Origin of the sequence: Rhizobium sp. R634 (genome assembly GCF_002211305.1) — a bacterium.
Classification (GTDB): Bacteria; Pseudomonadota; Alphaproteobacteria; order Rhizobiales; family Rhizobiaceae; genus Rhizobium.
The window spans coordinates 741,567-798,087 of the sequence record NZ_LOKW01000001.1 but is presented as its reverse complement, the minus strand read 5'-3'; the positions used below and the strand labels follow the sequence as shown (position 1 = coordinate 798,087).

The following is a 56,521-nucleotide window of genomic DNA, read 5'->3' as shown; positions in this document are numbered from 1 at the left end:
CCACCGCCGCGTGGCTATTGGCGCAGCCAGGCGGCGCAAACCTTGACCGTTGTCCGCGGACAACGGCCGGCATCGGCCAGTCTCATCGGCCGTTCGGCAGGCTTCCGCCGCCCACCCTGAAGAGCTATTCCGCGTTGGCCGCTGCCGGCCTTCTGCGGGCCTGGATGATTTCTCCCACTGCGCTGTCGTATCGGCCATCGGGAAACTCGATGTTCCAGAGGAGGCGATGCAGTGCTTCCCGGGGGATGTTCCGATTTCCAAGCTCCTCCAGCCGAAGCAGCATCAGCAGATGGTCAGTCACGACGACCAGCCTTGCATAGGCACTGAGCTGATGCAGCGTCGGACGCATGGCGGCATATGAGTTGAAGCCAAAGGATGCGGCGATGGCCTCGTCGAGGTGCGAGGACTTGATGTGAGGATATTGCCGGCGCAGAGCCTTCTTCAAAGCGGCGATGTTCGAAGGCGAGAATCTCATCGATGGATGAAGCATAGGACGATCCAATGTTCCTGGCCGAAGTCTGCCGATTACGCTTCGACCGTGGTGAACATGGCCGTCGATAGATTCCTAACGCCCTTCAACCCGGCAGCAGGTTTGGTGTGGGCCTCCAGGCTTAGACATTAACCTGCAGATGCATTCTCCTCAAGATATGGATCGACTGGAAGGGGTAGGTCGCCAACCTCAACCGCCATAGTCGCCCAGTCCGTTGTCCGCGGACAACGGAGCGATGGCTTTCAAGATCAGCTTGGTGCCGGCTCATGGAGGCGCGCCGCGCTGATCGAGCGGCTACAGCAGATTGGAGAGGAGCAAATCGAGATGCGCGTAGCCATCGGCGCTGGTGCATCATCATGAGCTATGGGCCTGACGACTAACCGTCGCCGCATATACCATCCTCTACTGCATTTCGGTTCTGTTCAGATTTCGATCGTAGATGGGCGCCAAACTCAAATTTGACCGTTGAGGAGCACACAGTGAGGGGGTTCACGCTGTTTGGCATCATTGGAAAGAGTGCTGCAATCCAGGCGGCATCAGTATCGACTTCGACATGCTCCTCCAACGCCTATGCGATCCTGCATTGGCTTGAAGCGGCCGGAGCGACGCAAATTGAAACCAGTGGTTCGCGTTCCGAAGCCGATGTACTGGTTTAATAGGCTGATGATACAAGGCCGCGTGACGAGCCTCGTTCACGCAGTGCTGTTGAATTGAGGCACATCCACGGACCGATCGGGAAGCACATTTCGACACGTTGTCCGCGGACAACGCCGCGCTCACCCCCCGACACGGCGCCGCGCAGGCGGCAACACTCTGTACGATATTGACATGGCCATCGGCTTGAATTCGCCGCATTGCGACACTACCTCGTGACGAGTCGAAGCGCTGCCCCTTCTAGCTGCTTTGGCCCGATAGACAGCACTCCTCCTCCCATGCTGTCGGTCACTATCGAAGCCCGGCGCCCTCTCCCGCGCCGGGCTTCTCCTCTCCCGAAAACACCGCGCCTCCGCCCCCTTCGAGCACCTCAGGGTCGGGCTCCCTTGAGCGCCAGAAGCTATGCTCCGACATCTCTCATGGGATGCCCACCAGACATCGAGCAAGACCAACAGCGAGCGAGAACATGGAAAGATTTGCGCAATGCCACTGCGGATCGCTCCGCGCGAAGACGGCAAGTGAGCCGCTCATGGTGAGCCTATGCCACTGCCGCGACTGCCAGCGCAGAACGGGAGCCGTGGCGGGAAGCGGTGCGATCTTCGAGAAAGCCGAAGTGACGATCGAGGGAGAGCGGAAGCTCTTCGAGCGCGACGGCGCGGATGGGCGCAAGGTCCGCTTCCACTTCTGCCCGACCTGCGGAACCTCATTATATTGGGAGGGCGATTTCAATCTGGATCTCTGCGTTGTCGCCGTCGGCGCCTTCGCAGACCCGGCATTTCCTGCACCCCTGGTTTCCGTCTACGAACAATTCAGGCATGACTGGTTCCAGCTTCCTGACGGCATGAAGCGCGCGCAGCGCGGATTGGTTTCGCCGGCCGCTACGGGAGATGACCAGCCGCCTCGCAGCTGAATGCGTTGATCCAAAAGGCGCCTTGCCTGGGCGTGACGGCGCGCTGCTTTACCTCGGCGCATCCGCCTCGTCCTTCGAGGCTCCAGCCTACGGCTTTCCGCACCTCAGCAACAGCAACGTACGAGGATGAGGCTTCTTGAGCGTTGCCCGGCAGTCTTGAGATTCCTTTAAGCGGTGGCGGTTATTCCAGACGCTCTTTGAGCGCCGACGGCCATCTCAAGGCTCACTTGGACGTTGGGGCGGCATCCACCGACGCTCCTTATCCTGAGGCGCGCAGCCCGTAAGGGCGAAGCCTCGAAGGACGCGCCGCAACATTGCTCCTTGCACCTTCTAATCTTGATGCACCCGCCTCGCCCTTCGAGGCTCCAGCCTTCGGCTTCCGCGCCTCAGGATGAGGCTCTCTTGAGCGCTGCGGGCATTTTGGAGCTGTGAGCGTTGGTGGCCATTTCAAGGTTTCTTGAGCGCGGGCTCTCCTCCTTCCACTCCCTGCACTCGGCGCGCGGCTGCCCTCACTAGGCGATACCAGCGGCTCGGCCACGATATGGGACGCTGCTCAGCAAAAGCTACCGAGTAGAAGCAACGGAAATAAAGATGGGTATCACTTCCGCAACGCAGCCAAGGAAAACAAAATCAAACTGTTACCTCACCCCCTCACACCACCAGCAACCCCTGCCTCTCCGCCAGCGTCACCACCGCCCGCGTCCCGGCGTTGAATTCCAGGAAATCGGCCTCGATGCCGTCGCTGAAGATCACGCCGTGTTCCGGCATTTCGGAGACGATGGTCAGGGGCTGGTCCTGGGATACGAGGCCGGCGACGATGGTGGTGCCGGTGGTGCGGCTGGGGAAGGGTTCGCGGACGAAATAGCGGAGGTAATCGGCGTCCCAGGAAAACGACATGTCGATCGTCCGCTCGGTGGGTTCGAGGCCGAGGGCGCTCGCGGCTCCGAGCCAACCGGAATAGAGGCTCTTCAGCCAGCCGGTCGAGCCCATGCCTGTCGAGACGATGATGCCGCTGGAGGACTGGCGTTCCTCGCGCTCTTCGGCCTGCAGGAGATAACGGGCCGAGACGTGGCTTTGCGGGCCGATGAAGAGGTCGTTGACCGCGTGGATGACGGCGCCGGTGTTCAGCGTCGCCTTGGCCATGCTGACGCGCTTGATCGGCCGCTTGTTCCTCAGCACCTCGCCGATCACCCTCGGCAGGCTCTTCGGGTTGAAGGGAAGCAGCAGGCCGTCCCAGCGCATTGGGTCGGGGTTGACGCCGAGCACCGGCTGGCCGTCGAGATATTTCAGCGTATTGGCGACCAGCCCGTCCTGGCCGAGCACGACGACGACATCGTCGGGGCCGAAGACGAAGTTCGGGAGGTAGCGGCGGTCGAGGCGCTGCACGCGGGCGACCGCGCGCAGGCTGGCCTCCACCTCGGCGATCGCCGTCTCGTAGCGCTTCTTCTCGGCGAGGTAGTCGCTGAAATCGGCGCCGAGATGCTCGACATAGAACTGCGCCTGCTGCACCGTGTTGAACCGGGCGATGAGTTCGTCGAGGCGGGTCGGGCGGACGACCAGGATGATCTTGCGTTCGTCAGAGGCCGGCACGGTCCTTGCCCTCCTGCGGCTGCAATATCTCGCGCAGGAGATCCGGCGAAACGTTGAGCTGGCCGATCTTCGTTGCATTGTCGGCAAGGTCGCGGAAGGCGAGCGCCATCAGCTGGCCGGGCTTCATGCCGACCGAGGCGAGCGCCTGCAGCACTTTCGGATCGGCCTGCTCGAAGGATTTCATCATCGCCGTCAGCGCATAGGCCTGGGCGTCGGCCTCGGCCTTGGCGTTGGTCGCGGCAAGCGTCACCAGATCGCGGTTCTGCTCCTCCAGCGCGATCTTGCCGGCCATCTCCTCCCGCCGGATCTGCAGCTGCCGTTCCTGCACGGCGCGTTCGGCTTCCATTTGCGCCTCGCGCACCTGGCGCCTCTTGTTCTCCAGCGTGATTTCTGTGGCGATCTCGTTTTCCTTGATCGTCCGCTCCTGCTCGATCGCGGCATTGCGCCTGCTGTAGATCGCCTCATCGGCCTGGCGGAGCAGAGCCTCGCGGGCGTGGGCCTCCAGCGCCTTTGATGTCTCGGCCTTCGGCATGACGGCGAGCAGCGACAGGCCGAGGATTTCGAGGCCGAGCGCTTCGATCGTCGGGTGTACCTTGAGCGCTTCCGCCACGCCGGCGACGAGCGTCTCGCCCGAGGCAAGAACCTCCTTCAGCGACAGCATCTGCACCTCGGCGCGCATCGCCACCTGCACGCGGTCGATCACCCGGGTCGAAAGCTTCTGCGGATCCTCCGAGACATAGCGGCCCTTGCGGTCGAGCGTGAAGTTCAGAAGTGCCGCCGTGCGGTGCGGCTCGGCGATGCGATATGTGATCTGCCCCTGCACGGTCACTTCCTGGAAGTCCGACGTCACCAGCGGAAAGATGAAGGGGTCGTTGACGCTGGCGGTCGGGACCAGCACCAGCGAACTCGACGGCGCGAAATGCCAGAAGGCCAGGCCGGCGCCTTCGCGGACGGCCTTGCCGTTCTGATATTGGATGACGTATTGCGTAGGTTCCGTCTTGATGAAGCGCAGTCCGAACATGACCGTTTCCCTGTTCTCGGCGCGAGCCCCTGCTCGTGTCGGAATGGAGAAAACATGACTTAGTGATAAATGTCAACTAACTTAGTTGAAGATTTACACTAAGGCTTGCGCGTGCTATGTTCGCATCATGACATCGCATGACAATGACGCCTTCAAACCGATCGCGACCGTCGATCTCGCGATCTTCTCGCTGTCGCCGGCGGGCCTTTCCGTGCTTCTCGTGCGGCGGGCGAACGCGCCTTTTTCCGGAGACTGGGCCTTGCCGGGCGGCTGGATCCATATTGACGAGGATGCGGATCTGGAGGCTGCGGCGCGGCGCGTGCTGAAGGAAAAGACCGGCGTCGAAACGCCCTATCTCGAACAGCTGCAAACCACGGGCGGCCGCAGCCGCGACCCGAGGGGCTGGAGCATCAGCATCGTCTATATCGCGCTGCTATCAGCCGATGACGTCGCCGACCGGCAGGATGGGCTTGCGGGGGAGGCGGAATGGCGGCCGATCGAGGGCGAGGGCGCCGGCTTGTCCCTTGCCTTCGACCACGCGGTTCTCCTCAAGGAGGCGCTCGGCCGCATCAGGAGCAAGGTCGAATATTCGAGCCTGCCCGGCCATCTGCTGCCGGTGCATTTCACCTTGAGCGAGCTGCAATCGGTCTATGAGACCCTGCTCGGCCGCAAGCTCGACAAATCGGCCTTTCGAAAGCGCGTGGCCGAAGCCGATTTCCTGGAGCCGGTCGAAGGCGAAATGCGCCGGGCGAGCAACCGGCCCGCCCAGATGTTTCGCCTGAAGGACGCCCAGTCCCTGGCGCTCTTCGACCGAAGGATTTAGCCGGCTTCGCCCGGACGCGGGATCAGGCGCTGAGACGCTGCTGCGTCTGCTGGTCGAAGAAATGCACCTTCGACGTTTCGAAGGAGAGCTTCACCGGCTGTTCCGGGGCGAGATCGACACGCTCGCGCACCACCCAGGTCAGTTCCCTGCCGTCGACCTCAACGGCGACATGGGTTTCCGATCCCGTCGGCTCGACCACCTTGACCACGGCGTCGACGCCGGTCTCGCCGCCGAAGGCGATGTCTTCGGGACGGATGCCGAGCGTCAGCGGCCGGTTGGCGGAACTGGCCGGGGCGCGTGAGAGCTTCACGCGCGAACCGCCGTTCAGCGCCAGCGCCGGGCTGCCGGCATCGGCGATAGTCCCTTCGAGGAAATTCATGGCGGGGGAGCCGAGGAAGCCGGCGACGAAGATGTTGCGCGGCTTGTCGTAGAGCTCCAGCGGGCTGCCGATCTGCTCGACGCGGCCGCCGTGCAGCACGACGATCTTGTCGGCCATGGTCATGGCCTCGATCTGGTCGTGGGTGACGTAGACGATCGTGGTTTTCAGCCGCTGGTGCAGCGCCTTGATCTCGGCGCGCATCTTCACGCGCAGCTTCGCATCGAGGTTGGAGAGCGGTTCGTCGAACAGGAAGACTTTGGGATCGCGCACGATGGCGCGGCCCATGGCGACGCGCTGGCGCTGGCCGCCGGAAAGCTGCGCCGGCTTGCGGTTCAGCAGCGGCTGCAGGCCGAGGATCGCGGCGGCCTCGCCGACCTTCTTCTCGATCTCGGGCCGCTTGGCGCCGGCAAGCTCCAGCGCAAAGCCCATGTTCTGGGAAACCGTCATCTGCGGATAAAGCGCATAGTTCTGGAAGACCATCGCGATGTCGCGATCCTTCGGCTGCAGATCGTTCACCACCCGCCCGTCGATGCTGATCTCGCCGCCGGTGATGTCTTCGAGGCCGGCGATCATGCGCAGCAAGGTCGATTTTCCGCAGCCCGAAGGGCCGACAAGAATGGTGAATTCCCCATCGGCGATCTCGACGTCGACGCCGTGGATGATATCGACCGGGCCGAAGGATTTCTTGACGTTTCTGATGCTCAAGCCAGACATGGATTTATCCTCTAGCGTTTTTTGCGCACGCGCAGCGCCTGATAGGGCTTGCGCGGGATTTTCACGCCGAAGGCGGCGTCCGGCTTGCCGCCGCGCACGACCGAGCCGTGGCGCGTCGGATGCGGAACGGGTGCGGCCACCTTCTCGGCCGGGGTGATCGTCATCTCCCAGGTGTCGATGATGTCGACATCGTAATCGTCGCCATCGACGGGCAGGCCGGTGGACCAGATCACCGGCTGATGCTCGCCGAAATAGATCAGGCGGAAATCGCCGTCGCCGTCACGCGCGCCCGACACGCGCGACCAGGGCCATTCGCCGATGACGCCGAGCGGTTCGAGGCCGTGCTTGACGTCTGCCTCCAGCAGATCGCGCAGGAAGCCGATCCGCTTCCAGGCTTCGCCGCGGAGTTCCCCGCCCTTGGCCCACCAGATCAAGTCCTCGGGATGGGAATAGGTCTCGCCGTGGCCGGCATAGCCGCCGCGCGCCATGGTGATCCAGAAGCGGTGCACCAGTTCGCCGGCATGGAGATTGCCCCATGACTGCAGGATGTCGCCCTCATATTCGGGCTCGTCGTTGACGACCGGCTTGCCATAGGCGTTGCGCCATTCCTGGGTGCGCTTGACGTCGGGGTTCTGAATGCAGGTGTGGGTGACCCACGGCTTGCGGTGATCGAAATTCGCCGTCACGTCGCCATTATGGATGGAGCGCAGATGCTGGTAGGGATCGTTTTCCTCCAGAATGTGGAAGTAGCGGTCCCACTGCTCCATCGGCTTGGTGTCGATCAGGAAATCATATTCGTTGGCGAGCGACCACCAGACGTTCCGGTAGGCGGCAAGGCGCGCGGCGAGATATTCGACATAGCGGAAATCCTGCTCGGCCGACATGTCGGCATAGCCCCAGCGGTCATAGGGATGGAAGATGATGATATCGGCTTCGATGCCGAGATCGCAGAGCGCCGCGACCTGCTGTTCGAAATGCCGGAAGGCGGTGGGGTTCGGACGGTCGAAATCTTCCTTGCCATCGGCGCCGCGCTCGAAGCAGGCGTGCAGCGGCTCATTGACGTTATAGGGATAATCCTTCGGAAAAACGCCCATGCGCATCTTGTTGAAGCGGGCCTTCTTCAGCGTCTCCAGCGTCTGCTTCTGCATTTCGAGCGGCTGGTGCGTCCAGGCGTAGCAGGTCGTTCCGAAGGAGAGGAACGGCGTGCCGTCGGCATAGGCGAAATGGAATTTGTTGCGAACCCGCACAGGGCCGTGATTGCCTGATGAAGGGGCGGTCACGGTCAAGGCGCCGGTCTTGCCGTCGAGGGCTGCGGTCTTGGAGCGCGTCCTGAACGACCACTCGCCTTCGCTGTCGGGCATGAAGCGGATGCGGTAGGTGCCGTTGCCATCATAGAAGCCCGGCAGCCGCACTTCGCGGCTCTTATGGGTGAAGACGGCATCGAATGCCACGTCGAGATAGGGGTTGCCGCCGGCGGGCCCTTCGAAGGCGGCCTCGAACACGCCCCATTTTTCGACTGCTGCATCGGACATTCTGTCTCTCCTCGTAAAATGATTTCGCGATCAGCCCTTGACGGCGCCGGAGGTGAGGCCGGAGACGAAGTAGCGCTGGAACATGAGATAGACGATCGTCGCCGGAAGCACGGTCATGACGATCGCGGCGTTGAGCTGGCCGTAATTGCTGGAAAACTGCCCCTGGAACGACATCAGGCCGAGCGGCAGCGTCCACATGTGCTGGTCCTGCAGCAGCACCAGCGCCATGGCGAATTCGTTCCAGGTGGAGACGAAATCGAGGATGAGCAGCGCGGCGAGCACCGGCAGGCAGACCGGCAGGAAGATCCTGCGGAAGATGGTGAAATGGCTTGCGCCGTCGATGAGGGCCGCTTCCGAAAGCTCCTTCGGAATGCTCCTGAAGAAGCCGTGCAGGATGAAGACCTGATAGGGCACGCCGAAGGCGATATAGGGCAGGATGACGCCGGGATAGGTGTCGATCAGCCCGAAGGAATTGACGAGCGTGAAGAGCGGCGCCAGCATCACCTGGAAGGGGATCATCGTGCCGAAAACGACGAGAAGCAGCAGCGCCTTCGAGATCCTCAGCTTGATCTTGGCCAGCGCATAGGCGGCCATGGCCGAGAGGAACAGGCCGAGCGGCACCTTGATGACGGTGATGATGACGCTGTTGAAGAAGGAGTTGGCGAAATTGCCGCGGCTCCAGGCAGCGCTGTAATTGTCATAGGCAAGCTCGGTCGGCGGCATGAAGGCGCCCGTGCTCGTCACCGCCGCCGGCGTCTTCAGCGAAGTGAAGACGATGAAGATGAAAGGCGCGACCCAGATGAGCGCCACGAGAACGAGCGCGATCCAGAGACCGATCAGGACGGGATCGCGCTTCATCGACGACGGCTGGACGTCGGCATGCACGGCGGCGGTATCGCTCGGCACTGCTGTCACGATTCGACCTCCTCATGCTTCTGGGTCCATCTCAGATAGGGAATGACGACGGCCATGGTGATCAGCAGCAGGACGACGGAGATTGCCGCGCCCCGGCCGAAATCGAAGATCTGCATGGCCTGGGTGAAAGCCCAGAGCGCCAGCATCTGGGTGGATTGGGCCGGGCCGCCGCCGGTCAGGCCGTAGACAATGTCGAAGGCCTTCAGCGACGAGATGACGGAAAGAACGAGAACGATGGTGATCGTCGGGCGCAGCGCCGGCAGCGTCACATGCTTGAACACGGCCCAGCGGCCGGCGCCATCGATGCGCGCCGCCTCGACCAGCGTCTGCGAGACGTTCTGCAGACCGGCCAGGAACAGCACCATGGAAAAGCCGACCGTCTGCCAGAGATAGGCGACGAAGACGGAGTAAAGCGCGATATCCTTGTTGCCGAGCCAGTCCTTGATCCAGCCCTGCATGCCCCAGGAGGTCAGCAGCTGGGCGAAGAGGCCGAAGAAGGGATCGTACATCCACTTCCACATGGTGGCGACGGCGATCGGCGCGATGATGACGGGCAGGTAGAAGATGGCGCGCAGGCCGTTGCGGCCGAAGATCTTCTGGTTGAGGCTGAGCGCCAGCAACAGGCCGACCAGCGGCGGGAAGATCAGGCTCATCAGGGTCCAGATCACCGTGTTGCGGAAGGCGACCCAAAAGACCGGATCACGCGTGAAGATCGCCGAATAATTGGCCATGCCCACGAACTGCCGGTTGGCATCGAGCCCGTTCCACTTTTGGAAGCTCAGGATGACGACGTTGAGCATCGGGTAGAGCGCGAAGACCGCGTAGATCGCCAGCGCCGGGACCAGCAAGATGGCCGCCTGCATGCGCGGATCATGTGTCGATTGTCGAAGTGACATGCTTTCCTCCTACAGCGCCGCGCGTCCTTCAGACGCGCGAAGGACGCTGTAGCGCTTTGAATCTGCGCATCGTGCTTTCCGAAAATCGATTCCGATTTTCGCGCCGATACGCTGGCAGGGCCTTTGCAGCCAGCTCGCGAAAGAAGGTGCCGGCCGATCAACATGGTCGATCGGCCGGCGCTTGGGAGGAATCAGGTTCTGCTGGCGATGAAGCTCTGCAGCTGCTTGGCCGCCTCGGCCGGTTCGGTGTTGCCGGAGGCGACGTCGTTGATGACGCGGAAATATTCCGTCGTGACATCGAGCGGGAAGGCCTGGTCGCCGTTCATGTAGACCTTGCCGTATTTTTGGAAGATGTCGAGCCATTCCGCCTCGAGCGGCTTCTGGTTGGCATATTGGACGTTCTTGTTGACGGAGGTCGAGCTCAGCTGGCCGAGCAGATCCTGCTGCACCTTGGTCGACAGGAAATAGTCGAGGAACTTGGCGGCTATGTCCGGATTCTTGCTCTTGGTGCTGATGTAATTGTACTCGGCGAAGCCATAGAGACGCTCGGTATTGGTCGGGAAGGGGAAGATGCCGTAATCGTCGAGATTGGCGCCCGAACCGTTGAGCTGGCTGACCAGCCAGTCGCCTTCGAGCATCATCGCCGCGCGGCCCGCCGTAAAGAGGCTGTAGGACTGCTTGTTGTCGATGCCCATGAAGGGCTGCAGCGTGTAGTCCTTGGTCCACTTGGCGAATTCGGCGAAGGCGTCCGTCGCGCAGGGCTCCTTGGTCCAGTCCAGCGTCATCGCCTTCAGCGCGTCGTGCTTCTCGGCGCCGCACTTGGTTTCGAGGATGACGTCCATCAGGCGCATGACGTGCCAGTTGACCGTGCCGCCGAAGGTGAAGGCGGGAATGCCCGCGGCCTTCAGCTTCTCGGCGGCGGCGAGAAGCTCCTCATAGGTCTTCGGCTCTTCTGTGATGCCGGCCTGTTCGAAAAGCTTCTTGTTGTAATAGACGGCTTCGCCCTTGAAGGTGAAGGGAACGCCGTGCTTGCCGCCGGGATAGAGATCGGCGAAAGCGGCCGCGGACGGCAGCAGTTCGTCGGTCCACTTATATTCGGTGTAATACTTGTCGAGGGGCAGGGAGAGACCGGCCTTCACATATTCGCCGCCAAGGCCGAGGCCCGCCCAGCTGAAGTAGATGTCGGGGCCCTTGTCGGAGCCGGCCGCGACGCGCAGCGCCGTCTTGTGCTCATCGACGGCGCGCTGGACGATCTCGACATGCGTTCCCGGGTTCGCCGCTTCGAAATCGGATGCCACCTTCTTCAGAGCCGTATTGGCGGCGTTGTTGTCGAAGTTGAGGGTCCAGAGCGTGATGTCTTCGGCAAGAACCGGCGTCGCGGCGAAAGACGCCATGGCGATCGCGACGATGCTCGCCGTCTTCAATTTCGCAGATAGGGTCAGCATTACCGTCCTCCTCTTGATAAGCCGGCCCCTTGTCGCAGATGATCATTTACATGTCAACTGGTATGATGAGCTAACCATCACGATGCTGTGTGAATCTCGCGATGGAGGCAATGACGATCGCAGCCGATGCCGCGCCGGGATCGATATGACCGATCACCCGTTCGCCCAGCCGCGATGCCCGCCCCTTGGCGGCCGTCATATCCCGGGTCGCTTCGCATCCCTGGCGCGCCGACCGCTCGGCCAGATCGAAACATTCGTGGAGGGAAGCTCCCGATGCCCAGGCCTCGAGCGCTGCATCGGCCGCGGGCTTCCAGGCATCGACCATGGTCTTTTCGCCGGGCTCGGCCTTGCCGCGCTCTTGAATGCCCGCAGCCATCGCCGCGAAAGCGCGCACGAACTCCTCGTCGCCGAGGTCCGGCCTGTCCTTGACGGCGGCTCCGGCGCGCATGAAGGCCGTCGCATAGAGCGGGCCGGAGGATGCGCCGACCGCATTCAGGAATGCCTTTGCCGCCGTGTTGAAAGCGGCCGCCGGCGTAGCCTGCGCGGGGTCGAGTGCTGCGACCGCCTTGGCCGCGGCCTCACAGCCGGCATCCATGGCAAGGCCGTGATCGCCGTCGCCGATCGCCCCGTCCAGCTCGCAGAGATGGTCGCGATGCGCCGCGATATCGGCGGCGATCAGGGCAAAGAGACGCTGCAGGTCTTTGGTCGTGATCACAATCGATCACCTCCTGAACATGGCGCAATCGCAGGGATGGTCGATCAGCCGCTGAAGCTCGTCGTCGAGATGCATGAGCGTGATGGAGGCGCCCGCCATTTCGAGCGAGGTGCAGTAGTTGCCGACGAGCGATGTGTGGATGACGAGCGCGGCCTCGTCGAGCCGCGCCTTGACGCGCCGCATCATGATGTAGAGCTCCATCATCGGCGTCGAGCCGAGCGAATTGACGAGTACGGCGACACGATCGCCGCGCTCGGCTTTCATTTCCTGGAGAAGATTGTCCATCAGCTCGTCGGTCACCGCATCGGCCGTCTTCAGCGACCGGCGCGCCACGCCGGGCTCGCCATGGATGCCCATGCCGATCTCCATCTCCTCCTCGCCGATCTGGAAGTTCGGCTTCAAGGTCTGGGGCAGTGAGCAGGGCGAGAGCGCCACGCCCATCGTATAGGTGCGCGCATTGGCATGGCGGGCGGCGCGCTCGACCTCGTCGAAGGAATAGAGAAGATCGCAGGCAGCACCGGCGGCCTTGAAGATGAAGACATTGCCGGCCACGCCGCGCCGCTTCTCCCTCTGGTCGGCCGGGGCGGAGGCGACATCGTCAGTGGTGAGCACGGTGCGCACCGCGATGTCGTCGAGCGCCAGCATTTCCGCCGCCATGTCGAAATTCATGACGTCGCCGGCATAATTACCGTACATGAAGAGCACGCCGACGCCGCCGTCGACGGCCATGGCGCAGGCCATGATCGGATCGGGCGGCGGCGAGGCGAAGACGTTACCGATCGCGGCGGCATCGGCGAGCCCCTTGCCGACATAGCCGAGAAAGGTCGGCTCGTGCCCGGAGCCGCCGCCGATCACCAGCCCGACCTTGCCCTTGCGCGGGCCGTTTCTGGCAATGATGGCGCGCGGCATGCTGTCCACGGCATAGAGGTGCTCGGGATGCGCCGCGAGGACGCCTTGCAGCATCTCATCGACGGCATTCGCCCCCGCATTGATAAGCTTCTTCGTCATCACGCCGATCCTCCCCAGAACGAGCTCCCACTACGTAGATGCGGCGGGCGGGCCAGAGGTCAATCCGCCAGCGGCAAGGCGGAGGTGGCAAACGGCGCGAGCCGCAGCTCTTTAACCAGTGCGCCGCCATCCACCCTTCGCTCATCGCCTGTGAGATTGACCACGTAGAGCTTGGCGCCAGCGGCATCCCTTGCGACAAAAGACAGCACTTCGGAGGGCGATGACGAGAGGCATTCCTGCCAGGAGGCACCCGCCAAGGCCGACAAGGTCCGCACCGTGTTGAAGAGCGGCCGCCGCCCGCCTTGCGCGACTGGCTCATCGCGACCTGCGATCAACCCGAAAGGACCGGTCAGCGCCGAAAGCGTCAGGCATTCGAGGCCGGCATCCAGCACCCGAATGGCATAGCCGAGCGCGAAGGCCTCGGCGAAACGGCCGTTGTGGCGGGGGTCTCGGTTGGCCATCGGAATGCGCCCACCGGCGGGATTGTCCATCGTACGGCTGCCATAGGGGTTCTGCCGCATCGGGATCGTCGAGGGGCCGATGCGATAGGGCTTGTCGCCGTAGATCGCGCGGACGGAGCGGGTGATGAAGGGCAGCGCTTCCAGGGTCTGCATGACGCTGAGATCGTCGGCCGCATGCACGATCGGGTTGGTGCAATGGCTGACGAAATCGATCTCGCCCGCCGGCACGCGCTTGCGATTGAGCTCGGTGAAATAGCTGAGCATGCCGCCGCCGATGCGGATGCCGGGAAAGGCGGCGCGGGCCGCGGCATAGACCTCTTCGAGGGGAGGGCAGTCCGGCCATTTGCTGCCGGGCGGCGTCGATTGCCGGTCGACGGAGGGCGAAATCAGGATCGCATCCGGACGAAAGCCTGCGATCTGCATCTGCCGGGCGATCCCGGCTGCCTCGACTGCCGGCGACGATTTGCAGGGAAGCGCGATCTCCAGCGTCGAGCGGCCGCGATGGAGAGCGGCGATCGCCGCGAAGTTTTCCAGTGCGTCGAGGCCGTGCCCGGCACCGGGATCGAAATGGAAGAGCAGGTCCCGGGGCGCGATTTCCGCCAGGAGGGATCCGGCCGCGCGCGTCGCCTCGGCCTCCTCGGGCGTCACGATCACGCCGATATCGGGCATGGTGCCGGTCCCCGCGCCGAGTTCGAGCCTTATGGCTCCGCTCTGCGTCGCGGCTGGCGGCGCAACGGAGCGACTGATATCCGTGATGATCAGCGACGTCTTCTGCCGGACAGGCTGGTTCGCCGGGATCCGGTAAGGCCAGGGCAAGGCGAGCGGCCGGACATAGGTCTTGTAGGAGGCGTCCGACCAGTTGCGCTGGTCCTCCATTTCGAAGGTGTCGCCCTCCATCCGGCATTCCGCGCTCACATCAGGCATGACCTGATGGGTGATGGCGCGCATGTCCTTGAAGGGCTGCCACGGCTCGATGACATTGGGAAAACGCGTCGCCGCGATCTGGCCGTCGACATGTTCGACCGCCGCCGGCGAACCGGCGACGCCGACGATCGGATGCAGGATGCAGAAGCCGCAGCGATTGGTTTCGAAGCCAGTCTCTGAGACGGCTTCGGCCTCGAAATCGAGCCGGTTCTGATGGCCTGAGATACGGACGTCGATGACGAGCGTTGTCGCGTCCGGTCCCTCGCAGCGGGCGAGATAGGCGACCTCGAAACGATCCTCGCCTTGCTCGATCCTGAGGTCTGTGATCTCAGGGCTGTAGGTGCCCCAGTCCCGGTCGCGGACGAGATAGGAAATCGCCCGCAGCACCTCGACCCCGTCGTAGCGGATCGTGCGGAGGTTGCCGTCGGCGAGATCGGCCGTCAGCCTTCCCGCCGTCAGGCGGACCGGCGGCCTTTCCGCAGTGCGGGTGCCGTAAAGCTGGAACGCATCGGCGGTCATCGCAGCATCGCCCGGACATCGATCGTCTGGCCGCGCGCGGCGCTGTCATAGGCAGCCTCGACGAGGGCGAAGGTCTTCAGATTGTCGGCGCCCGAGGTCGAGTGCTCCGCGCCGCGCCTGAGCTGGTCGACCCAATGCTGCTCGATCGCAAAGACGCTTTCCTGGATGTTGTGCCAGGGCCGCGAGGCCCAGGACAGCAGCTTCGGCGAGACATCCATCCTGGTCGTGCCCCTGCCGTTGGTGATCTCCAGGCCGTAGCCCTGGCTGAGGCGGATCGTGCCTTCGGAGCCGTCGAGTTCGATCAAGGTTTCAGGGAAGGGCTCCTTCGACAGCCTGGTGGCGTAGCTGACATCGACGACGGAGGTGGCGCCGTTCTCGTGATCGAGCAGGACGGTCGCAACATCCTCGCCCTTGATCTTGGGGTTGACCCGCTTGGTGCGGGCCGTCAGCGAATTGACGTCGCCGAGGACATAGCGGGCGATGTCGAGCGTATGGATGCCGAGATCTTCGATGATGAAGCGCTCGCCTTCGGCGAGATAGGGCTGGCCGGAAAAGACGTCGTAGCCTGAGCGGAAGGAGAAGCGGCCCCAGAAGGGCGTGCCGATGGCGCCGGCATCGAGCGCCTTGCGCACCGCCTGGATCGGCGTCTGCCAGCGGAAGTTCTCGTGCACCATCAGCGCCACGCCGGCAGCACGGCAGGCCTCGACCATCGCCTTGGCATCCGCCAGCGTCCTGGCGAAGGGCTTCTGGCAGATGGCCGGGATCTTATTCCCAGCGGCCATTTCCACCAGTGCGCGGTGGCTCTGGACTGTCGTGGCGATATCGACGAAATCGAAGCCGCCATCGGCAAACATCGCCTCGGCGTCCCTGTAGCGCCGCTCGATGCCGAACTGGTCGCCGACGAGCTTCAGCCGCTCGGGATCGCGGTCGCAGATGGCGACGATCTCGGCACCTTCGACGTCGTTCCAGGCATGCATCTGGTTGATCGCAAAGAAGCCGCAGCCGATCAACGCGCCTTTCAATTCGGTCATGTCAACCTGCCTTCGCCATCTGCATCAGGGTGACGCGCTGCTGCAGGCGGCGCTGCGCCTGGTCGACGACCACGGCGATGATGATGACGAGGCCCTTGATGACCATCTGCCAGAAGGAGGAAACGCCCATCATGACGAGACCGTCGGAGAGGATGCCGATGACGAAGGCGCCGATGATCGTGCCGCCGATCGTACCGCGACCACCCGACATCGACGTGCCGCCAAGCACGGCTGCGGCGATCGCATTGAGCTCGAAGCTTTCGCCGGTCGCCGGATGGGCGGCCATCAGCTCCGAGGAGATGACGACGCCGACGATGGCCGCGCAAAGGCCGGAGAACATGTAGACGAAGATTTTCACGAGATCGACGCGGATGCCGGACATGCGCGCCGCCCGCTCATTGCCGCCGACGGCGAAGATGTGACGGCCGATCGGCGTCGAACGCGCGACATAGGCGGCCGCGAGCGCCAGCACGATCAGGATCCAGATCGACACCGGCAGGCCGAGAATGCGGCCGGCGCCGAAGAAGTCGAAGCCGGTCGTCGCATATTCCGGCCGGCCGACGAGGTTCGGAAAGGTCTGTCCATCAGACGACAGCAGCGCCAGGCCGCGGGCGATATAGAGCGTGCCGAGCGTGGCGATGAAGGGCGCGACGTTGAGCTTGGTGATCAAGAGACCGTTGATCAGGCCGATGACAAGGCCGATCGACAGCGTGATCAGCACGATTTCGAAGAGGTTGAAGTAGATGGTGTAGCCGATCGGCAGCTCGATGCCGTAGAGGATCAGCCCGCCGGCGACCATGCCGCAGAGCCCGACGATCGAGCCGACCGAAAGGTCGATGCCGCCGGTGATGATCACGAAGGTCATGCCCATCGCCAGGAAGGCGTTCAGCGCCACATGCTTCGACATCAGGATCATGTTCGCCGTCGAGGTGAAGTTCGGCGCGAAGATCGCAAAGAAGATGATGACGGCGAAAAGCGCGATGAAGGTCCTGAGCTTCATCAACGTCAGAAGCGCAGAGCCGTTGGCGCCCTTCGGCGCAAGAGTTGAGGTAGCCGCCATCATGACGCGAGTTTCCCTTGATGTCCGTGTCCCTTGGCCGAAGCCGCGATAATGGCGTCTTCCGTCGCTTCGTCCCGATCGAAGACGGCGACGAGCTGGCCATTGCTCAAGACCGCGATGCGGTCGGATAGCGCCATGACCTCTTCGAGGTCGGAGGTCGAAAACAGGATGGCGAGCCCGTTCGCCGCCAGCCGGCGCATGGTGCGGAAGACGTCGGCCTTGGCGCCGACATCGATGCCGCGGCTCGGCTCGTCCATCAGCAGCACCTTCGGATTGGTCATCAGCGCCTTACCGATGACGACCTTCTGCTGGTTGCCGCCGGACATGGAAGTGACCTCGAAATCCGGGTTCGGCGCCTTGATGGAGAGATCGCGGATCGCCTCCTGAATGGCGTTCTTTTCCGCGCCGCTGTCGATATGGAAGAGCCGGGTGAAGCGCGACAGGCTCGCGAGCGTCAGGTTGGAAGCGATGGACAGCACCTGCACCAGCCCCTCGCGCTGCCGGTCCTCCGGGATCAGCGCAAGGCCGCGGCGGATGCGCCGCGTGGTGTCGCGGGCGCGCACTTGCCTGCCGTCGATGAAGATCTTGCCGGTCGAATGCGTGTGGCGCCCGATCACGCATTCGAAGAATTCGCTGCGCCCGGCGCCCATCAGGCCATAGATGCCGAGGATCTCGCCTGCCCTGACCGACAGGGAAACGTCATTGACCGCAAGCCCGCCGGTCGGCCGGGGAAGGCTGATGTTTTCGGCGCGGAAGACTTCCTCACCGACGGAATGGGTGACGGATTTCGCGAAATCCTTGGCGTCCGAGCCGATCATCGAGCGCACGATCCAGCGCGTGTCGATATCGCGCACCATGGCATGGCCGGTGATCTGGCCGTCGCGCAGCACGGTGATGTAGTCGCCGATCCGCATCAGCTCTTCCAGCCGGTGCGAGATATAGACGATCGCCACCCCCTGCGCCTTCAGCTCGGCGATCACCTTGAACAGGATTTCGACTTCGGCCGCCGACAGCGCCGAAGTCGGCTCGTCCATGATCAGGATGCGGGCATTAAGCGACATCGCCTTGGCGATCTCGACCAGCTGCTGCTGGCCGATCGGCAGATCCTCGACCATTGTATCCGCCTCGATGCCGGCATCGAGACGCCGCAGGAATTCATTGGCCTTCTCGACCTGCGCCTTGTGATCGATGCCGAGCAGGCCGCGGGTGATCTCGCGCCTGGTGAAGATGTTTTCGGCGACCGACATGTTGGCGAAGAGGTTGAGCTCCTGGAAGATCATGCCGATGCCGTTCGCCTGCGCGTCGGCCGGGCTGTCGAAGGTAACCGGCTTGCCGTCCAGGATGATGCGGCCGAGCGTCGGGCGCTCGACTCCGGCGATGATCTTCATCAGCGTCGACTTGCCGGCGCCGTTTTCGCCGACGAGAACATTCACCGCGCCGCGGCGCAGCTCCAAATTGGCGCGCTTGACGGCGACGATGCCGGAATAGACCTTCGACACGTCGTCGAGACGGAGGATGATATCGTCCTGATGTGCGTCTGTCGCCGTCATGAGCCCACCTTCAGTTCCGAAGGTGTGACGAGCGGCAGCTCGCCGCTTCTCGGCAGCGGGAAGGCGCCGATCACCGTTACCACCTTGCCGGTGAGACCGTCACGCGGAACGGCGGAGAGGAAGGCGGTATTGGCCTTCTCGTTGAACGCCTTGCCGAACTGCGCCCATTCGATCTGGTTCTTGAACTCGTTGAAATTGACGAAATCGAGCGTGTCGCGCAGCGCGGTGCCGCGCAGCGCCGGGCCGATCTGCACCTTCGCATCGGCCTTGCCGTCGCCATCGGCATCGACGTCGAGCGTCGCCGCGCGCGAGGCGGTGTCGGCTGCGACGACCGTGCCGGTGATCTTCACCGCATAGGTCCAGGGCGAGCTGCTCTGCTTGCGCGGATTGCCGTATTTTTCGCCCGCGGCATCCGGGCTCGTCGCAACGAGCTGCATGACGTCCTTCAGCTCGCCGGCACGCTTTTCGAAATAGGGCACGACCTGAGGCTCCCAGATCGCCTCGACCTTGGCATTCGGATCGAAAGCGGTCTTGGCCGCTGCCGCCGCCTTCTCCTCCGCGGTCGGCGTCTTGATGATCTTGCAACCGGGCAGGGCCGCCGCCACGACGGCAGCCAGCAATGCGCCCTTCATTCTCAACATGCGGGTGAACCTCGGCGTCTCGCAAAATGCATTGCGGAGGGCGCAACATTGCACCCTCCGCAATTGGGCTGATCAGTTCGTCAGGGCGAAGGTTTCGAGCTTGCCGGCATTGTCGGCATTGATGAGAACGCAGTCCATCAGCTGCTTCTCTTCCTTCGGCGTCGTCTTGTTCTTGATGTAGGCGTCGGCCTGCTCCACCGCGAGCTGCGCCTGCGCATAGGCGGGCTGCAGCACGGTCGCCTTGATGCCGCCCGACTTGATGGAGTCGCGTACATCGTTGGAACCGTCGAAGCCGACGACGATCACGTCCTTGCGGCCGGCGGCCTGCAGGGCCGCGATCGCGCCCATCGCCATGGTGTCGTTGCCTGAAATGACGCCCTTGATATCCGGATTGGCCTGAAGGATGGTTTCCATCTTCGAATAGGCTTCCGTCTGGCTCCAGTTGGCCGACTGCTTGGCGACCGACTTCAATTCGGGATAATCGTCGATGACGTCGTGATAGCCCTGCGAGCGGATGCCGGCATTGGTATCGGACTCCTTGCCGACCAGCTCGACATAGTTGCCCTTCTCGCCCATCAGCTTGACGAATTCCTGCGCGCCCAGCTGCGCGCCCTGATAATTGTTCGAGACGATCTGGGCGACGGCGACGCCGGTCGCATTGATTTCGCGGTCGATCAGGAAGGAGGGGATGCCGGCATCCTTGGCCTTCTTGACGGCGGCGACGGAAGCGTCCGCGCCCGCATTGTCGAGAATGATCGCCTTGGCGCCACGCCCGATCGCCGTATCGATCATTTCCGACTGCTTGTTGGCGTCGTCGTCATGGGTCATGACGAGCGTCTCGTAGCCGAGCTCCTTCGCCTTGGCTTCGGCGCCGACGGCTTCGGCCTTGAAGAACGGGTTGTCATGCGCCGGGGTGATGATGGCGATGAGATCGGCCGCGAAAGCCGGCATGGCCGTTCCGAGCGCCAGCGCGCTGGCGAAGGCTGCGAGTGTCAGTCTGCGTGTCAGTTTCATTCTTTCCTCCCTGTTGTGAATGACGCTCCGTCTCCCCGGAGCGGTGCCCCGTCTCCGGAGCGGTAGCAGGGGGAGGATTTGCCTCCCCCGGGCCGGTTCAGGTGATGCGCCGGATGCTTTCGGCGATCTCCTGCGGTTCGAAAACTTTCTTCCAGTCGTCGCGCATCAGCGCCGGGATGCCGAACTCGATCGCCTTGTTGCAGGCATCCGAGAAGACGCCGTCGACCTCCTTGAAGATGACCGCGCCGAGCACGTTCATATGGCCGAGCAGGAAATCGCGGGCCGCTTCGGCCGGCACGCCGCGGGCCACGCATTCGTCCATCGCCTGGCGCATGATGACGAGCAGCGAGGCGCAGACGGTTTCGGAAAGGCCGGGTTCGAGCATGGCGAGCTGATCGACCGTCACCCGGTGCGAACGCATGACCGGCGCCCAGATGACCTTGGCGATTTCCTCGCCGAGCGCATAAGCGCTTTCGGGACCCTGCATCAGCGCCGAGACAATGTGCTGCTTGGCGAAGAGGCCGCCGAAATGATCCTTCTTGGCCTGCATATCCGTCTCGTCGTTGAAGATCGGCGGATGGCAGGGATGGGTGACGAAATAGGTGAGGTCGTCGCGCTTCGGCAGATGGCCGGCGAAGGGCGCGGCGGCATCGAGCGCCACCACCATGGTGCCGGGCGCAAGCTTGTCGACGATGCCGGCCGCGACCTTGCCGATCGCCGTATCCGGCACGGCGAGGATGACGACGTCGGCGCCGTCGAGCGCGGCATCGACAGGCACGCAATCGAGGCCAAGATCGTTCTTCAGTCGGGCCTTGCCGGCATCGCTCACCTCGACATGGCGCACTTCGAAGCGCGAGCCCTTGAGATTTTTGGCAAGCCGGTATCCCATTTTGCCGCCGGCGCCGAAGAGAGCAATCTTGGTCATGTTTTCCTCACCTTTTCAGTTCTGGATAGGATCATATACTGGTATGATGAGTCAATCACCATATCATTACTTAGGCGCTTAGGCCCCATGTTTTTCCGCATCGAGCCGGTCGATCGCCTGCACGTTGCCGGCCGATGGGCCTTGGGGGTCGAATTCGGAGGCGAGCCAGACGTCCACGATCGATTTCGCCAGTTCCGGCCCGATGACGCGCGCGCCCATGGTGATGATCTGGGCGTTGTTGGATTTCACCGCGCGTTCGGCCGAATAGGTGTCGTGGGTGAGGGCGGCGCGAATGCCCGGCACCTTGTTGGCGGAGATGCACACGCCGATGCCGGTGCCGCAGAACAGGATGCCGCGCTCATGCTCGCCGTCGACGATCGTCTGCGCCAGGCGCTGGGAGAGATCGGCATAGAAGCCGGATTGGCTGAGATCGTGCACTTCGAGATCCGCCTTGCCGGCGAGATGGGCGGCAATGACATCCAGGAGCGGTTTGCCGGCGCTGTCGGCGCCAATTGCGATCTTCATGGCAGTTTCCTTTCACTCGCCGTCTGGCGTGGAGATGAGCGGTCGATCGCCGCGCTGACGCGGGCGAGAATGTCGAGATAGCCTTCGACGGACCAGGCGGAGCGGCCGATGAACAGGCCGTCGATATCAGGTTGGCCGATCAGTTCCTCGCAATTGCCGGGATTGACGCTGCCGCCGTAGAGAACCGGCACCGGGCGGCCGAGAATGGATTTCGCCACCTCAGCGATCTTGCCGTGCCGCTCGGAGGCGTAATCGGCCGTCGCCGGAATGCCGTTGACGCCGATCGCCCAGACCGGTTCGTAGGCAAGCAGGATCGGAGCCTCGCCGGCTTCGGTGTCGACACCCCGGAGGGCGGCCTCGACCTGCCGCCGCAGCACGGCGTCGGCCCGGCCCTCGTTGCGCTCCTCCAAGGTCTCGCCGATGCAGACCAGCGGCGTCAGGCCGTGGCGGATCGCGGCGGCAACCTTGAGGCCGACGGTCTCGTCGGTCTCGCCGAAATGTTCGCGCCGTTCTGAATGGCCGAGCTCGACGAGATCGAGCCGGCAATCCTTCAGCATCAGGGGCGAAACTTCGCCGGTCCAGGCGCCGGCATCCTCCCAATGCATATTCTGGGCGCCGACCTTCACCGAGGTCTCGGAAAGCACGCGCTTGACCTCGCGCACCGAGGTGAAGGAGGGAATGACGAAGCGCTGTACGCGGGGATCGCGTTCAAGATCCGCATCGGCGAGGCGGCGCGCGAAGGCGAGCGCTTCCTCAAGCGTCTTGTTCATCTTGAAGCTGGTGCCGACCCAGACGACCATCTCAGTTCTTCCTCCCGTCGCGGATCTGCGCGAAATAGCCATCCGTGCCGACCTGCCCGCCTTTCAGCGCGATCTGCAGACCGTTGGTCGGCGCATAGTCGCCATGGGCGAGGCAGAGCGGCGAGCCCGGCGTCTGGGGCAGCGGCAGCAGTGTCGTCAGCGCATCGATCTTCAATTGCCGCAGCGCATGGCTCGACGTGTCGCCGCCGGCGACGACCGCCCGCGACAGCCCTTCCTGCTCGATGAGCCTGCGCAGGATCGTGCCGAGGGCGCTGCCGAGCCGATGCCGGGCGCCCGGAAGCCGGTCGATATCGGCGCCGCGGTCGGCGGATGGGCCGAGCGCCGTATAGAGGATGACGCTCCTGCCTTCCTTCAGCTTGCCGATGCCCGCCTGCACCGCCGCATCCACCGCAGCCTCGCCATTCGAGACCAGTGCGAGCGGATCGAGTGCGATGCTTTCGAAGCCGTTTTCGACGGCCGTGCGGATCTGGCGTTCGGTCGTCGGCGAGACGCTGCCGGAGACGACTGCAAGCCGCTCGACTGGGCCGATATCGGGAAATTCGGCGCTGCCCCCGCCAATCGCGCCGGCCTGCCGCCAGGCGTTGAGCAGAGCGTATTCGACCCCCGAGGAGCCGGCGACGAAGCTTCCCGAACGGGCAGCGACACGCAGCATCTGCCGGCCGGCTGCCGCCTGCGTCGCCTCGGAATCGACGTCGAGAAGCAGAATGCCGTCCGCATGCGACGCCAGATCGTCGATCCGCCGGTCGGCATCGGCCGCGGTGATCGCGACGAGATCGGCAAGCAACACGGGGAGGGAAGTCTGCTTCGACAGGTGCAGCGCAAGGTCCGCCTCATCCATCGGCGTGACGGGATGGCGGCTCATCACGGGGTGGCGGTCGATACGGAAGACGCGGCCCTGATAGGCGGCGAAGAGATTACCGAAAGCGGTATAGCGCTTCAATTGCGGCGCGCCGACGATGACGGGCACGATCGATTGCCCGAAACTCGTGCGGCCGATCTCGATCGCCTTGCCGATATTGCCGATGCCGGGGCTGGAATCGAAGGTCGAGCAGACCTTGTAATGGCAGATGGCGGCGCCAAGCGATTTCAGCCAGTCGAAAGCCGGCGCCAGGTGCTCCTCCATCCATGCCGGCGTCTCGCTGCGGCTCGTTCCGGCAATGCCGATCGCGCGGCAGTGGCTGAAACGGGCAAGGAGCTCCGGCTTGGGAAGGTCGAGGAAAAGCACGGTCTCGACACCGTTCGAGGCGAGCGCCTCCATGACATCGGTGGAGCCGGTGAAATCATCCCCGTAATAGCTGACGAGAAGTCCATCCATCGCCGTCACGCGCCCTTGCCGTCGCTGAATTTGGCGATCGAGGCGGCAAGCTCCGGATGGTCCTTGGCATAGACCTCCAGCGGAATGCTGGCGACCGCCGCCTGCCACGCCTGCTGCACGGCGCGCACCCCGGCCGCTGGGCCGCCGGGATGGCTGACGATGCCGCCGCCGCAGAGATAGAGAAGATCGACGGTGCGGCCGGTGCGCTGATAGGTTTCCGGCGCCTGCCCGCCCCACTGGCCGGAGCCCGCGACCGGAAGCGGGCAATCGGCTGCGTCGAAGAGCGGCGTGCTGACGGCCTCGAACGAGGAGACGAAGCTGTCGTCCGGCTCCCAATATTTGACCCGGATGCCGTTGATCTGGAACTGATCGACCCCGAGCAGCCGCCAGAACTGCTGATAGACCTTGAAATCCATGCCGGCGCCCGGATCGCGCGTCAGCACGTCCCAGCCGTTGCGATGCGCATGCAGCACCAGGCTGGAGCGCTTGCGCAGGAAGCTCATGCCGCCGAAGCCGATCGAATTGATGTTGACGACGGCGCAATTGCCGCCGGCCGCAGCGACGATATCGTGGTTGCGCATCATCTCGTCAGGATCGGCATGCGAGATGCCGAAGGCATACATGACCTTCTTGCCGGTCTTCTGCTCGTGGTCGAGAATGCGCGGCATGATCGCGGCGACGCGCTCCTTGAGCGGCGAATAGGCCGGGCTCATCAGCTTCTCGTCGTCCTTGATGAAGTCGACGCCCGACGCAATCAATTCGCCGACGAGTTCCGCCGTCTCGTGCGGCCTCAGCCCCAGCGCCGGCTTGACGATGGTGCCGATGATCGGGCGGCCCTCGACGCCGGTGAGGCGGCGGCTGCCCGCTATGCCGAATTGCGGCCCGGGATGGGCACTCTTGAAAGCCTCGGGCAGCTTCATGTCGACGATGCGGATGCCGGTCATGCCCTTGATCGAATAGACGCCGCCGATCGCGATGGTCATCAGCGCCGAGAGATCGGTGCCGATCGCCTCCAGCGGAAAGGCGATGTCGACATCGGCGCGGCGCAGCAACGTGCCGGGCGATGCCTCGGGCCAGGTCGGATGGCGCGCATCCTCGAGCGGGCGGATCGCCAGCACCCGGGCGGCGACGCGCGATTTCAGCTCCTCCGTTTCGCCGGGAACCGGCACGAAAGTTCCGGTCGACTGGTCGCTGGCGATCTTGTCCGCCATCGCCTCGACGCTGCCGGGCGTTTCGATGCGGTAGGTCAGGGTTATCATCATGAAACGGACGGCTGCTCCTCTCGCCATGGAGATTGTCATGGCGTCAACTCGTGATCTGGTATAATGAGTATTCCAACTGTTGAAAAGCGGAATCTTCGGCGGCGCAAATTTTCAGCCGCGAGCTTTGTTCTCGGCGCGGAAAACTGTTAGGAGGAAGCATTTTGAGCCAGCGAGATCTCATGACCCAGCCCATCGAACAAATCGTCCGCCGGAAACTCTCCGACGAAGTGTTTGATCGACTCGAGCGGATGATCACCTCAGGCGAGCTTCAGCCCGGCGACGAAATGCCCTCCGAGCGGGTGCTGATGGAACGCTTCGGCGTCGGCCGGCCGGCGATCCGCGAAGCCATGCAATCGCTCGCCAACAAGGGTCTCGTCAGCATCTCGCACGGCGAGCGCGCGAAGGTGCTGCGGCTCACGGCAAAATCGATCTTCCGCCAGGTCGATCTCACCGCCAAGATCATGCTGTCGCAATCGGCCGACTCGCTCGAACATCTGAAGAGCGCCCGCATCTTCTTCGAGCGCGGCATGGCCCGCGAGGCCGCGCAGCGCGCCTCGGCAACCGATATCGGCGATCTCAGGGACATCATCGAGCGCCAGCGCGCCTCGCTCGGGCGGGCCGAAGAATTCATCGATGCCGATATGGAATTCCACACCCGCATCGCCCAGATCTCCGGCAACCCGATCTATGTCGCCGTCAGCGAGGCGATGCTCGCCTGGCTGAAGGAATATCATACCGAAATGCTGATCTGGACCGGCAAGGAAAAGTTCACGCTGGCCGAACACGACGAAATCGTCGACCGCCTCGAAGCCAACGACGTCGACGGCTCGGAAACGGCGCTCCTCAAGCATCTCGAGCGCTCGCGCGCGCTTTACGCGAAGTAATCGCCCACGCGCTGAAGTCAGATAGTCTCGCCGGTCATCGCGTCGCGCGCTTCCTGCACCTGCGCCCGCCATTGCTTGACCAGGTCCCGCCTCTTGCCGGGATAGCGATCGGCCAGCAGCGCTGCCTCGAGGATGCGATCGGCGCGGAACATGCGGAAATCTTGCCGCAACTCGCACCAGCCGGCGATGATCCGCCTGGAATCGAAGAAGGCGACGGCAATCGGCCATATCACGCGGTCACTGTCGGCGTCTCGCGCATCTCTGTAGACGATCCTGAGCTTCATCTGCTGCTGCATGGCCTGACGGAGGACCCTGAGATCGATTGCCGGCGCGGGCAGCGAAGAGAAGCCTATGTGGAAATCATTGTCGATCAGCCGGGGACGCAGCTCCGGCGGCAGCACGGCCTCGATCTTGGAAAGCGCGTCCTGCGCCGCCGCACTCAGCTCCTCGTCCGTCTGGCGCGTGACCCATTGCACGCCGAGCGTGATCGCTTTCATTTCCGCTTCGGAGAACATCAGAGGCGGCAGCATGAAACCCGGCTTCAGCACATAACCGTAGCCGGGTTCGCCTTCGATATCGGCGCCGATGGATTGCAGAAGCGAGATATCCCGATAGATCGTCCGCAGGGAAACGCCGGTTTCCTGCGCGAGAAACGTCCCGGAAACCGCCTGGCGATGGCGGCGGAGAATCTGCAGGATATCGAACAATCTCTGGCTTTGGGACATGCCGCCATCCTAGCATGGATTCTGCGCCGCCTGCCGGGTGCCGGTCCAGCTCAATCCATACGGATCAAAACCTTTCCGTTGCTTTTGCGGCCGCCTTCCAGAGCCGTCACCACCTCGATCGCATCGCCGAGCTGTACGATCTCGGAGATCGGCAGCCGTAGCCTGCCGGCGCCGGCAGCCCGGGCAAGCCCGTCCAGAATGTCCGCCCGTGCAGAACAGATGATGGGTTTTAGCCTGCGCTCGAAGATCGCCCGCAAAAATTTGCCGGGCGTCGGATCGATGTCGAGAAACACACCGCCGGCGCCCAGCAGGCCGAGGCCGATCTTGACCTTCATGGTGCCCGCCGTGTCGTAAACGACGTCGAAGCGCCCGGCGAGCCTCGACAGATCGGTGGTCCGATAGTCGAAAAGCGGATGGACGCCGCGCTCACGGGCACGCGGGATGGAGGCATCGCTACAGCTTCCCGAAACCGTCGCCCCGCACATCTGCGCGAGTTGAACGGCCGCGTCTCCGACAGCGCCGGCACAGCCGTTGACGAACACATGTTTGCCCGCCGCGAGCTTCGCCTTGTCGATGAGCCCGTTCCATGCCGTCACTCCCGGCGTTGCCAGGCAGGCCGCGTCTTCAAAGGAGACGACCCCGGGCTTCCTGGCAAGAAATGCTTCCGGTGCGATCACAGCTTCGCCGAGTGCTCCGCCGTCCCTGATATGAGCCATGCCGAACACGGCATCGCCCGTTTTGAAGCGAGTTACGCCGGGTCCCACCGACATCACCGTTCCGGAAAAATCGCTGCCCATGGCACGCGGGAAATTCTTTCCCGTCACCATTTTCAGATGGCCGCTGCGAACCTTCCAGTCGATCGGATTGATCGCCGCAAAGACGACCTTCACGACGACCTCACCCTTGCCGGGGCTGCGAAGCTCGCACTTTTCGAGCTTCATCACTTCGGGGCCACCATATCGATGATATTGGATCCTCTTCATGGCAGGCTGCTTCCGCCTGGAATGGGCGCGACGATTCCGAGGCGCGAAGTTTGCGCCGCTGCGATGCTGGTGATCATTTGACAAAACTCCCGGGCGCAGCCGTTCAGTGCGGCCTGACCGCCGCCATGTATTCGGCGAACGGCGCGGAATCGTAGATCACGTCGGTCGAAGCGATCTTCCCGCCGGCGATCGTGAGCAGTTCCACGGTCAGCGCGTTCGCAACAGGATGGGTATCGGCTTCGTAGATGACAACAGCCTGATCATTTCCGCCATAGACCGCGAGAATGGTCAGCCTTTTTATCATGCGCGCGAACCCCTCGTGGAAACCGCGAAACGCCTGCACGCCGCTCAGTTTGCCGATCGGCGATGCGCAGGCGACGTCGTCAGCCGCAATTTCGAGAATGGCATCGATGTCCTTGCGGGCAATCGCTTCGACATAGGTGCAGGCAATCGCGGCGGCGCGTCCGTTCTGTTCAGCCATGGTCATATCCTTTCGTTGGTGATGTTTGGCTGAGACGGACCTAGCAGCGCCCGGTGACACGACATGTCAGTATTAAGCATTACATGGTAGTAATCACTTATTTTATACAATCTAAAGATGCAGTGACCACAAAGCAGCTGCGCCTCCTGGCGTCCCTCCTCCCGTTCCCTTGTTTTGTCAGCGGCCGCGCCGGAACAATGATCTGCCGTCGAGGTTGTGGAAGGGCCAACCACGCAAAGATCCCAAGGAGGACATCAGGATGCGTATGAAACTCGTAGCAGCTTCGCTTTTCGCTCTCGGCATGGCCACATCAGCCTTCGCCCAGTCCAACCCGGCGCCGGCCGGCGCCACGATCGACAAGAACCAGGCCGATCAGGGCGGCGGCGCCACCACAGACACCAAGGCCAAGAAGCCGATGGAAACGGATTCCACGATGACGAATTCCACCACCGGCGGCACGATGAAGATGGACAAGACCAAGTGCCCGAACCCGGTCAACAATTCCGACAATCTGCAGACCCAGGGCGGCACGAGCAACGCCACGCCGATGGACGAGGCCTGCGCAGCGCATAACAACTGATCGGCTTCCCCTAACCCAAGAACCCCGCTTCGGCGGGGTTCGGCCTGCTGTTCGGCCGCTGCCCCCGCCCAAGATATTTACCGAGCAGTCTCGCCGTTCATGCAGGCGTCTTGTTGAACACGAGGGTGCGTCTTGATCGCTCTTCTCCCCGGCGGGGGGCCGAAGGACGGGTTGAGACCCGCGGCTCAACCCAGGTAAAGGTGGCCCGAAGGTCGGATGAGGGGGCCATACGGCACGTCATTCATTGCATTTGATTTGCGCTCAGCGCACTCGCGCCCATCGCCGCTGGCCCCCTCATCCGCCTGCCGGCACCTTCTCCCCGATGGGTAGAAGGGGACATGCCGCAACGTCGCCGTCCCCCGTTACGCTTCCCCTTTTCCACATTCCCTCTCCCAAACATTCACAAAAATTCTAGTTGAGATTGCAGCCGGAAGATGATCCCATCTCGGTCCGCGTAGACTCAAAAGCGTCTCGCCCTCCCTCCGATATTCGAACCACGAGCGGCCCATGTCGATCTCAGATGCGATCTATCGTCCCTTCGAAACGCTGATCCGGCCGCTCGACATTCCCTATCGGCCGCTGCCGTCGAAGGGGCCGGTGAGGGTGCTGCTGCATTTCATCTCGATGTTTCGCGGCGTGCTGATTGCGCTGGCGCTTTGCTCCATGCTGTTCGAGGCGATCAACCTGGCGATCGTCTGGGGGCTTTCGGTCATCGTCGATGGCGTGACGCAGCAGGGTGCCGCCGTCTTCCTGCATGAGGAGTGGCGGCTGCTTGCCGTCCTCGGCTTGCTGATCTTTCCGGTGATGCCGATCGTTTCGTTCATGCTCAACACGCTGAACTCGCATACGCTTGGCATCGCCATGCCGGCCGCCATCCAGTGGCAGGGCCACAAGGCGGTGGAGCGGCAGGATCTCGCCTTCTTCCACGATCTCTATGCCGGGCAGGTTTCCTCGCGGCTGCAGCAGGTCTCCTCCGCCGTCCAGCAGCAGATCCTCGCCGGCTTCCAGTCCATCCCGCGCTTCCTGATGCAGCTGGTCGGCTCCGTCATCCTGCTCAGCGCGCTCGCCTGGCAGCTTGCCGTGCCCGTCGTCGTCTGGATCGCGCTCAACATCGCATTCACCGCGAGAATCGTGCCTGTTTTCGTCGAGCGTTCGCGCCGCACCGCCAAGCAGCGCAGCCTGGTCGCCGGCGCGATCACCGATCTCTATACCAACATGCAGATGATCAAGCAGTTTGCCGCCGAAGACAGCGAGGCGGGCGCGATCCGCCGCATCATCGGCAAGGCCGTGCAGACGCAGCACAGCGAGCAGCGCATCTACCGCTCGTCGGAAGTGACCGTCGTCATCTTCAACACGCTGCTGTGGCTGAGCATGCTGGCGATCGGCTTTTCCGGCCTCGTCAAAGGCTTCCTCACGGTCGGCGAGTTTGTCGGCGCGGTCTATATCCTCCACCGTCTGTCGTCGCAGATCTTCGTCTTCCTGCAGATGGGCCAGCAGATCTTCCAGGCGATCGGCACGATCAAGGATGCCATGCCGGTCATGACGACGCCGCCTGCCATCACCGACCGGCCGGATGCGGCCGAGCTTGCCGTGCCGCAGGGCGAGATCCGCTTCGAGAATGTCGGCTTCGCCTACAAGTCGGGCAAGCCGGTGATCGACGCCCTGTCGCTGACGGTGCGGCCCGGCGAGAAGGTTGGTCTCGTCGGCCTTTCCGGGGCCGGCAAGACCACCCTCGCAAACCTGCTGCTGCGCTTCTACGACATCAGGGACGGCGCGATCCTGATCGACGGGCAGGATATCCGCGCCGTCACCCAGGCGAGCCTGCGCCGCGCGATCGGCGTGATCGCCCAGGATGTCGCGCTGCTGCACCGTTCGGTCGGCGACAATATCCGCTACGGCCGGCCGGGGGCGACGCAGGAGGAAATCGAAAGGGTGACGAAGATGGCGAGCGCCGATGCCTTCATTGCCGATCTTACCGACAGCGAGGGCCGCAAGGGTTACGACGCCTTCGTCGGCGATCGCGGCATCAAGCTCTCGGGCGGCCAGCGCCAGCGCGTGGCGATTGCCCGCGTGCTCCTGAAGGATGCGCCGATCCTGGTGCTCGACGAGGCGACCTCGGCGCTGGACAGCGAATCCGAAGCCGCCATTCAGGAGCGGCTGAACCTCGTGATGGAGGGAAAGACGGTGATCGCCATCGCCCACCGCCTTTCGACGATCGCCAGGATGGACCGCATCGTCGTGCTCGATCACGGCCGCATCGTCGAAGAGGGCAGGCCGGAAGAACTGGTCGAGCGGGACGGGCTGTTTGCCCGGCTGTGGAAACGCCAGACCGGCGGCTTCATTCCCGAGGAAATCGATTGAGCCGGGCAGGGGATTTTCCCCTGCTTGACTCATCGGAACGGGATTGGTACCGATATGGGTAATCGATAACCCAAAGCGAACCCAGTGACAGCTTCCCTCAACGACATAGCCGCCCGCGCCGGCGTTTCCGTCAAGACCGTCTCGGGCGCCTTGCATGGCGGCTCGGCGCGCATGTCGGAGGAAACCCGGCAGCGGATCAAGGAGATTGCCGAGGAGCTCGGCTATGTCACTAACTTCGCCGCGCGCAGCATGCGGCAGGGCTGGATGCCGCTCGTGGGCCTCGTCGCCGACGATCTGATCACCTCGCCTTTCGCCACCGAGATCATCAGGGGGCTCGACGGCGCCGTGCGCGCCGCCGACATGGCCGTCTTCGCCATGACGCTCGGCGGCCACCGGAGCATCGCCTCGATCCTCGACGAGATGCGGCGCTTTCGCCCGCGAGCGATCGCCTATGCCGCCATGTATCACAAGAGCGTCGACCTGCCACCCGAATTTGCCGATGCGGTCGGCGTCATGATCAATTGCCGGGATGCCAATGACCGCGTCACCTCGCTGGTGCCCGATGAAACGGGGGCGGCGATCGAGATCACCAACTATCTCATCGATGCCGGCCGGCGCAAGATCGCCTTCATCAACCTGCCCGGGCTGCTCGCCGGCGAATTGCGCGAACTCGGTTTCCGGCAGGCGCTCGATCATGCCGGCCTCGACGGAGCCGGCGCTATCGTGCTGCCCGCCGTCAGCAAAGCGATCTACAGCGACCGGGCCCACAGCCTCGTCGCCGCGCATGTGCAGGAGCTGATGAGCGGCCCCCGGCGTCCCGATGCCATCCTGTGCGGCAATGACCGCGTGGCGATGGAGGTCTATGCCGCGCTGCGCCGGGCGGGCGCCGCCATTCCCGACGACGTCGCCGTTGCGAGCTTCGACAACCAGGTCGAGATCGCCTCGCGGCTCGACCCGCCGCTGACCACCATGGCGCTTCCCCATCGCGCCATGGGCCGCCAGGCCGCGCAAATCCTGCTTGCCGAAGACCGGATCCCGGTCGGGGTGCAGAAACTGCCGTTCCAGCTGGTGGAGCGGGCATCCGTATAAATTGAAATAGGCCCATTCAAATGGAGGAGGAATTCTAATGGGTAAACGTTTACTTTGGTCTCTGGTCCTGTCCTCGGCGCTATCGGCCATAGGGGCGCAAGCCGCCGAGAAAACCGTCATCCAGGTCATGCACCAGGGCGATCCCGGCTTCGTCGCCGCCTACGGCAAGGTCGCCGAACGCTTCGAGGCCGCCAATCCCGATGTCGATGTGCAGTTCATCTATGCGCCGCACGATGCCTATAACGAGAAGTTCAGCGCCGCCGTCATGGCCAAGCAGCTGCCCGACGTGATGGAGCTCGATGCGCCGTTCCTCGCCAATTACGTCTGGTCGGGCTATCTTCAGCCCATCAAGCCGCTGATCGACAAAGATGTCGTCGACGACATGACGGAGTCCAACATCGCCCAGGGCACATACCCGATCGACAAAGACCTCTACGCGATCGGCCTGACCGACTCCTCGGTCGTTCTTTACGGCAACAAGAAATATCTCGAAGCGATCGGCGCCCGCATCCCGAAATCCGTCGACGATGCCTGGACCCGCGAGGAGTTCGAAACCTACCTGGAGAAGCTTTCCAAAGTCGACGGCGTCAAGTGGCCGATCGACACTTTCCGCGGCTACGGCATCAAGACCGAATGGATCACCTATGCCTATGGCCCGATCCTGCAATCGGCCGGCTGCGATCTCATCGACCGCAAAGCCTGGAAATCCGAGGGCACGCTGGATAGCGACGCCTGCGTCGATGCGCTTGCGATGATGCAGAAATGGGTCAAGAACGGCTGGGTCGTGCCGCAATCTGCCGGGACCAACCAGTTCTTCGCCGAAGGCAATCCGGCAGCACTGGCGCTCGGCGGACACTGGGTCTATGCCGAGGCTGCCGCTACCATGAAGGACAATATCGTCGTGCTGCCGCTTCCGAAGTTCGGCGCCAAGGGCGCGAGCCCTGACGGCACCTGGATCTGGGCGGTCACCAAGACGTCGGCCCATCCCGAGATCGCAGGCAAGTTCATCAGCTTCCTGCTGAAGGACAAGGAATACAGGGCCTTCGTCGCAAGCCAGTCGGGCTATCCCGGCCTAAAGAGCTTCGCCGCCGAATCCCCGCTCTATGCTCCCGGCGGCCCGATGGCGATCGCTTTCGAACAGGCCTCGAAGACGGCCGTCGCCCGCCCGCCGCATCCAGCCTATCCCACGATCACTTCCGCCTTCATGCAGGCCGTCGACGAGGCCTTCAATGGCGGCGATCCGAAGGAGGCGCTGACAGCGGCTGCCGAGAAGATCGACCAGGATATCGAGGACAATGACGGCTACCCGCCGTTCGGCGAAGCGCAATAGGCGTGATCGCCCTGCGATGTCTCCCTCAGACATCACAGGGCGAGACCGGCATCCCGGCTGGAGAGGAGGAGCCAATGGCAATGCAACAATCGACATCTTCGACATCCGTCCGAAAGGCTCCGGCGCGCCGGCATGACAAGGGACGGCTGATGCAGGAAGCGGCCATGCTGGCACCCGCCGTCATCCTGTTGACCCTCTTCCTGATCCTGCCGTTCCTCCTGTCCTTCTGGACGGCGATGACCAACCAGCCTCTGGTGCCGCGGCCGACGCCCGTCCGCTTCGTCTGGTTCAACAATTTCATCCGCATCTTTCAGGACGATCTGTTCTGGACCGCCCTTTGGAACGTCTCGCGCTTCACCTTCTGGATCATCCCGGCGCAGTGCGGCCTCGCTTTCGCGACGGCGCTGCTGCTGCATCAGAAGCTGCCGTTTCGCAATCTGCTGCGCGGCATGTTCTTCCTGCCGGCGATCACCTCGATGGTTGTGGTCTGCGTCATCTGGGGCACGCTGTTCCAGTATCCCACCGGGCCGTTCAACCAGATCCTCGGCTTCCTCTCCGGCGGGGCGATCCAGCCGATCGATTGGCTCGGCGATCCGCAATGGGCGATGTTCTCGCTCGTCCTGCTCTCGGCCTGGCAGGCCTACGGCTTCCAGATGATCGTCTACCTCGCCGGCCTCCAGGGCATTCCCGACGAGCTCTACGACGCCGCCAAGATCGACGGCGCCAACGCCTTCCGCCGCTTCTGGCACGTGACCATGCCCGGCCTCAGGCCGACCCACGTCTTCGTGCTTGTCATCACCACCATCCAGGCCTTCAAGCTCTATACCCAGGTCGCCATCCTCACGCAGGGCGGACCGAAGAGCAGCACCGAAACTGTCGTGCACTACATGGTCCGCGCCGGCTTCGAAGAGCAGAAGATGGGCTATGCCTCCGCCGTTTCGGTCATCCTGTTCGTGATCGTTCTCGTCATCGCGCTGATCCAGCGCCAGCTCCTGAGGCGCTTCGATGTCTGATCTCGCTCTCTCGATCCCGCAGGCCAGCACGGCGCGACCCCGTTCCGCCACCAGGATTTTACGCACCGTCCAGACCGTCAGCATCTTCATCATCGCATTGGTGATCGTCTCTCCCTTGCTGCTCCTGGTCGTCGCCAGCCTCAAGGACGACCGGTTCCAGATTCTCGCCGACATGGGCAGCTTCCGGGCCTTCTGGGTGTCGAACCCGACACTGTCCAACTATGCCGAAGTCGGCCATCTCTCCGGCGAGCTCGCCTTCGGGCGCTACCTCATCAATTCGCTGATCATCCTGGCGACGACGGTCTGCTCCGGCCTGATCGTCAATTCGATGGCCGGCTTCGTTCTGGCCTGGGGATCGCTCAGAGGCCGCGCCGTCATCCTGTCGATCGTCATCGCGCTCTATGTGATCCCGCAGGAAAGCATCATCATGCCGCTGGTGATCATGGTGTCCAGGGCGGGCATGTCCGACACCTTCGCGGTGCAGATCGTGCCCTGGGTCGCAAGCCCGCTCTACATCTTCCTGTTCTACCAGTTCTTCGCGCAGCTGCCGAAGGAACTGCTGGAGGCCGCCGAGATCGACGGCGCTTCGTTTTTCCGGGCCTATCGCTCGATCTTCCTGCCGCTCAGCCTGCCGGCGCTCGCCACCGTCTCGATCCTCATGGGCATCGAGACCTGGAACCAGTATCTCTGGCCGATCCTCGTGACGCAGACCGATTATGCCCGGCCGATCGCGGTGGCCATCGCCACCTTCTTCGGACAGGACAGCATCTACTGGGATCGAGCGATGGCGGCCTCCGTTTTGATGATGATCCCGATCCTGGGGCTCTACCTCGCTTTCCAGCGCTGGTTCGTGAGCTCCTTTGTCGGCTCTGCCGTGAAAGGTTGAATTGATGACAAGCCAAGCGATTTCTCCCTCCGATGAAATGGGGCTGGAGACGATCAGCGCCGTCCTGCCCGCAGGCGCCACAGTCCACGCATGGATCAGGGCCTCGGATGGCGCCGCCCCGGCAAGGCTGACGGCCCATGTCGATGGAGACGCCGCCGGCGCTGTCGAAACCTCAAATCCCGACGAATTCGCGTTTCGGCCGTTGACGCTGGAACGCGGCGGAGAAACCGTCTTCTCCTACGATCCCAAGACGACCGAGGTCTCGGTCCTCTATGCCTTTCTTGAGTCCCGCGTCCTCGAAGAAGGCATCCGGCTGCTGCATGTCCGCCCTGCCAATGCCACGCCCGAAGTGCCGGGCAGCTATCATTTCCGCCCGCCATTCGGCTGGATGAACGATCCCAACGGGTTCGGGCGGTTCGGCGGCAGGCCGCACCTCTTCTACCAGCACTATCCCCATAGCCTCCGGTGGAACAACATGCATTGGGGTCATGCGGTCTCGAACGACTACCTTCGCTGGACGCATCTCCCGATCTTTCTTTTCCCGTCGGATGAACTCGCCGCCCGGGCCGACGGGCGGGGCGGGGCATTTTCCGGCTCGGCGATCGCTCTTCCCGCCGATCAAGCCGGCCTTCGCATCTTCTTCACCGAGCATATGAAGAACCGGGAACCGGAGGAGCAGGTTCAGTTCACGGCCACCAGCCGCGATCTCGTCCATGTCGAGCCGGCGGAGCTGATCCTGCCGGCGCGTCCCGCCGGGCTCGGCCTGACGACCGACTTCCGCGACCCTTACGTCTTCAACGGGCCTGACGGCAAATGGAAGATGCTGCTCGGCACGCGCGACCGCGAGGGCGGCGTCATCCTGCTCTACGAAACCGCGGATCCGGCCGCAGCGTCCGGATGGACCTTCCTCGGCACGCTCCACCGCGAAAACCGCTTCGGGATGACGGCAGCGGAGTGCCCCTGCATGCTGCCGCTCGACGGTCCCGCCAACGACCCGGCGACACGCTGGGCCTTGATCTTCGGTCTGCTGACCAGCCGCGATCCGGCGACCGGCCGGCGCAACATGACGCTTGCGACCGTCGGCCGTTTCGATGGCCGCAGCTTCTCGGTAGAATTCGAACAGGAACTGGATTTCGGCACCGACGCCTACGCCTTCCAGGCCTTCGTCGACGAGACCGGCCCGATCGGCATTGCCTGGCTTGCGAACTGGACGGATATATCGAAAGAGATCGACATGCCGACCGCGATGACACTGCCGCGACGGCTGGGATTGCGAGACGGTGCGCTGATCACGCCGCCTGTCGCCGCTGTCGAAAGCCTGCGGCAGCGCCGGCTGGATGCCGGAGGCCTTCTCGACGGCCGGAGCGTCGATTTCGCCAACGGCTCCGTCGAGATCCTGCTCACCCTCGGCCAGGCCGGCAGCGCCTTCCGCCTCGATCTCCAACATCCCGAGGCGACGGTCGCGGTTCAATTGAACGACGACGGGCTGAGCATTCCCTTCTCGGTGGCGAATACCAAGCCATCGCCCCGCCACATCGCCGCCGGCGCGCACCCCTCGACCATCCGGATCTTCCTCGATGCGGGCTCGATCGAGGTCTTCGCCGACGATGGCCGCTGGACGGGAACCAAGCGCCTGCCCGGCTTCCAGAGGGTCAGTGCCGCGCGTCTCGCCGCGCCCGAGGGCAATGTGATCGCCGCCGAAATCTGGCAGCTCGGTCTTTGATCTGGAGGATGAAACGAACATGGCAGCGGTTACGATCGACAACGCCCGCAAGCGTTATGGCGCCGTTCCGGTGATCCACGGCGTCTCCGTCGATATCGAAGACGGCGAATTCGTCACCCTCGTCGGCCCCTCCGGCTGCGGCAAGTCCACGCTGCTCAGAATGCTCGCGGGAGCGGCGGCGATCGTCTGAACGAGAAGATATACCGGGCAATTCCTGGTTTGGCGGCGGTGCTCGCTGCCGGCTCGCGGGACTGCTGTTTCCGAGACGATAAGCTTGGGCTGCCCGCGCGGTGCAGTTTTTGCATTCGAACAAGCTTTTTTTGCCTCTCGCGCGCTTTCTCGGCGGGCCATTAGACTGGCCGTGTTTGAGGGCCGGACGGATGGGCGTGAGATTTGCCGATGTTCCCGCATGGGCAGGGATCCCACTGTCTTTGGCGGCTTATTTTCTCTTCAGTTCCAGCGACATGCTCGTAAAGGCCTTGACGCGGGAGGTCCCGGTTTTCCAGGTTGTCCTGCTTCAGGTGGCCTTCGCGTTCATACCGTTCATGCTTGTGGTATTCAGGCGCGGCGGCTTCAGCACCCGTATCAGAAATCGCTCGCTGGTCGCCATTCGTGGCCTGCTCGCGGGCGTCAATACGCTTTGCGGCTTCTACGCCTTCTCGGCGCTTCCCCTGGCGGAGGTCTACGCGATCGTTTTCTGCACGCCGATCGTCGTGACGCTCGCTTCCATTCCCGTTCTCGGGGAAACCGTCGGAATGCACAGGATCGCCGTCATCGTCGCCGGCTTCCTCGGGATTCTCGTGATGATCGATCCGGTCGCCACTCATTTCAGCCTGGCGCACTTGTCGGCCTTCGGCAGCGTCTTGGCGAGCGCGGCCGTCGTCCTGATCATGCGGAAAATCGGCAAAGAAGAAGACCGGGTCAGCATGGTCGCAGCCGTGCTGGCCGGAATCCTGCTCGTCGGTTTGCCGGGCGCGCTCATCCAATGGCAGCCTCTGAGCGGCAAGGCCCTGCTCATTGCCGCCGGCTCCGGCTTTTTCATGGGCGTTGCACAATTCGTCTCGCTCGAAGCCCTCCGCCGGGCGCCTGCGTCGGTAATCGCGCCCCTGCAATATACGATGCTCGTCTGGGCGCTTGCCTACGGCGTCGCGATATTCGACGACCCTGTGAAAGCCAATGTGCTGGCCGGAGCGCTGATCGTCATCGCCGCCAATCTTTATAACTTCCATCGGGAGCGCCTGCGCGCCCGGCGGAGCATCGAGGCGTGAGATCGATGAGGCGACCGTCAGGCGCCGAGATTATCGACGAGATACTGGCGAAGTCGCGCGATGGCAGGCTCGTTCCACCGGCTCTTGGAGGCATAGAAATAATAGGAGTCCAGGTAGGTTTCCGTTGCAACCGCTTCCACCAGCCGGCCCTGACCGATTTCGGGCGCGACCAGGATTTCGTTGGCAAGCGCCACGCCCTGGCCGATCGCCGCGGCCTCGATGACGATATGCGCATAGCCCAGCTTCTGGCCGCCGAGCGTCGAAGGAGCCTTGACGCCATTGGCGTGCAGCCATCTCACCCAAGCGTCGGTGGTCTGCTCGTGAAGCAGGGGAACCGAGAGCAGGTCGCGCGGCTCCGCCACCGGATGGCGTTCCAGGAAGTCGCGGCTGGCGACGGCGATATGCCTTGGCCGATAGAGTTCGACGGAGTTGCTGTAGGCGATGTACTCCCGCCCGTAGTGAACGGCGACATCGGCTTCGAAGCGCCGGAAATCCGGAAGATGATCGGTTGCCCGCAACAGCACGACATCGACCCGGGCGGCGCGGTTGATCTCTTCGATCCGCGGCATTAGCCACGATTTGTTGAGGCCCGGCCCGCACCACACCTTCAGCTGCTGGCGGCCCGACGGGCGAAGCATGAATGTCGCGTCGTCTATATGGTCGAATGCCACGGCGATACGCTCGTGGTACTCCTTTCCCGCATCGGTCAAACGCGTCTCGGCAAAGTTGCTGTCGAGCAGCTTGACCCCGAGCCAATTCTCGAGCTTGCGGACATGGCGCCCCACCACGGTGTGGTGGATCGACAGATCTTCCGCGGCCGAGCGGAGACTGCCGAGCCGGGCGACGGCATCGAAGGCCCGCAAGGCGGTGAGCGGTGGCAGATTACGAGGCATCGAACCCACGGTTTCGTAAGGAGGCGGTGACGAAAACTATCATGTGCATTTTTCGCAGTGTGGTGCATTTCGTGCATTCCGGTTAGCGTTTTTTGCACCTCCCCGGGGCTCACGTTCGGCGCGATGGTCTTTCGCATGGAAACAGCTGCAGCGTTTTCGTTTTCCACCAAGACATCGAACCAGAGGATCAACTCCCGTGAGAATCGGTTTTTACACGAACTATTCCAAGGAAACCGCCGAGTTCGCCCATGAGGTCGGCTTCACCAGTCTGCAGCTCTCCGCCTGGCCGGGTTCGGCCCTCGACGCCAACACGACGACCGACGCCGAGCTCGCGGAAATCCGCAGGGATCTCGACAGCAAGAACATCCAGATCTCGGCTCTGGGATATTATCCCAACTACCTGCATCCCGACGAACATGAACGCGAGGCGGCGCAAGCTTACCTGCCCAAGGTCATGAACCTCGCCTCTCGCCTCGGCGTCGAGGTGGTGGCGACCTTTGCCGGCCAGGACCCGCGGCTCAATGTCGAGGAGAACATCCCCGCTTTTAAGGAGCTTTTCTCCCGGTATTGCGATCTCGCCGAAAAATCGAACGTGAAGATCGCCCTCGAAAATTGCCCGATGATCAACGTCGTGACGATGAAGGGCAACAACATCGCCTACAGCCCGGAAATCTGGGACGTGATCTTCGACGTCGTTCCCTCCGACCGCCTCGGCCTCGAATTCGATCCGTCGCATCTCGTCTGGCAGGGCATCGATTACTGCCAGGCGATCAAGGATTATGCCAGCAAGGTATTCCATGTTCACGCCAAGGACATGGAGATCGATGGGAAGATCCTTGCCCGGAGCGGGATTCTCGGGCGCTCCTTCGCGCCGAAAAAGGGCCTCGACCGCCGCTGGTGGCGCGCGCGCGCGCCGGGCTGGGGCGAGGTCGACTGGCCGAAGTTCATCAGCGCCGTCATCGTCTCGGGCTACCAGGGCAATCTCGACATCGAGCATGAGGATGACGTCTTCGCGAGCATGCAGACGATCCACTCGATCAGGTCGGAGGCCGACGTGGTCAGCAATTACAGCCAGGAGCGCGCCGGCCTGCGGCTCGGCTACAACACGCTTTCCAAGTTGATCGTGACGTGAGGCGGGGAGGGTCAGATGAGCAATTCAGCCGATATTTCCACCCTTGAAATCGTCGAGCCGACTGAAAAAATCGTGCTCTTCAACGGCAAGGATCTTTCCGGATGGTTCTCGGATATTCCGGCGCGTGACGAAGACCCGTCGTCGCCCGATATCGTCGAAGTCACCGATGGCGTCATCGTCACTCCCGGCAAGGCGGTGGGACATCTGGTTTCGGAAAAAGCGTTTCGGAACTACCGCCTCGAAGTGGACTACCGATTGTCCGGGGAGGGCGGTGGCGGCAGCATTCTCGTCCATGTCTCGAAGCTTCGCATGCTTCGGACGAAATCGAAGAATATTTTCCCGCAATCGCTCGACGTGAAAATCCGGCATCATGATGCAGGCGATATCTACTGCATCATCGACAACATCCTCTGTGACAATCCCGAACGGCGGCCGCTGGAAAACGGCCAAAAGCCCGGCGGCGGCGATCAGGATGGCCGCCACATCGTCAAGATCGTCGACGCCGAAGCTCCGCTCGGCGAATGGAACAGGATGGCGTTCGAGTGCAAGGGACGCGCCCTGCGCATCTGGCTGAACGGCGTCCTCGTCAACGACGGCTACGATTGCACGACCGATCACGGCAAGGTCGCGCTGCAGGTGACGGAGCAGCGCGTCGAGTTTCGCCGGGTGGAAGTTTTTCCGCTGTAATCGCCGGCATCGGCGCGCCGGCCAGCCCCGCGCGCCGATGCACCACAAACCGAAGTCGGCAGGTCTTACCATGTATCAACTTCAATTTCGGGATGTGCTTTCTGCCTGGAACCTGTTCCTGGATGGGCTGCTGCTCACCTTGGGCCTGTCCGGCATTGCGCTTGGCGGCGGGCTGCTGCTCGGCATCGCCGTTGCCGTAACGCGCGTCTATGGGCCCGGATGGGCGGCAAGGACAGTCACCGTCTATATCGAGGTCATCAGGAACACGCCGCTTCTGGTTCAGCTCTTCACCGTCTATTTCGGACTGCCGAGCCTCGGCATCCGCATCCCCGGGCTCTATGCGGCGATGATCTGCTTCGTCATCTATCTCGGGGCATATCTCGCCGAGATCATCCGTGCCGGCATCGAGGCCGTTCCGCAATCCCAGAAGGAAGCGGGCGCATGCCTTGGCCTGTCGGGCTACCAGGTGTTCCGGTACGTCGTCCTCGTGCCCGCCATCAAGGACATGTTCCCGGCGCTCGCCAGCCAGTTCATCTTCTTCATGCTGTCGACCTCGGTGGTGTCGCAAATCGCGGTCTCCGACCTGTTCCACATGGGCTCGATCGTCCAGGCGATGACCTATCGCGACTTCGAGATCTACCTGCTCATCGGCGCGCTCTATCTGGCACTCGCCCTTCTCTTCAGGGTCGGTTTCGCCACCATCTACCTGCTGTACTTTGGAGGGGACGAATGATCCGCGACATCCAACTGCTCGATCTGCTGACGATCGTCGAAGCCGCCGGAACGACCCTTCTCCTTTCCCTGGTGGCATTCGCCGGATCATCCCTGCTGGGGCTCCCGATCGCCGCACTCCGCCTTTCCCGCATCCCGCCGGTCCGGTGGCTCGCGATCGTCTATGTGCAAATCGTGCAAGGCACGCCTCTCCTGGTCTGGCTGTTCCTTCTGTTCTTCGGGCTCGCCACGCTGGGCTTCAACATCCCCGCCTGGCTCGCCGTCTCGATCGGCTTTTCGATCTACGGCGGCGCGTTTCTCGGGGAGACCTGGTACGGCGCCCTGCGATCGGTCTCCGTCACGCAATGGGAAGCGGCATCCTCGCTCGGGCTCGGCATGTTTCACCAGTTCACGCGGGTGATCCTGCCCCAGTCCATTCGGATCGCGATCCCGCCGACGATCGGCTTTGCCGTCCAACTGCTCAAGAACACGTCGCTCGCATCGACCATCGGCGTCTACGAACTGACCCAGAGCGGTCAATTCCTCTCCGCTGCGACCTACAAGCCACTGCTCGCCTATTCGATCGTCGCAGCGATCTACTTCGTCATTTGCTACCCGCTCACCACGTGGAGCCGCGGTCTGGAAAGGAAGCTTGATGTCAATCGTTGAACTGAAAAACGTCGAGAAGCGGTTCGGGCCGCTGACGGTGCTGCACGACGTCTCCCTTGATATCCAGCCCGGCGAAATCGTGTCCGTCCTCGGGCGGTCCGGCTCGGGCAAGAGCACGATGTTGCGCTGTATCAACGGCCTGGAAGCGATCCAGAACGGCTCGGTCGTCGTCGACGGGATCACAGTGAACGACCCGAAGACGGATCTCAGGAAGCTGCGCCAGCAGGTCGGCATGGTTTTCCAGAGCTACAATCTGTTTCCGCACCTGACGGTGGGGCAAAACATCACCCTGGCGCCGAAGCTCGTGCAGGGCCTTCCCAAAGATGAGCTGCGCGCCCTCGCCGAGGAGACTCTGCGGCGGGTCGGCCTCGAAGACAAACTCGATCATTTGCCGCGCCAGCTTTCCGGCGGGCAGCAGCAGCGCGTGGCGATCGCGAGATCGCTGGCGATGAAGCCCAAGGTAATGCTGTTCGACGAGGTCACTTCCGCGCTCGATCCCGAACTGACCGGCGAGGTCCTGAAAGTCCTCGAGGACGTGGCGGCGGCAGGCATGACGATGATCCTCGTCACCCACGAAATAGGCTTTGCCAAACGTTTCGGCACCAGGGTCGTGTTCATGCACAAAGGCAAGGTGTGGGAGGACGGCCCGGCGAAAGCCGTTCTTTCCGGTCCGAAGACAGCGGAGCTGAGCTCCTTCCTCAGCGCCGTCCTCCATTAATCACCAAGAAAAGGGGAACCTCATGAAAAAGAAACTGATCAAAGCCCTCGCCATCGTCATCGGCGTTGCGGGTGCCGCGACGAACGCCTGGGCCGACAGGCTTCAGGACATTCTGTCGAACGGCATCATCCGCGTCGCCGTGTCGCTGGACAGCCCTCCCTTCGGATCTGTCGGCGCCGACGGCAAGCCGGTCGGCTTCGATATCGAAATGGCGGAAATGGTCGCCAAGGCCTTGAACGTCAAGCTCGAAACGGTCGGGGTGCCATCGGCCAATCGCGTCGCCGTTCTCGTCACCGACAAAGCGGACCTCGTCATCTCCAACCTTGGCATCACGCCGGAGCGCGCCAAGCAGGTTCTCTATTCCGCGCCCTATGTGAACACGGTGCTCGGCGTGTTCGGACCCAAGAGCCTGCCTGTTTCCACGCTCGACGATCTGAACGCCTACACGGTTTCCGCGACGCGGGGAGCCGCTGCGACGCAAGCGATCCTGTCGAGAAATCCAAGCGCCCAGGTGAAGCAATTCGAATCCGACTCCACCTCCGCAACGGCCTTCCTCTCCGGCCAGACCGATCTGCTGACGTCGAGCACGACGACCGTCGCGGCGCTGAAGAAGCAGAACCCGGACAAGGAAATGGAGCTGCTGATCGCGCTCCGGTCCTCGCCGGCACACATGGCGGTGCGGATGGGAGAGCTGAATTTTCTCGCCTGGGTGAACAGCTTCATCTATTACAGCCAGTTGAACGGCGATCTCGATCGCCTCAGCCAGACCTATCTCGGCCTGCCGCTGCAGCCTCTTCAGCTGGCTCTGCCGACGCGGTAGGCAAACTCAGAGCCCCGCGAACCCAGAAAAAAGCACGGCCGCCATAGGGCGGCCGATGCTGGGGGCAGGCAGGTTAGGCCGCCTTGCCCTTGCCCTTGACGTTGGCGGAGGACTCCGCGATCTGCGTGAGCTTTTTGTCGGTTGCTTCTTCCTCGGCGAGCGTTGCCTGCAGCAGCGGGACGGCGTCCTTGAGGCCGAGCTGCTTGGCCCAGGCGATCAGCGTGCCGTAGCGGGCGATCTCGTAATGCTCGACGGCCTGCGCTGATGAAATCAGGCCGGCGTCGAGGGCGACGGTGCCCTTGAACTCGTCCATGATTTCCTCGGCTTCGGCGATGATGCCCTGGATGGCTTCGCAGGTCTTGCCGCGCGCCGGCTTGCCGATCATTTCGAAGACCTGCTCGAGGCGCTCGACCTGAGCCTGGGTCTCGTCGCGATGCTGCAGGAAGCCGGCCTTGCCTTCTTCCGATTGCGCGGCGCGGGCCATCTTCGGCAGCGCCTTCAGGATCTGCTTTTCGGCGTAATAGATGTCCTTGAGAGTATCGAGAAAGAGGTCGTTCAAAGTCTTCTCGGTTGCCATTTAGTCCTCCTATGGCGCTGTCGTGACGACAAACAACTCTCGCCTTCGCCGGATGTTCCCGTGAGGGAAGCGTGACGCCTCCGTGGCCGGAGGCGCCATCTCATCCGGCCAAGGAAGAGGCTGGTCCGGCAGCACCGGGACCGGCGATCACCCGAACGATTGTGCAAAGCCGTTGTTCCCGGTCGCCGCAGGGATCCTAGCGATCAAAAGCAGGTATCTGTCCGATATCGTACGGCAACGATTAGGATGCGCGGAGCTTTCCTCCTCATCCCAGGAGAGAAAAAATGTCCTTGTCTTCCGTACGTCCAGTGTCGCACAGCAAAAAAACCTCAGCGATAGAATCGGAGATCGTCGAGCTGACGCCGGCGCTGCGCGCCTTCGCCCGCCGGTTCCTGCGCAGCGACGACGATATCGACGATCTCGTGCAGGAGACCTTGCTGAAGGCACTGAACTCGCTTCATCTCTATCATCCCGGCACTTCTCTCAAATCCTGGCTCTTCACCATTTTGCGCAACACCTTCTGCACCAATTACCGCCGCCAGAAGCGCGAGCCGGCCGGTATCGACGCAGCAATGGAACAGATCGCCACCGCCCCGACACAGGAATGGGCGCTGCGCGAGCGCGAACTGCAGCATGCGCTGACGCTTCTGTCCGACGACAGGCGCAGGGCGCTGACGCTGGTCGCCGCCGGAACCAGCTACGAGGATGCAGCCAAAATGTGCGGCTGCCGGATCGGCACCTTAAAAAGCCGTGTCAGCCGTGCCCGCGAATGCCTGCACTCCCTGCTCGGAAACCAGCTCATCGACTGAACCCGGCTCATTGCGACTGATCGAGTGCGGTGATGGCCGCCCAGGCGTCTCATGCTGTCGGAGCCAGCCTACATCAGTGCGGGTGAGGGATTGCGCGACCATGAGCATGTCCTCTTCCCACTTGGTGTAGAAGCCACGGCGCTGTTCGCGCCACTGCAGATACCAGCCCCAACGCCGGGGAAGATGAGAAGGCCGAAGCTCAATTGGCTGACTGGCACGCCGCAGCCCCTTACTGCACCATTCGGTGAGGCCGCTAGTGCGCCGAACATCAGGCCGAGGTGTTCGATCTTCTGAGAGGCCGTTTCCTCCCCTCAGACGCCATTTCGTTGAAAACCAATCGCCGTCAGCGTCGAGGTCTTGAAGCGGATTAGATCAGCCATTTCCATAGCAAGCCTCGGCGGTGCATCTACAACGCCAGACAGCAGATCGGATCCTCTAGCTCCTGGGCGATGTTCTGATGGGCGCCGGCCGCCGAGGCGAAGGATCGAGGTGAAAGAGCGCCCCCACCATAAGTCACGCCAGGAAAGCGGATGGCGTAACGTTGTTTGATAGCCGCCGCCTGGTACCGACGATACTCTGTCGAGCCGGAGATGATCACCCGCCGCACCCAATCGAGGATCTCTTCACGCTTGGTAAAGGGCAGGCTGCTGAAGTCATCCGGCAGATGCAAGGAGATCCTGCGCCGCTCAGCGGGGCTGATATCGCCGAGATCATGACCGTAAAGCGAGCGCGCCTGATGCGGCAGCTTGTCTTTGAAATAGCCACCTGGCAATCGGTAGCGCTGCTCGATGCGGCGGAGGATATCGAAGCTGGCGACAGATCAGGGCACACGCTCGCCCTGGATCCAAGACAAGAGTGTCTTATTGTCGAAGGTCTCGTTGAGACGAACAACAGCGCGGTAGAGCTGCCAATAGGTGTCACCGAACCGGCGCATGTGATAGACCAGGGCATTCTGAAAATTCACTGGATCTTCCGTTGCCTCAGACAAGGGCTCTGGAAGCGGGCTGATGGGCTTCGGCGCAGGCCCGCGCGGTACCGACGAAGACCGAGCAAAGGAGCCGTCGATGGCACGGCGCTGTGGTTTCCTGGCGGATGGAGCGGTGGCTGACTTGCTTGACCCAGCCGTACGAACTCGCGTGGCTGGCTTATCTGACTGAACATCTTCCGCGGGCGATGCCCCCAGCCATCGGGTGATCGCATCCAGGCCTGGCCGGAGCTCCTTCTTCAACTCTGCAGTCAACTCGGCTTCGATTCCGCAGGCCTGCCCGATCGTGGTCCAGTCGATACGGCCATTCAGGATCGGAGGCGGCTTTCGGTAGATGATCAAGCTTATTAGAAAGGGCCGAACATTCTCCAGCACTCGTTTGGATACAATCGGTGCGATGCGCAGCTCGCAAAAGTCAGAGATCTTTCGCTGAAAATGACGTGATGAAATGTCTTGTTTGGTCATGCTCATTCCGCTTCTCTCGGCGCCAGTGCCGAGGGCGAGCGGGAATAGGAGTGCAGTTTTAAGAAAGGATGTATCGGATGCGGCACGTTGAGCACCGCTGAGTCATTTGCAATGAGTCCATACAGTTTGCTGTGGACCTGCGCTCGGGAGATCGATGATCGTACCTTTGATTAAGCGCGCTTATCTAAGTGAGACGCTTAATTAAATGATATGCCTCTCGTTTAAATAAGAGGCGAGGCTGATACTGGGATATGTTTGATTCCCAATCCAGTCCTCGCCTCGGTCGCTTCGTAGAGACGGTCGCTGCCAGTGAAACGGTACGAGCGTTCGTGCCTCCGCCACTGCCGCCGAGCCGCCTATCGATGTGCTCGCCCTTTTAGAGCGTCTCAGCCTGGCAGAACACGCGCTCGGGCGCCTGGATGGGATCACAATGTTGCTGCCGCGGCAGGAGCTGTTCCTTTATATGTATGTGAGAAAAGAAGCCGTTCTTTCCTCACAGATTGAAGGCACGCAGTCGACGCTTTCCGATCTCTTGCGGTTTGAGACTGAAGCGCAAGCCGGGCAGCCGGTTGATGACATTCCTGAAGTCTCCAACTACGTCGACGCGATGATGTACGGCTTAGAGCGGCTGGAAACGCTGCCCATGTCGTTGCGCCTGATCCGCGAGATGCACGCCAGGCTTCTGCAGAGTGGGCGAGGGGGCACCAGGATCCAGGAGAGTTTCGCCGCTCGCAAAATTGGATTGGCGGCACGCGCCCCGGTAACGCGCTCTTCGTGCCTGCTCCCGTCACGGGAATGGCCGCTTGTCTGGATGCGTTCGAGCGCTTCATGCATGATGACCGATCGCGGTTGCCGGCGCTAATCAAAGCAGGTCTGCTGCACGTTCAATTCGAAACGATCCATCCATTTCTCGATGGCAATGGCCGTATAGGTCGCTTGCTAGTGACCCTATACCTCTGCATGACGGCGTTCTACGCAAGCCATTGCTCTACCTCAGTCTTCTCCTGAAATCCCATCGGAGGGAATATTGGCTACTGCAAGAGGTTCGCGAACATGGCAACTGGGAGGCTTGGTTGGACTTTTTCCTGACTGGGGTGGCCGACACCGCCAATCAGGCGTTTGAGGCTGCGACCCAGATTGTGGATCTCTTCAAGGAAGATCGAGAGCGCATCACGACGGAGAGTGATAGAGCGGGATCGGCACTTCGTGTTCACGGGCTTTTCCAGCAGAATCCTTTTCTCACGGCGAACCAGGTTGTTCAAATTACAGGTCTGTCCGCACCGACGGTCAATGCAGCACTCGCCGATCTGAAGCGGTTGGACATCGTCGACGAGGTGACGGGCCGCAAGCGTGGCCGCGTGTTCAGCTACCGAAGATATCTTGCAATTCTCAGCGAAGGCGCCGATCCTCTTCCTCTCAGTTCGTGACAGACAGGTGCGGTCGAAGGTTCGATCTTCATCAAGGCGCTTTGTAAGTCCGACGAGCCACCGGCAGATCATGTTCGCGCAAGCCAGCGTAACCTCTTGGCTTAAAGCATTCTAACTGGACAGGGCTTAACTGAAGGACTTATGATTAGAGCGCCGATCAATGCGATGCCTCTAACATGAATATGGTCAATTCGCCTTTGCCGTCTGAAACTAGCCGGGAGGACAAGATTCAGCCGAATCCGGTGCGGCTTGGTGCGCGCCTCAAGCTTACGCGGCAGACGCGTGGGCTGACGCTGAAGGCACTGGCGCTGGCTGCTGATTGTTCAGAAAGCCTGCTGTCCAAGATCGAGAACGGTAAGGCTTCGCCATCGTTGCCCATGCTGCACCGGCTGGTGCAGGCGCTCGATTCCAATATCGGCTGGATGTTCGAGGAGACGGATGCCGACGAGGGCGTGGTGTTTCGCGCCGGCACACGGCCGCTGATCTCGCTCGATCCGCTGCGACGCGGCGAGGGCATATCGCTCGAACGTATAATTCCCTATTCGCAGGGTCATCTGCTCCAGTGCAACATCCACCATATCGATGTGGGAGGCGAGAGCGCCGGCCCGATCCAGCATGTCGGCGAAGAGGTCGGCTACGTGCTCGTCGGCGAGATCGAGTTGATGATCGGCGATAAGACCTTTCACCTGTGCGCCGGAGACAGTTTCGTATTCAATTCAGAGCTGGCCCATTGGTATCGCAACGTCGGAAGCCAGCGTGCCTCGATTTTCTGGGTCAATACGCCGCCAACATTTTGATTACCTCAAAAAACTCATGATTTGACTTTTGTGGCTCCGACCATTCAAGCATCTTGACAATAATTCAAGTCACTTGAATAATGCCCTCGCAAATTCTGTTGCCGCCCGCGGCTTCTAACAAGGGGAACTTTAAAATGGGTCGGACCAAATATCTCCTCGGCTGCGCCGCAGCCGTCGCCATGACGCTTTCCATGGGTGTTTCAGGCGCCTTTGCCGATACGTTCGCGCTCGTCACCATCAATCAGCAGGCACTCTTCTTCAACCAGATCAATGATGGTGCCAACGCTGCCGCCAAGGCTGCTGGCGTCGACCTCGTCATCTTCAACGCCAACAACGTGCCTTCGGCGCAGAACGATGCGATCGAGACCTACATCACCCAGAAAGTCGACGGCATCATTCTGGTCGCCATCGATGTGAACGGCGTGAAGCCGGCCATCACTGCTGCGAAGAATGCCGGCATTCCGGTCATCGCCATCGATGCGCAAATTCCGGAAGGCGACAACATAGCCTTTGTCGGTGTCGACAATACCGCCGCCGGTCGCGAGATTGGCAAGTTCTTCTCCGACTACGTGAAGAGCGACATGGGCGGTGCGGCCAAGGTCGGCGTCGTCGGCGCGCTTAATTCCTTCATCCAGAATCAGCGTCTCGACGGCTTCAAGGCTGCGGTAGGCGAGGGCGGTCAGAAGATCGAATTCCTCAACACCGTTGACGGCCAGAACGTACAGGACGTCGCGCTGTCTGCCGCCGAAAACCTGATGACGGCCAACCCCGACATGACGGCGCTCTATGCGACCGGCGAGCCGGCGCTGCTCGGCGCGGTTTCCGCGGTTGCCAGCCAGGGCCGCGGTGATAGCATCAAGGTCTTCGGCTGGGATCTGACGAAGTCCGCCATCGATGGCATCGACCAAGGGTTCGTGACCGCTGTGATCCAGCAGGATCCGGCCGGCGAGGGCAAGGCTGCGGTCGAGGCGCTCGTCAAGGTCAAAAAGGGCGAGAAGATCGAGCCGATCATCAATGTGCCGGTTACCATCGTCACCAAGGCGAATGTCGATCAGTACCGCGATATATTCAAGTAAGGCGAACTGCCGCCGTCGCCCGGGCTGTCGATCAGGCTGGGCGGCCGGATTTCAGCAAGGGCCATTGAATATGACCGACACGCAAGTCAGCCGCGTTCGTATGACCGGCATTTCCAAGCGCTATGGCGCGCTGCAATCGCTCGACAACGCCTCGCTCGATCTGAAGCCCGGGGAAGTTCTCGGCCTGGTGGGTGACAACGGAGCAGGCAAATCGACCATCAGCAAGGTTTTGTCCGGCGCCGTGATCCCCGATTCAGGAACGATCGAGATCGACGGCAGAGCGGTCGCCTTCACGTCGCCCGCAGATGCGCGCGCAGCGCGTATCGAGATGGTCTACCAGGACCTGGCGCTCTGCGACACGATCGATGTGGCTGGCAATCTCTTCCTTGGCCGCGAGCCGAAACGGCGGGTGGCCGGCGTACCGATGCTCGACAAGACGCTGATGCATGAGCGTGCGCGCGACATGCTCTCCAATCTCGGCATCGTCATCCCCGATACGCGCATGAAGGTGGAAAACCTTTCGGGCGGCCAACGTCAGTCTATCGCCATCGGCCGCGCCGCATCCTTCAACCCCTCGGTGCTCATCATGGACGAGCCGACGGCAGCACTCGCCGTCGCCGAGGTGGAGGCGGTGCTCGAACTCATCCGCACCGTCTCGCAACGCGGCGTGTCCGTCATTCTCATCACGCATCGCCTGCAGGACCTCTTCCTCGTCTGCGACCGCATCCAGGTCATGTATGAGGGGCGTAACATCGCCGAGCGCCGGATCGAAGACACGAATATCGAGGACGTCGTCAATCTCATCGTCGGGCGAAAATTTGCCGCCCGATCCGCAGGCCATAACCGGGAAAAGGGCGCCTCCGCATGAGTTCCGAACCCAACGCCTATGCCAGCCATCCGCCCCGCATGCGCGAGCCGACGATCCTCGACAAGGTCGTGGCCAATGGCGGCGTCATGTCGATCGCGCTGTTCTTCGTCGTCTGTTGCCTATTCTTCTCGGTGACAACGGATGCCTTCCTGACCGCGCCGAATCTCCTCAACGTCATCCGGCAATCCGCCCCGTTGCTGATCGTCGCGGCGGCCATGACCTTCGTCATCACGACCGGGGGCATCGATCTTTCGGTTGGCTCCGTCCTTGCCCTGACGGCCACCTTGTCGGCCGCAGCCCTACAGGCGGGCGTCCCTTGGCCGTTTGCCATCGTGCTGATGCTTCTGCTCGGCGGCGTGGTGGGTGTCATCCAAGGTTATTTTATCGCCTATGAGCGCATCCCCGCCTTCATCGTTACGCTCGCCGGTCTTTCCGTGATCCGCGGTTTCGCGTTGCTCATCACCGGCGGCTATTCGATCCCCATCGAGCCGACGAGCCCCTTCGTAGCCCTTGGCCGCGCCTGGGTGCTCGGCGTTCCGGCTCCGGCGCTGATCGCGATTGTGATTCTTGCCATCGCCTACATCGCCTTCAACGAAACTCATTTCGGCCGCTACGTCACGGGCGTCGGCGCCAATGCCGAGGCGACGCGGCGGGCAGGCGTCAACACGCGCCGGGTCATCCTCTGGGTCTATGTGCTGTCGGGTACGGCCGCGGCGGCCGCCGGCGTTATCCTTTCCGCCCGTCTCGGCTCCGGCTCGTCGAATGCGGGACAGGGTTTTGAGCTGGATGTCATCGCAGCCGTCGTGCTCGGCGGCACCAGCCTCTTTGGTGGACGCGGCTCTCTCGTGGGCACGATTCTCGGCGCGCTCACCGTCGCGGTGCTCGCAAACGGCCTCATCCTTTCACATCTATCGCCCTTCTTCACGCCGATCGTCACCGGCTTCATCATCCTCGTCGCCATCTGGCTGAATTTCCGCCTGTTCCGCGGCGGCGCGAAGGGGCGCTGAGGATGCTCGATCGTCTCTTCACGGGCGCGCCGAAAAAGCGGCATCCCATCGGGGTGAATTCCGGCACAGCCATGACCGTCACCGGCCCCGTCCCGGTGGAGGATCTCGGGGTGACGCTGATGCACGAGCACATCTTCCTCGATGGCGCGACCAGCTGGATCTGCCCCTGCCACCCGGACGAAAAGGCGATCGCCGAACAGAAGGTCTCGATCGCGATTATCGGCGAATTGCGTATGAACCCCTACATGAACCGGGACAATGTCTCGCTCGATGATGGGGATCTGGCGCTGGGAGAGCTCAAACGGTTCCAAGCGCTCGGCGGCTGCACCGTGGTGGAAACGACCAATTTCGGCATCGGCCGTGATGCGGCGGGACTCGCCCGCATCGCGCGCATGTCGGGGCTCCGGATCATCATGGGTACAGGCTTCTATCTGGAGCACACCCATCCCGACTGGCTGAAAGCCATGGACATCGAAGAGGTTGCGCGGTTCATCGTCGATGATGTCGGCGGCGGCGAGACGCAGCCGGAGATCATCGCAGGTATTATCGGTGAGGTCGGCGTCAGCCGTCATTTCACCGCTGAGGAAGAGAAGTCGCTTCGCGCTTCGGCGCGGGCGGCACGCATCACCGGCCTGCCGCTCTCCATTCACCTGCCGGGCTGGGAGCGTCTGGCGCATCGCGTGCTCGATGTGGTGGAGGAGGAGGGGGCCGATCCGCGCCATACCGTCCTTTGCCACATGAACCCCAGTCATAACGATCTTGATTACCAGATGGCGCTGGCAAGGCGCGGCGCCTTCCTGGAATATGACATGATTGGCATGGACTATTACTATGCCGATCAGGATGCCCAGTCGCCCTCCGACGAGGAGAATGCCCGTGCTATCGCCACCCTTGTCGACAAGGGGTTTGGCGACAGGCTGCTGCTGTCGCAGGATGTGTTCCTGAAGATCATGCTGACGCGCTACGGCGGCTTTGGCTATGGCTACATCCTAAAGCACTTCCTGCCGCGTCTGAAGCGCCATGGCGTCGATCAAGCGGCCATTGACCGCATGCTGATCGACAATCCGAAATCCGTCTTTTCCGCCATGCGCTGAGCGTTGGCCCATCGTCCAAGGAGTTTCCATGACCAAGAAGAAAGTGCTGCTCGCCGGCGAATCCTGGGTATCGACCGCCACCCATATCAAGGGCTTCGACCAGTTCCCTACGGTGACCTATCACACCGGGGCGGACGAATTGCTGAAGGCCCTGAAGGATAGCCCCTTCGACGTTACCTTCATGCCGGCACACGAGGCACAGAAGGAGTTTCCGAGCACACTCGAAGGCCTTAGGGCCTACGAAGCCATCGTGCTCTCGGATATCGGTGCCAATACGCTGCTTCTGCATCCGGACACCTGGATTCACTCGCGTCGCACGCCGAACCGTCTGAAATTGCTGCGCGACTACGTGGCCCAAGGCGGGGCACTCCTGATGTTCGGTGGCTATTATTCTTTCCAGGGCATCAATGGCGGCGCGCGCTTCCGAAACACCGCTGTCGAAGAGGTACTGCCCGTCTCCTGCCTTTCCGTCGACGACCGTGTGGAGGTGCCTGAGGGCTTTACGCCCATTGTGTCGGGCGATGCTTCGCACCCGATACTTGCGGGCATAACCGGCGAGTTCCCGTATCTGCTCGGTTTCAACGAAGTGACGCTTAAGGAAGGCGCCAACCAGCTTATGACCGTTTCGTCGGAATACGGTTCGCTGCCGCTGCTCGTCACCGGCACCTATGGCGAGGGCCGCACGCTTGTCTGGACGTCCGATGTCGGCCCGCACTGGCTGCCGCCGGAATTCATCGCCTGGCCGGGCTATAAGACTCTGTTCGAGCAGATGCTCGCCTGGGCAACAGACTGAACGGAAGGTCGAGGACCATGACCATCCACGTCGTCGGCAATGTCTGCGTCGATACCAGCTTTTGCCTGGAGCGGCTGCCGAGCCCGGGCGAAACGCTGAACGCAGCGGCTGCCGGAGAAGGCGTCGGTGGCAAGGGAGCGAACCAGGCCGCTGCCGCCGCTCGGACAGGCGCATCCGTGACGCTTTGGGCAGCTGTTGGCCGGGATGCTGCCGGCGACGGGATGGAGAGCGTGCTCTCGGCGGAGATTTCCGAATTGCGCCTCTCGCGCCTTGACCTACCCAGTGACCGCTCGGTGATCCTTATCGACCGCCATGGCGAGAATGTTGTCGTCACTGCTGCCGCCTGCGCGGAGGCGTTCGATCCGCTGGCGATGTGCGCACTCGCATCGACCTGGTGCGCCAGAGACATTTTGCTGATGCAGGGCAACCTTGGTGCCGATGTGACAGCGCAATGCCTGAAGGCAGCGCACGCGGCCGGGCTTTTCACGGTGCTCAATCCGAGCCCGCTTCATGCTGGGGAGCTGGATCTGGCGGCGGTGTCGCTTCTGATCGTCAACCGGCAGGAGGCCGAAGCCTTGACCGGCGAAACGCATGGTGACCGCGCTGCCGACCGCCTGTGCGCAATGGGTGCGGCCACCGTCATCGTGACGCTCGGTTCGGAGGGCGCCTTCGTTCTGGAGGCATCTTCTCGGCTCCAGATCCCGGCTGAAAAACGCGAAACCGTGGATACCAGCGGGGCCGGCGACTGTTTTGCGGGCACGTTGACCGGGCTTCTCGCGCAGCGCGTACCCCTTTGCGATGCCGCAAGACTTGCAACACGGGCGGCGGGTCTCGCGGTTGGCCGTCCCGGCACGCTTGTCTCCTTCCCAACCCCGGCGGAGCTTGCCGCCCTCACCAAGATATTCAAACCGGAAAACATGTGAACGCCATGAGCAACCCGATCGGACGGCAGGACAAGGATACACTGAAGACGCTTTTCGGGCGCGACAAACCGGTGATCGGCGTGGTGCATCTGATGCCGCTGCCGGGCGCGCCGCGCTACGACGGCGAAGGCGTCGAGGCGATCTACGAGCGCGGTCTTTCGGATGCGCGAGCCTATCTTTCCGGCGGCTGCGACGCCGTCATTGTCGAGAACCATGGTGATGTGCCATTTGCCAAGCCCGACGATATCGGGCACGAAACATCAGCGCATATGGCCGTTATCGCCGATCGCATCCGTCGGGAACTCGGACGTCCCATCGGCATCAACGTGCTGGCCAATGCGGCGATCCCGGCACTGGCTATCGCATGTGCATCGTCTGCATCCTTCATCCGCGTCAACCAGTGGGCCAATGCCTACATCGCCAATGAGGGTTTCGTGGAGGGAGAAGCAGCGCGTGCCATGCGCTACCGCGCCCATCTTCGCGCTCGCGGCATCCGCATCTTTGCCGACGCCCACGTCAAGCACGGCGCGCACGCCATCGTGGCAGACCGACCGGTCGAGGAGCAGGTCAAGGATCTTGTCTTCTTCGATGCCGATGTCGTCATTGCGACCGGCCAGCGCACCGGCCACGCCGCCGATCTCGGCTACATCAGAATGATCAAGGAAGCGGCATCGCTGCCGACACTGGTGGGCAGTGGCGTCACGCATGATAATGCCAACGATATTCTTTCAGTCGCGGATGGCGTGATCATTGCCAGTGCCCTTAAATACGATGGCGTCTGGTGGAATGCGGTCGAGCTCGACCGGGTCAAACGCTTTATCGCGGGCCTCGGTCGATGAGTAGGAAGCCGGAGGTTAACGCCGAACGCCTTCTTGCGTCCGTCGCCGATTTCGCGGCGATCGGCGCGACGCCTGCCGGTGGTGTCAACCGGCAGGCCTTGGGCGTCGAAGACCGCGCGGCGCGGCGGCTGCTCGCCGAGCGTGCGCTTGCCCGCGGCTTCATCGTCTTCCAGGATGACATCGCCAATCTGTTCATTCGCCGGGAGGGCCGGGATGCTTTCCTGCCACCGCTCCTCATCGGCAGCCACCTCGACAGCCAGCCGACCGGCGGTCGCTTCGATGGAGCGCTTGGCACGCTCAGCGCATTTGAAGTGCTCGAAGCGCTCGCCGACGCCGGCATTGAGACCGACCGTGCCATCGAAGTCGTCGCCTTTACCAACGAGGAGGGTAGTCGGTATTCGCCGGGCTGCATGGGATCCATGGCCTTCGCCCGAGTGGGAACTATGGCGGACTGGGAAACGATACATGCGACGGACGGCACGCGGCTGGCCGATGAGCTGGCGACAACGCTCGTAACGCTGCCCGAAGCCGCTATGCGTCCAGTAGGCCATGCCATTTCTGCCTTTGTCGAACTGCATATCGAACAAGGCCCGATCCTTGAACAAGAAGATGTGCCAATCGGCGTGGTCACGGCGGTACAGGGCACGAAATGGCTTGAAGTGACCTTCTCGGGCGTCGCCGCGCATGCCGGCACGACGCCGCTCGAATTCCGCAAGGACCCCATGAGCGCGGCAGCAGCCGCAATCGCAAGTCTTCAATCTGCGGTCA

Annotated in this window: 53 protein-coding genes and 3 pseudogenes (1 of these 56 running past the window's edge); 29 read left to right on the top strand and 27 right to left on the bottom strand. The window is 62.5% G+C overall.

What is annotated here, in order from left to right; all coding sequences use genetic code 11:
- Positions 1-124: 124 nt before the first annotated feature.
- Positions 125-490, bottom strand: coding sequence for a hypothetical protein (locus ATY77_RS03565; RefSeq protein WP_088686098.1), 366 nt, complete (start codon positions 488-490; stop codon positions 125-127).
- A 1,183-nt stretch (positions 491-1,673) separates the two neighbouring features.
- Between ATY77_RS03565 and ATY77_RS03560 the strand changes: the two genes are divergently transcribed.
- Complete coding sequence (locus ATY77_RS03560; protein ID WP_245314278.1) at positions 1,674-2,054, top strand: GFA family protein; 381 nt, start codon at positions 1,674-1,676, stop codon at positions 2,052-2,054.
- Between the two features lie 651 nt (positions 2,055-2,705).
- Here ATY77_RS03560 and ATY77_RS03555 read toward each other — a convergent pair.
- The gene (locus ATY77_RS03555; protein ID WP_088686096.1) at positions 2,706-3,644 is read right to left on the bottom strand and encodes a sugar kinase; all 939 of its coding nucleotides are present in this window, start codon (positions 3,642-3,644) and stop codon (positions 2,706-2,708) included.
- The gene (locus tag ATY77_RS03550; protein ID WP_088686095.1) at positions 3,631-4,665 is read right to left on the bottom strand and encodes an SPFH domain-containing protein; all 1,035 of its coding nucleotides are present in this window, start codon (positions 4,663-4,665) and stop codon (positions 3,631-3,633) included. The genes ATY77_RS03555 and ATY77_RS03550 overlap by 14 nt, the downstream gene beginning before the upstream one ends.
- Positions 4,666-4,792: 127 nt before the next feature.
- On the opposite strand from ATY77_RS03550, the gene ATY77_RS03545 reads away from it, so the two are divergent.
- Positions 4,793-5,488 carry an NUDIX domain-containing protein gene (locus ATY77_RS03545; protein WP_088686094.1) on the top strand — a complete coding sequence of 232 codons (696 nt, stop codon included), beginning with the start codon at positions 4,793-4,795 and terminating at the stop codon, positions 5,486-5,488.
- 22 nt (positions 5,489-5,510) lie between these two features.
- On the opposite strand, the gene ugpC is transcribed toward ATY77_RS03545, so the two are convergent.
- The 18 genes from ugpC to oiaX all read right to left on the bottom strand — a co-directional run bounded on the left by ugpC (position 5,511) and on the right by oiaX (position 25,179).
- Positions 5,511-6,581, bottom strand: coding sequence for a sn-glycerol-3-phosphate ABC transporter ATP-binding protein UgpC (ugpC, locus tag ATY77_RS03540; protein ID WP_088686093.1), 1,071 nt, complete (start codon positions 6,579-6,581; stop codon positions 5,511-5,513).
- Between the two features lie 11 nt (positions 6,582-6,592).
- Positions 6,593-8,113 carry a DUF5060 domain-containing protein gene (locus ATY77_RS03535; protein WP_088686092.1) on the bottom strand — a complete coding sequence of 507 codons (1,521 nt, stop codon included), beginning with the start codon at positions 8,111-8,113 and terminating at the stop codon, positions 6,593-6,595.
- Positions 8,114-8,143: 30 nt separating this feature from the next.
- A complete protein-coding gene (locus ATY77_RS03530) occupies positions 8,144-9,028 on the bottom strand; it encodes a carbohydrate ABC transporter permease (RefSeq protein WP_088686091.1) in 885 nt (294 codons plus the stop codon).
- Entirely contained in the window at positions 9,025-9,924 is a 900-nt protein-coding gene (locus ATY77_RS03525; RefSeq protein WP_088686090.1) for a sugar ABC transporter permease, read from the bottom strand. The genes ATY77_RS03530 and ATY77_RS03525 overlap by 4 nt, the downstream gene beginning before the upstream one ends.
- 191 nt (positions 9,925-10,115) lie before the next feature.
- Positions 10,116-11,369: an extracellular solute-binding protein gene (locus ATY77_RS03520; protein WP_088686089.1), complete on the bottom strand. Its 1,254-nt coding sequence runs from the start codon at positions 11,367-11,369 to the stop codon at positions 10,116-10,118.
- Between the two features lie 70 nt (positions 11,370-11,439).
- Complete coding sequence (dhaL, locus tag ATY77_RS03515; RefSeq protein ID WP_088686088.1) at positions 11,440-12,087, bottom strand: dihydroxyacetone kinase subunit DhaL; 648 nt, start codon at positions 12,085-12,087, stop codon at positions 11,440-11,442.
- Between the two features lie 3 nt (positions 12,088-12,090).
- The gene (locus tag ATY77_RS03510; RefSeq protein WP_088686087.1) at positions 12,091-13,095 is read right to left on the bottom strand and encodes a dihydroxyacetone kinase subunit DhaK; all 1,005 of its coding nucleotides are present in this window, start codon (positions 13,093-13,095) and stop codon (positions 12,091-12,093) included.
- 56 nt (positions 13,096-13,151) lie between these two features.
- Positions 13,152-14,996 (bottom strand): hypothetical protein, encoded by a 1,845-nt coding sequence (locus ATY77_RS03505; RefSeq protein WP_088686086.1) that lies wholly within the window; start codon positions 14,994-14,996, stop codon positions 13,152-13,154.
- A complete protein-coding gene (locus tag ATY77_RS03500; protein WP_088686085.1) occupies positions 14,993-16,027 on the bottom strand; it encodes a Gfo/Idh/MocA family oxidoreductase in 1,035 nt (344 codons plus the stop codon). Before ATY77_RS03500 ends, ATY77_RS03505 begins: the two co-directional genes overlap by 4 nt.
- 1 nt (position 16,028) lies before the next feature.
- A complete protein-coding gene (locus ATY77_RS03495; RefSeq protein WP_004678742.1) occupies positions 16,029-17,090 on the bottom strand; it encodes an ABC transporter permease in 1,062 nt (353 codons plus the stop codon).
- Positions 17,087-18,637, bottom strand: coding sequence for a sugar ABC transporter ATP-binding protein (locus ATY77_RS03490; protein WP_088686084.1), 1,551 nt, complete (start codon positions 18,635-18,637; stop codon positions 17,087-17,089). Before ATY77_RS03490 ends, ATY77_RS03495 begins: the two co-directional genes overlap by 4 nt.
- On the bottom strand, positions 18,634-19,278 hold the full coding sequence (locus ATY77_RS03485; protein WP_088686083.1) for a DUF2291 domain-containing protein: 645 nt from the start codon (positions 19,276-19,278) through the stop codon (positions 18,634-18,636). Before ATY77_RS03485 ends, ATY77_RS03490 begins: the two co-directional genes overlap by 4 nt.
- Positions 19,279-19,350: 72 nt before the next feature.
- Positions 19,351-20,292 carry a D-ribose ABC transporter substrate-binding protein gene (locus ATY77_RS03480; protein WP_004678737.1) on the bottom strand — a complete coding sequence of 314 codons (942 nt, stop codon included), beginning with the start codon at positions 20,290-20,292 and terminating at the stop codon, positions 19,351-19,353.
- 97 nt (positions 20,293-20,389) lie between these two features.
- On the bottom strand, positions 20,390-21,217 hold the full coding sequence (locus tag ATY77_RS03475) for a phosphogluconate dehydrogenase C-terminal domain-containing protein (protein WP_088686082.1): 828 nt from the start codon (positions 21,215-21,217) through the stop codon (positions 20,390-20,392).
- 78 nt (positions 21,218-21,295) lie between these two features.
- Positions 21,296-21,742, bottom strand: coding sequence for an RpiB/LacA/LacB family sugar-phosphate isomerase (locus ATY77_RS03470; RefSeq protein WP_088675955.1), 447 nt, complete (start codon positions 21,740-21,742; stop codon positions 21,296-21,298).
- Positions 21,739-22,542, bottom strand: a complete 804-nt coding sequence (locus ATY77_RS03465) for a triose-phosphate isomerase (protein WP_088686081.1) — start codon at positions 22,540-22,542, stop codon at positions 21,739-21,741. Before ATY77_RS03465 ends, ATY77_RS03470 begins: the two co-directional genes overlap by 4 nt.
- Position 22,543: 1 nt before the next feature.
- Positions 22,544-23,878, bottom strand: a complete 1,335-nt coding sequence (locus ATY77_RS03460) for a four-carbon acid sugar kinase family protein (RefSeq protein ID WP_088686254.1) — start codon at positions 23,876-23,878, stop codon at positions 22,544-22,546.
- A gap of 5 nt (positions 23,879-23,883) precedes the next feature.
- Entirely contained in the window at positions 23,884-25,179 is a 1,296-nt protein-coding gene (gene oiaX, locus ATY77_RS03455; protein WP_245314277.1) for a 3-oxo-isoapionate-4-phosphate decarboxylase OiaX, read from the bottom strand.
- A gap of 140 nt (positions 25,180-25,319) precedes the next feature.
- Here oiaX and ATY77_RS03450 point away from each other — a divergent pair, with 140 nt between their 5' ends.
- Positions 25,320-26,024: a transcriptional regulator NanR gene (locus ATY77_RS03450; protein ID WP_088686079.1), complete on the top strand. Its 705-nt coding sequence runs from the start codon at positions 25,320-25,322 to the stop codon at positions 26,022-26,024.
- 17 nt (positions 26,025-26,041) lie between these two features.
- On the opposite strand, the gene ATY77_RS03445 is transcribed toward ATY77_RS03450, so the two are convergent.
- The 3 genes from ATY77_RS03445 to ATY77_RS03435 form a co-directional block, all read right to left on the bottom strand.
- Positions 26,042-26,749 carry a YafY family protein gene (locus tag ATY77_RS03445; protein ID WP_088686078.1) on the bottom strand — a complete coding sequence of 236 codons (708 nt, stop codon included), beginning with the start codon at positions 26,747-26,749 and terminating at the stop codon, positions 26,042-26,044.
- A gap of 50 nt (positions 26,750-26,799) precedes the next feature.
- Positions 26,800-27,732, bottom strand: a complete 933-nt coding sequence (locus ATY77_RS03440) for an NAD(P)-dependent alcohol dehydrogenase (protein ID WP_088686077.1) — start codon at positions 27,730-27,732, stop codon at positions 26,800-26,802.
- 103 nt (positions 27,733-27,835) lie between these two features.
- Complete coding sequence (locus ATY77_RS03435; RefSeq protein WP_245314276.1) at positions 27,836-28,213, bottom strand: nuclear transport factor 2 family protein; 378 nt, start codon at positions 28,211-28,213, stop codon at positions 27,836-27,838.
- A gap of 259 nt (positions 28,214-28,472) precedes the next feature.
- Between ATY77_RS03435 and ATY77_RS03430 the strand changes: the two genes are divergently transcribed.
- The 9 genes and pseudogenes from ATY77_RS03430 (at position 28,473) to ATY77_RS03390 (ending at position 38,463) form a co-directional block, all read left to right on the top strand.
- On the top strand, positions 28,473-28,793 hold the full coding sequence (locus tag ATY77_RS03430) for a hypothetical protein (protein WP_088675951.1): 321 nt from the start codon (positions 28,473-28,475) through the stop codon (positions 28,791-28,793).
- 507 nt (positions 28,794-29,300) lie between these two features.
- Complete coding sequence (locus tag ATY77_RS03425) at positions 29,301-31,154, top strand: ABC transporter ATP-binding protein (RefSeq protein ID WP_088686075.1); 1,854 nt, start codon at positions 29,301-29,303, stop codon at positions 31,152-31,154.
- A gap of 84 nt (positions 31,155-31,238) precedes the next feature.
- Positions 31,239-32,243 (top strand): LacI family DNA-binding transcriptional regulator, encoded by a 1,005-nt coding sequence (locus ATY77_RS03420; protein ID WP_088686074.1) that lies wholly within the window; start codon positions 31,239-31,241, stop codon positions 32,241-32,243.
- Positions 32,244-32,280: 37 nt separating this feature from the next.
- On the top strand, positions 32,281-33,573 hold the full coding sequence (locus tag ATY77_RS03415) for a sugar ABC transporter substrate-binding protein (RefSeq protein ID WP_088686073.1): 1,293 nt from the start codon (positions 32,281-32,283) through the stop codon (positions 33,571-33,573).
- Positions 33,574-33,647: 74 nt separating this feature from the next.
- Positions 33,648-34,586, top strand: a complete 939-nt coding sequence (locus tag ATY77_RS03410; RefSeq protein WP_088686072.1) for a sugar ABC transporter permease — start codon at positions 33,648-33,650, stop codon at positions 34,584-34,586.
- A complete protein-coding gene (locus ATY77_RS03405; RefSeq protein ID WP_088686071.1) occupies positions 34,579-35,472 on the top strand; it encodes a carbohydrate ABC transporter permease in 894 nt (297 codons plus the stop codon). Before ATY77_RS03410 ends, ATY77_RS03405 begins: the two co-directional genes overlap by 8 nt.
- Before the next feature lie 4 nt (positions 35,473-35,476).
- Positions 35,477-37,195, top strand: a complete 1,719-nt coding sequence (locus ATY77_RS03400; RefSeq protein ID WP_088686253.1) for a GH32 C-terminal domain-containing protein — start codon at positions 35,477-35,479, stop codon at positions 37,193-37,195.
- 19 nt (positions 37,196-37,214) lie between these two features.
- Positions 37,215-37,367, top strand: a pseudogene (locus ATY77_RS03395) (ATP-binding cassette domain-containing protein); the annotation flags it as partial.
- Positions 37,368-37,575: 208 nt separating this feature from the next.
- Positions 37,576-38,463 (top strand): DMT family transporter, encoded by an 888-nt coding sequence (locus ATY77_RS03390; RefSeq protein WP_088675945.1) that lies wholly within the window; start codon positions 37,576-37,578, stop codon positions 38,461-38,463.
- A gap of 17 nt (positions 38,464-38,480) precedes the next feature.
- Here the strand turns inward: ATY77_RS03390 and ATY77_RS03385 are convergent, their stop codons facing one another.
- On the bottom strand, positions 38,481-39,356 hold the full coding sequence (locus ATY77_RS03385; RefSeq protein ID WP_040962172.1) for a LysR substrate-binding domain-containing protein: 876 nt from the start codon (positions 39,354-39,356) through the stop codon (positions 38,481-38,483).
- A gap of 196 nt (positions 39,357-39,552) precedes the next feature.
- Here ATY77_RS03385 and ATY77_RS03380 point away from each other — a divergent pair, with 196 nt between their 5' ends.
- The 6 genes from ATY77_RS03380 to ATY77_RS03355 all read left to right on the top strand — a co-directional run bounded on the left by ATY77_RS03380 (position 39,553) and on the right by ATY77_RS03355 (position 44,093).
- Entirely contained in the window at positions 39,553-40,488 is a 936-nt protein-coding gene (locus ATY77_RS03380; protein ID WP_190237571.1) for a sugar phosphate isomerase/epimerase, read from the top strand.
- A 15-nt stretch (positions 40,489-40,503) separates the two neighbouring features.
- On the top strand, positions 40,504-41,175 hold the full coding sequence (locus ATY77_RS03375) for a DUF1080 domain-containing protein (RefSeq protein WP_088686069.1): 672 nt from the start codon (positions 40,504-40,506) through the stop codon (positions 41,173-41,175).
- Between the two features lie 70 nt (positions 41,176-41,245).
- Positions 41,246-41,908 (top strand): amino acid ABC transporter permease, encoded by a 663-nt coding sequence (locus ATY77_RS03370; protein WP_088686068.1) that lies wholly within the window; start codon positions 41,246-41,248, stop codon positions 41,906-41,908.
- The gene (locus ATY77_RS03365) at positions 41,905-42,555 is read left to right on the top strand and encodes an amino acid ABC transporter permease (protein WP_088686067.1); all 651 of its coding nucleotides are present in this window, start codon (positions 41,905-41,907) and stop codon (positions 42,553-42,555) included. The genes ATY77_RS03370 and ATY77_RS03365 overlap by 4 nt, the downstream gene beginning before the upstream one ends.
- The gene (locus ATY77_RS03360; protein WP_190237570.1) at positions 42,542-43,273 is read left to right on the top strand and encodes an amino acid ABC transporter ATP-binding protein; all 732 of its coding nucleotides are present in this window, start codon (positions 42,542-42,544) and stop codon (positions 43,271-43,273) included. The genes ATY77_RS03365 and ATY77_RS03360 overlap by 14 nt, the downstream gene beginning before the upstream one ends.
- Positions 43,274-43,295: 22 nt before the next feature.
- Positions 43,296-44,093, top strand: a complete 798-nt coding sequence (locus tag ATY77_RS03355) for a transporter substrate-binding domain-containing protein (protein ID WP_088686065.1) — start codon at positions 43,296-43,298, stop codon at positions 44,091-44,093.
- Positions 44,094-44,166: 73 nt separating this feature from the next.
- Here ATY77_RS03355 and ATY77_RS03350 read toward each other — a convergent pair whose 3' ends face one another.
- The gene (locus tag ATY77_RS03350; RefSeq protein WP_088686064.1) at positions 44,167-44,670 is read right to left on the bottom strand and encodes a ferritin-like domain-containing protein; all 504 of its coding nucleotides are present in this window, start codon (positions 44,668-44,670) and stop codon (positions 44,167-44,169) included.
- 284 nt (positions 44,671-44,954) lie between these two features.
- On the opposite strand from ATY77_RS03350, the gene ATY77_RS03345 reads away from it, so the two are divergent.
- Positions 44,955-45,479 carry a sigma-70 family RNA polymerase sigma factor gene (locus tag ATY77_RS03345; RefSeq protein ID WP_088686063.1) on the top strand — a complete coding sequence of 175 codons (525 nt, stop codon included), beginning with the start codon at positions 44,955-44,957 and terminating at the stop codon, positions 45,477-45,479.
- A gap of 51 nt (positions 45,480-45,530) precedes the next feature.
- Here ATY77_RS03345 and ATY77_RS03340 read toward each other — a convergent pair.
- Positions 45,531-46,935 (bottom strand): annotated as a pseudogene (locus ATY77_RS03340) (hypothetical protein); the annotation flags it as partial.
- A gap of 245 nt (positions 46,936-47,180) precedes the next feature.
- On the opposite strand from ATY77_RS03340, the pseudogene ATY77_RS03335 reads away from it, so the two are divergent.
- The 10 genes and pseudogenes from ATY77_RS03335 to ATY77_RS03290 all read left to right on the top strand — a co-directional run.
- A pseudogene (locus ATY77_RS03335) lies at positions 47,181-48,356 on the top strand (Fic family protein).
- Positions 48,357-48,532: 176 nt separating this feature from the next.
- A complete protein-coding gene (locus tag ATY77_RS03330) occupies positions 48,533-49,153 on the top strand; it encodes a cupin domain-containing protein (RefSeq protein WP_088686062.1) in 621 nt (206 codons plus the stop codon).
- A 134-nt stretch (positions 49,154-49,287) separates the two neighbouring features.
- The gene (locus ATY77_RS03325) at positions 49,288-50,229 is read left to right on the top strand and encodes a substrate-binding domain-containing protein (protein ID WP_088686061.1); all 942 of its coding nucleotides are present in this window, start codon (positions 49,288-49,290) and stop codon (positions 50,227-50,229) included.
- Between the two features lie 70 nt (positions 50,230-50,299).
- Positions 50,300-51,097: an ATP-binding cassette domain-containing protein gene (locus ATY77_RS03320; protein ID WP_088686060.1), complete on the top strand. Its 798-nt coding sequence runs from the start codon at positions 50,300-50,302 to the stop codon at positions 51,095-51,097.
- A 38-nt stretch (positions 51,098-51,135) separates the two neighbouring features.
- Entirely contained in the window at positions 51,136-52,104 is a 969-nt protein-coding gene (locus ATY77_RS03315; protein ID WP_245314296.1) for an ABC transporter permease, read from the top strand.
- 2 nt (positions 52,105-52,106) lie between these two features.
- Positions 52,107-53,198: a phosphotriesterase gene (locus tag ATY77_RS03310; protein WP_088686058.1), complete on the top strand. Its 1,092-nt coding sequence runs from the start codon at positions 52,107-52,109 to the stop codon at positions 53,196-53,198.
- 28 nt (positions 53,199-53,226) lie between these two features.
- Positions 53,227-53,991, top strand: a complete 765-nt coding sequence (locus tag ATY77_RS03305; protein ID WP_088686057.1) for a glutamine amidotransferase — start codon at positions 53,227-53,229, stop codon at positions 53,989-53,991.
- 17 nt (positions 53,992-54,008) lie between these two features.
- The gene (locus ATY77_RS03300; protein WP_088686056.1) at positions 54,009-54,914 is read left to right on the top strand and encodes a PfkB family carbohydrate kinase; all 906 of its coding nucleotides are present in this window, start codon (positions 54,009-54,011) and stop codon (positions 54,912-54,914) included.
- Positions 54,915-54,919: 5 nt separating this feature from the next.
- Positions 54,920-55,753 (top strand): BtpA/SgcQ family protein, encoded by an 834-nt coding sequence (locus ATY77_RS03295; RefSeq protein ID WP_088675184.1) that lies wholly within the window; start codon positions 54,920-54,922, stop codon positions 55,751-55,753.
- Positions 55,750-56,521, top strand: the 5' portion of a protein-coding gene (locus tag ATY77_RS03290) for a Zn-dependent hydrolase (RefSeq protein WP_088686055.1). It continues 485 nt past the right edge of the window; only the first 772 of its 1,257 coding nucleotides appear in the window; the start codon lies at positions 55,750-55,752; its stop codon lies beyond the right edge, outside the window. The genes ATY77_RS03295 and ATY77_RS03290 overlap by 4 nt, the downstream gene beginning before the upstream one ends.

Excerpts from the sequence above, each read along its gene's own strand:
- ATY77_RS03565 (WP_088686098.1), bottom strand. The coding sequence starts at position 490 with ATGCTTCATCCATCGATGAGATTCTCGCCTTCGAACATCGCCGCTTTG.
- ATY77_RS03560 (WP_245314278.1), top strand. The coding sequence starts at position 1,674 with ATGGTGAGCCTATGCCACTGCCGCGACTGCCAGCGCAGAACGGGAGCC.
- ATY77_RS03550 (WP_088686095.1), bottom strand. The coding sequence starts at position 4,665 with ATGTTCGGACTGCGCTTCATCAAGACGGAACCTACGCAATACGTCATC.
- ATY77_RS03545 (WP_088686094.1), top strand. The coding sequence starts at position 4,793 with ATGACATCGCATGACAATGACGCCTTCAAACCGATCGCGACCGTCGAT.
- ugpC (WP_088686093.1), bottom strand. The coding sequence starts at position 6,581 with ATGTCTGGCTTGAGCATCAGAAACGTCAAGAAATCCTTCGGCCCGGTC.
- ATY77_RS03535 (WP_088686092.1), bottom strand. The coding sequence starts at position 8,113 with ATGTCCGATGCAGCAGTCGAAAAATGGGGCGTGTTCGAGGCCGCCTTC.
- ATY77_RS03525 (WP_088686090.1), bottom strand. The coding sequence starts at position 9,924 with ATGTCACTTCGACAATCGACACATGATCCGCGCATGCAGGCGGCCATC.
- ATY77_RS03520 (WP_088686089.1), bottom strand. The coding sequence starts at position 11,369 with ATGCTGACCCTATCTGCGAAATTGAAGACGGCGAGCATCGTCGCGATC.
- ATY77_RS03505 (WP_088686086.1), bottom strand. The coding sequence starts at position 14,996 with ATGACCGCCGATGCGTTCCAGCTTTACGGCACCCGCACTGCGGAAAGG.
- ATY77_RS03500 (WP_088686085.1), bottom strand. The coding sequence starts at position 16,027 with ATGACCGAATTGAAAGGCGCGTTGATCGGCTGCGGCTTCTTTGCGATC.
- ATY77_RS03495 (WP_004678742.1), bottom strand. The coding sequence starts at position 17,090 with ATGATGGCGGCTACCTCAACTCTTGCGCCGAAGGGCGCCAACGGCTCT.
- ATY77_RS03490 (WP_088686084.1), bottom strand. The coding sequence starts at position 18,637 with ATGACGGCGACAGACGCACATCAGGACGATATCATCCTCCGTCTCGAC.
- ATY77_RS03485 (WP_088686083.1), bottom strand. The coding sequence starts at position 19,278 with ATGTTGAGAATGAAGGGCGCATTGCTGGCTGCCGTCGTGGCGGCGGCC.
- ATY77_RS03480 (WP_004678737.1), bottom strand. The coding sequence starts at position 20,292 with ATGAAACTGACACGCAGACTGACACTCGCAGCCTTCGCCAGCGCGCTG.
- ATY77_RS03475 (WP_088686082.1), bottom strand. The coding sequence starts at position 21,217 with ATGACCAAGATTGCTCTCTTCGGCGCCGGCGGCAAAATGGGATACCGG.
- ATY77_RS03470 (WP_088675955.1), bottom strand. The coding sequence starts at position 21,742 with ATGAAGATCGCAATTGGCGCCGACAGCGCCGGCAAACCGCTCCTGGAT.
- ATY77_RS03465 (WP_088686081.1), bottom strand. The coding sequence starts at position 22,542 with ATGGTCGTCTGGGTCGGCACCAGCTTCAAGATGAACAAGACGCTTGAG.
- ATY77_RS03460 (WP_088686254.1), bottom strand. The coding sequence starts at position 23,878 with ATGGATGGACTTCTCGTCAGCTATTACGGGGATGATTTCACCGGCTCC.
- oiaX (WP_245314277.1), bottom strand. The coding sequence starts at position 25,179 with ATGACAATCTCCATGGCGAGAGGAGCAGCCGTCCGTTTCATGATGATA.
- ATY77_RS03450 (WP_088686079.1), top strand. The coding sequence starts at position 25,320 with ATGACCCAGCCCATCGAACAAATCGTCCGCCGGAAACTCTCCGACGAA.
- ATY77_RS03445 (WP_088686078.1), bottom strand. The coding sequence starts at position 26,749 with ATGTCCCAAAGCCAGAGATTGTTCGATATCCTGCAGATTCTCCGCCGC.
- ATY77_RS03440 (WP_088686077.1), bottom strand. The coding sequence starts at position 27,732 with ATGAAGAGGATCCAATATCATCGATATGGTGGCCCCGAAGTGATGAAG.
- ATY77_RS03435 (WP_245314276.1), bottom strand. The coding sequence starts at position 28,213 with ATGGCTGAACAGAACGGACGCGCCGCCGCGATTGCCTGCACCTATGTC.
- ATY77_RS03430 (WP_088675951.1), top strand. The coding sequence starts at position 28,473 with ATGCGTATGAAACTCGTAGCAGCTTCGCTTTTCGCTCTCGGCATGGCC.
- ATY77_RS03425 (WP_088686075.1), top strand. The coding sequence starts at position 29,301 with ATGTCGATCTCAGATGCGATCTATCGTCCCTTCGAAACGCTGATCCGG.
- ATY77_RS03415 (WP_088686073.1), top strand. The coding sequence starts at position 32,281 with ATGGGTAAACGTTTACTTTGGTCTCTGGTCCTGTCCTCGGCGCTATCG.
- ATY77_RS03410 (WP_088686072.1), top strand. The coding sequence starts at position 33,648 with ATGGCAATGCAACAATCGACATCTTCGACATCCGTCCGAAAGGCTCCG.
- ATY77_RS03405 (WP_088686071.1), top strand. The coding sequence starts at position 34,579 with ATGTCTGATCTCGCTCTCTCGATCCCGCAGGCCAGCACGGCGCGACCC.
- ATY77_RS03400 (WP_088686253.1), top strand. The coding sequence starts at position 35,477 with ATGACAAGCCAAGCGATTTCTCCCTCCGATGAAATGGGGCTGGAGACG.
- ATY77_RS03390 (WP_088675945.1), top strand. The coding sequence starts at position 37,576 with ATGGGCGTGAGATTTGCCGATGTTCCCGCATGGGCAGGGATCCCACTG.
- ATY77_RS03385 (WP_040962172.1), bottom strand. The coding sequence starts at position 39,356 with ATGCCTCGTAATCTGCCACCGCTCACCGCCTTGCGGGCCTTCGATGCC.
- ATY77_RS03375 (WP_088686069.1), top strand. The coding sequence starts at position 40,504 with ATGAGCAATTCAGCCGATATTTCCACCCTTGAAATCGTCGAGCCGACT.
- ATY77_RS03370 (WP_088686068.1), top strand. The coding sequence starts at position 41,246 with ATGTATCAACTTCAATTTCGGGATGTGCTTTCTGCCTGGAACCTGTTC.
- ATY77_RS03365 (WP_088686067.1), top strand. The coding sequence starts at position 41,905 with ATGATCCGCGACATCCAACTGCTCGATCTGCTGACGATCGTCGAAGCC.
- ATY77_RS03360 (WP_190237570.1), top strand. The coding sequence starts at position 42,542 with ATGTCAATCGTTGAACTGAAAAACGTCGAGAAGCGGTTCGGGCCGCTG.
- ATY77_RS03355 (WP_088686065.1), top strand. The coding sequence starts at position 43,296 with ATGAAAAAGAAACTGATCAAAGCCCTCGCCATCGTCATCGGCGTTGCG.
- ATY77_RS03350 (WP_088686064.1), bottom strand. The coding sequence starts at position 44,670 with ATGGCAACCGAGAAGACTTTGAACGACCTCTTTCTCGATACTCTCAAG.
- ATY77_RS03345 (WP_088686063.1), top strand. The coding sequence starts at position 44,955 with ATGTCCTTGTCTTCCGTACGTCCAGTGTCGCACAGCAAAAAAACCTCA.
- ATY77_RS03330 (WP_088686062.1), top strand. The coding sequence starts at position 48,533 with ATGAATATGGTCAATTCGCCTTTGCCGTCTGAAACTAGCCGGGAGGAC.
- ATY77_RS03325 (WP_088686061.1), top strand. The coding sequence starts at position 49,288 with ATGGGTCGGACCAAATATCTCCTCGGCTGCGCCGCAGCCGTCGCCATG.
- ATY77_RS03320 (WP_088686060.1), top strand. The coding sequence starts at position 50,300 with ATGACCGACACGCAAGTCAGCCGCGTTCGTATGACCGGCATTTCCAAG.
- ATY77_RS03315 (WP_245314296.1), top strand. The coding sequence starts at position 51,136 with ATGCGCGAGCCGACGATCCTCGACAAGGTCGTGGCCAATGGCGGCGTC.
- ATY77_RS03310 (WP_088686058.1), top strand. The coding sequence starts at position 52,107 with ATGCTCGATCGTCTCTTCACGGGCGCGCCGAAAAAGCGGCATCCCATC.
- ATY77_RS03305 (WP_088686057.1), top strand. The coding sequence starts at position 53,227 with ATGACCAAGAAGAAAGTGCTGCTCGCCGGCGAATCCTGGGTATCGACC.
- ATY77_RS03300 (WP_088686056.1), top strand. The coding sequence starts at position 54,009 with ATGACCATCCACGTCGTCGGCAATGTCTGCGTCGATACCAGCTTTTGC.
- ATY77_RS03295 (WP_088675184.1), top strand. The coding sequence starts at position 54,920 with ATGAGCAACCCGATCGGACGGCAGGACAAGGATACACTGAAGACGCTT.